The sequence below is a fragment of the Lederbergia citri genome (assembly GCF_018343625.1).
GTDB classification, from domain to species: Bacteria; Bacillota; Bacilli; order Bacillales; family Bacillaceae_C; genus Lederbergia; species Lederbergia citri.
This window is the reverse complement of sequence record NZ_JAGYPG010000004.1, coordinates 60,773-118,443: the sequence shown is the minus strand read 5'-3', so window position 1 is coordinate 118,443 and position 57,671 is coordinate 60,773. Positions and strand designations below refer to the sequence as shown.

General features: G+C 37.1%; 50 protein-coding genes, 3 pseudogenes and 1 riboswitch (2 of these 54 running past the window's edge). Of the genes and pseudogenes, 7 read left to right on the top strand and 46 right to left on the bottom strand.

The window, feature by feature from the left end:
• Positions 1 to 33 carry the 3' end of an ABC transporter ATP-binding protein gene (locus tag KHA97_RS20150; protein WP_213126592.1) on the top strand. The gene continues 1,701 nt to the left of window position 1, outside the view, so 33 of the gene's 1,734 nt are visible here — the last part of the coding sequence; its start codon lies off the left edge, out of view; the stop codon is at positions 31 to 33.
• A 92-nt stretch (positions 34 to 125) separates the two neighbouring features.
• Here the strand turns inward: KHA97_RS20150 and KHA97_RS20145 are convergent, their stop codons facing one another.
• The 8 genes from KHA97_RS20145 to KHA97_RS20110 form a co-directional block, all read right to left on the bottom strand.
• Positions 126 to 311 (bottom strand): hypothetical protein, encoded by a 186-nt coding sequence (locus tag KHA97_RS20145; protein ID WP_213126591.1) that lies wholly within the window; start codon positions 309 to 311, stop codon positions 126 to 128.
• A gap of 14 nt (positions 312 to 325) precedes the next feature.
• The gene (locus KHA97_RS20140; RefSeq protein ID WP_213126590.1) at positions 326 to 1,780 is read right to left on the bottom strand and encodes a DUF4153 domain-containing protein; all 1,455 of its coding nucleotides are present in this window, start codon (positions 1,778 to 1,780) and stop codon (positions 326 to 328) included.
• A gap of 58 nt (positions 1,781 to 1,838) precedes the next feature.
• Complete coding sequence (locus tag KHA97_RS20135) at positions 1,839 to 2,477, bottom strand: DUF1700 domain-containing protein (protein ID WP_213126589.1); 639 nt, start codon at positions 2,475 to 2,477, stop codon at positions 1,839 to 1,841.
• Complete coding sequence (locus KHA97_RS20130; RefSeq protein WP_213126588.1) at positions 2,458 to 2,805, bottom strand: PadR family transcriptional regulator; 348 nt, start codon at positions 2,803 to 2,805, stop codon at positions 2,458 to 2,460. The genes KHA97_RS20135 and KHA97_RS20130 overlap by 20 nt, the downstream gene beginning before the upstream one ends.
• 78 nt (positions 2,806 to 2,883) lie before the next feature.
• A complete protein-coding gene (locus KHA97_RS20125; RefSeq protein ID WP_213126587.1) occupies positions 2,884 to 3,747 on the bottom strand; it encodes a pirin family protein in 864 nt (287 codons plus the stop codon).
• A 61-nt stretch (positions 3,748 to 3,808) separates the two neighbouring features.
• The gene (locus KHA97_RS20120; protein ID WP_213126586.1) at positions 3,809 to 4,855 is read right to left on the bottom strand and encodes an ADP-ribosylglycohydrolase family protein; all 1,047 of its coding nucleotides are present in this window, start codon (positions 4,853 to 4,855) and stop codon (positions 3,809 to 3,811) included.
• 51 nt (positions 4,856 to 4,906) lie between these two features.
• Positions 4,907 to 5,227 (bottom strand): hypothetical protein, encoded by a 321-nt coding sequence (locus KHA97_RS20115; RefSeq protein ID WP_213126585.1) that lies wholly within the window; start codon positions 5,225 to 5,227, stop codon positions 4,907 to 4,909.
• On the bottom strand, positions 5,224 to 5,565 hold the full coding sequence (locus KHA97_RS20110) for a hypothetical protein (protein ID WP_213126584.1): 342 nt from the start codon (positions 5,563 to 5,565) through the stop codon (positions 5,224 to 5,226). Before KHA97_RS20110 ends, KHA97_RS20115 begins: the two co-directional genes overlap by 4 nt.
• A gap of 199 nt (positions 5,566 to 5,764) precedes the next feature.
• On the opposite strand from KHA97_RS20110, the gene KHA97_RS20105 reads away from it, so the two are divergent.
• Positions 5,765 to 6,022 carry a DUF3949 domain-containing protein gene (locus KHA97_RS20105; protein WP_325167518.1) on the top strand — a complete coding sequence of 86 codons (258 nt, stop codon included), beginning with the start codon at positions 5,765 to 5,767 and terminating at the stop codon, positions 6,020 to 6,022.
• A gap of 80 nt (positions 6,023 to 6,102) precedes the next feature.
• Here KHA97_RS20105 and KHA97_RS20100 read toward each other — a convergent pair whose 3' ends face one another.
• From KHA97_RS20100 to KHA97_RS20015, 18 genes are all read right to left on the bottom strand, one after another.
• Positions 6,103 to 6,867, bottom strand: coding sequence for a metallophosphoesterase family protein (locus KHA97_RS20100; protein WP_213126583.1), 765 nt, complete (start codon positions 6,865 to 6,867; stop codon positions 6,103 to 6,105).
• A gap of 2 nt (positions 6,868 to 6,869) precedes the next feature.
• Complete coding sequence (locus tag KHA97_RS20095; RefSeq protein WP_213126582.1) at positions 6,870 to 7,874, bottom strand: LacI family DNA-binding transcriptional regulator; 1,005 nt, start codon at positions 7,872 to 7,874, stop codon at positions 6,870 to 6,872.
• A gap of 71 nt (positions 7,875 to 7,945) precedes the next feature.
• Complete coding sequence (gene iolE / locus KHA97_RS20090; protein WP_213126581.1) at positions 7,946 to 8,842, bottom strand: myo-inosose-2 dehydratase; 897 nt, start codon at positions 8,840 to 8,842, stop codon at positions 7,946 to 7,948.
• 12 nt (positions 8,843 to 8,854) lie between these two features.
• Positions 8,855 to 10,789, bottom strand: a complete 1,935-nt coding sequence (iolD, locus tag KHA97_RS20085; RefSeq protein WP_213126580.1) for a 3D-(3,5/4)-trihydroxycyclohexane-1,2-dione acylhydrolase (decyclizing) — start codon at positions 10,787 to 10,789, stop codon at positions 8,855 to 8,857.
• A gap of 551 nt (positions 10,790 to 11,340) precedes the next feature.
• Positions 11,341 to 12,780: a CoA-acylating methylmalonate-semialdehyde dehydrogenase gene (locus KHA97_RS20080; RefSeq protein WP_213126579.1), complete on the bottom strand. Its 1,440-nt coding sequence runs from the start codon at positions 12,778 to 12,780 to the stop codon at positions 11,341 to 11,343.
• Between the two features lie 21 nt (positions 12,781 to 12,801).
• Complete coding sequence (iolC, locus tag KHA97_RS20075; RefSeq protein ID WP_213126578.1) at positions 12,802 to 13,800, bottom strand: 5-dehydro-2-deoxygluconokinase; 999 nt, start codon at positions 13,798 to 13,800, stop codon at positions 12,802 to 12,804.
• 15 nt (positions 13,801 to 13,815) lie between these two features.
• Entirely contained in the window at positions 13,816 to 14,622 is an 807-nt protein-coding gene (iolB, locus tag KHA97_RS20070; RefSeq protein ID WP_213126577.1) for a 5-deoxy-glucuronate isomerase, read from the bottom strand.
• Positions 14,615 to 15,643, bottom strand: a complete 1,029-nt coding sequence (iolG, locus tag KHA97_RS20065; RefSeq protein WP_213126576.1) for an inositol 2-dehydrogenase — start codon at positions 15,641 to 15,643, stop codon at positions 14,615 to 14,617. The genes iolB and iolG overlap by 8 nt, the downstream gene beginning before the upstream one ends.
• 196 nt (positions 15,644 to 15,839) lie before the next feature.
• Positions 15,840 to 16,274, bottom strand: a complete 435-nt coding sequence (locus KHA97_RS20060; protein WP_213126575.1) for a hypothetical protein — start codon at positions 16,272 to 16,274, stop codon at positions 15,840 to 15,842.
• A gap of 13 nt (positions 16,275 to 16,287) precedes the next feature.
• Positions 16,288 to 16,962: an alpha/beta family hydrolase gene (locus KHA97_RS20055; RefSeq protein ID WP_213126574.1), complete on the bottom strand. Its 675-nt coding sequence runs from the start codon at positions 16,960 to 16,962 to the stop codon at positions 16,288 to 16,290.
• A 1-nt stretch (position 16,963) separates the two neighbouring features.
• Complete coding sequence (locus tag KHA97_RS20050; protein WP_213126573.1) at positions 16,964 to 17,803, bottom strand: protein phosphatase 2C domain-containing protein; 840 nt, start codon at positions 17,801 to 17,803, stop codon at positions 16,964 to 16,966.
• Between the two features lie 342 nt (positions 17,804 to 18,145).
• Positions 18,146 to 19,183 carry an alpha/beta fold hydrolase gene (locus KHA97_RS20045; RefSeq protein ID WP_213126572.1) on the bottom strand — a complete coding sequence of 346 codons (1,038 nt, stop codon included), beginning with the start codon at positions 19,181 to 19,183 and terminating at the stop codon, positions 18,146 to 18,148.
• A 323-nt stretch (positions 19,184 to 19,506) separates the two neighbouring features.
• Positions 19,507 to 20,580, bottom strand: a complete 1,074-nt coding sequence (locus KHA97_RS20040) for an LLM class flavin-dependent oxidoreductase (RefSeq protein WP_213126571.1) — start codon at positions 20,578 to 20,580, stop codon at positions 19,507 to 19,509.
• 334 nt (positions 20,581 to 20,914) lie between these two features.
• Positions 20,915 to 21,790 carry an aminoglycoside phosphotransferase family protein gene (locus KHA97_RS20035; protein ID WP_233713685.1) on the bottom strand — a complete coding sequence of 292 codons (876 nt, stop codon included), beginning with the start codon at positions 21,788 to 21,790 and terminating at the stop codon, positions 20,915 to 20,917.
• Between the two features lie 313 nt (positions 21,791 to 22,103).
• On the bottom strand, positions 22,104 to 22,562 hold the full coding sequence (locus KHA97_RS20030; RefSeq protein WP_325167517.1) for a GNAT family N-acetyltransferase: 459 nt from the start codon (positions 22,560 to 22,562) through the stop codon (positions 22,104 to 22,106).
• A 342-nt stretch (positions 22,563 to 22,904) separates the two neighbouring features.
• Complete coding sequence (gene sstT / locus KHA97_RS20025; RefSeq protein WP_213126570.1) at positions 22,905 to 24,143, bottom strand: serine/threonine transporter SstT; 1,239 nt, start codon at positions 24,141 to 24,143, stop codon at positions 22,905 to 22,907.
• 613 nt (positions 24,144 to 24,756) lie between these two features.
• Entirely contained in the window at positions 24,757 to 24,987 is a 231-nt protein-coding gene (locus KHA97_RS20020; protein ID WP_325167516.1) for a hypothetical protein, read from the bottom strand.
• 477 nt (positions 24,988 to 25,464) lie between these two features.
• A complete protein-coding gene (locus KHA97_RS20015) occupies positions 25,465 to 26,310 on the bottom strand; it encodes a CAP domain-containing protein (RefSeq protein WP_233713684.1) in 846 nt (281 codons plus the stop codon).
• A gap of 501 nt (positions 26,311 to 26,811) precedes the next feature.
• Between KHA97_RS20015 and KHA97_RS20010 the strand changes: the two genes are divergently transcribed.
• The 3 genes from KHA97_RS20010 to KHA97_RS20000 all read left to right on the top strand — a co-directional run bounded on the left by KHA97_RS20010 (position 26,812) and on the right by KHA97_RS20000 (position 29,326).
• A complete protein-coding gene (locus KHA97_RS20010) occupies positions 26,812 to 27,324 on the top strand; it encodes an RNA polymerase sigma factor (RefSeq protein WP_213126569.1) in 513 nt (170 codons plus the stop codon).
• On the top strand, positions 27,311 to 28,525 hold the full coding sequence (locus tag KHA97_RS20005; protein ID WP_213126568.1) for a hypothetical protein: 1,215 nt from the start codon (positions 27,311 to 27,313) through the stop codon (positions 28,523 to 28,525). The genes KHA97_RS20010 and KHA97_RS20005 overlap by 14 nt, the downstream gene beginning before the upstream one ends.
• A gap of 348 nt (positions 28,526 to 28,873) precedes the next feature.
• Positions 28,874 to 29,326, top strand: coding sequence for a hypothetical protein (locus tag KHA97_RS20000; protein WP_213126567.1), 453 nt, complete (start codon positions 28,874 to 28,876; stop codon positions 29,324 to 29,326).
• A gap of 233 nt (positions 29,327 to 29,559) precedes the next feature.
• On the opposite strand, the gene KHA97_RS19995 is transcribed toward KHA97_RS20000, so the two are convergent.
• The 6 genes and pseudogenes from KHA97_RS19995 to KHA97_RS19975 form a co-directional block, all read right to left on the bottom strand.
• Entirely contained in the window at positions 29,560 to 30,750 is a 1,191-nt protein-coding gene (locus tag KHA97_RS19995; RefSeq protein ID WP_213126566.1) for a macrolide family glycosyltransferase, read from the bottom strand.
• Positions 30,751 to 31,182: 432 nt separating this feature from the next.
• Positions 31,183 to 33,243 (bottom strand): DUF4179 domain-containing protein, encoded by a 2,061-nt coding sequence (locus tag KHA97_RS19990; protein ID WP_213126565.1) that lies wholly within the window; start codon positions 33,241 to 33,243, stop codon positions 31,183 to 31,185.
• Positions 33,244 to 33,359: 116 nt separating this feature from the next.
• Positions 33,360 to 33,953, bottom strand: a complete 594-nt coding sequence (locus KHA97_RS19985) for a histidine phosphatase family protein (RefSeq protein WP_213126564.1) — start codon at positions 33,951 to 33,953, stop codon at positions 33,360 to 33,362.
• A gap of 88 nt (positions 33,954 to 34,041) precedes the next feature.
• Positions 34,042 to 34,332: pseudogene (locus KHA97_RS24175) on the bottom strand (NUDIX hydrolase); the annotation flags it as partial.
• 15 nt (positions 34,333 to 34,347) lie between these two features.
• A complete protein-coding gene (locus KHA97_RS24170; protein ID WP_233713683.1) occupies positions 34,348 to 34,566 on the bottom strand; it encodes an NUDIX hydrolase in 219 nt (72 codons plus the stop codon).
• Positions 34,567 to 34,795: 229 nt separating this feature from the next.
• A complete protein-coding gene (locus tag KHA97_RS19975; protein WP_213126563.1) occupies positions 34,796 to 36,856 on the bottom strand; it encodes a DUF4179 domain-containing protein in 2,061 nt (686 codons plus the stop codon).
• A 673-nt stretch (positions 36,857 to 37,529) separates the two neighbouring features.
• Here KHA97_RS19975 and KHA97_RS19970 point away from each other — a divergent pair.
• On the top strand, positions 37,530 to 37,748 hold the full coding sequence (locus tag KHA97_RS19970; protein ID WP_213126562.1) for a hypothetical protein: 219 nt from the start codon (positions 37,530 to 37,532) through the stop codon (positions 37,746 to 37,748).
• A 110-nt stretch (positions 37,749 to 37,858) separates the two neighbouring features.
• Here the strand turns inward: KHA97_RS19970 and KHA97_RS19965 are convergent, their stop codons facing one another.
• From KHA97_RS19965 to KHA97_RS19920, 10 genes and pseudogenes are all read right to left on the bottom strand, one after another.
• Complete coding sequence (locus KHA97_RS19965; RefSeq protein ID WP_213126561.1) at positions 37,859 to 39,163, bottom strand: nucleobase:cation symporter-2 family protein; 1,305 nt, start codon at positions 39,161 to 39,163, stop codon at positions 37,859 to 37,861.
• Positions 39,163 to 39,747 carry a xanthine phosphoribosyltransferase gene (locus KHA97_RS19960; RefSeq protein ID WP_213126560.1) on the bottom strand — a complete coding sequence of 195 codons (585 nt, stop codon included), beginning with the start codon at positions 39,745 to 39,747 and terminating at the stop codon, positions 39,163 to 39,165. Before KHA97_RS19960 ends, KHA97_RS19965 begins: the two co-directional genes overlap by 1 nt.
• Positions 39,748 to 39,890: 143 nt before the next feature.
• A riboswitch (purine riboswitch) is annotated at positions 39,891 to 39,992 on the bottom strand.
• Between the two features lie 284 nt (positions 39,993 to 40,276).
• Positions 40,277 to 42,316, bottom strand: coding sequence for a DUF4179 domain-containing protein (locus KHA97_RS19955; protein ID WP_213126559.1), 2,040 nt, complete (start codon positions 42,314 to 42,316; stop codon positions 40,277 to 40,279).
• A 644-nt stretch (positions 42,317 to 42,960) separates the two neighbouring features.
• A complete protein-coding gene (locus KHA97_RS19950) occupies positions 42,961 to 43,944 on the bottom strand; it encodes a tRNA dihydrouridine synthase (protein ID WP_213126867.1) in 984 nt (327 codons plus the stop codon).
• Between the two features lie 471 nt (positions 43,945 to 44,415).
• Complete coding sequence (locus tag KHA97_RS19945; RefSeq protein ID WP_213126558.1) at positions 44,416 to 45,123, bottom strand: M48 family metallopeptidase; 708 nt, start codon at positions 45,121 to 45,123, stop codon at positions 44,416 to 44,418.
• A 19-nt stretch (positions 45,124 to 45,142) separates the two neighbouring features.
• Positions 45,143 to 45,640: a YehS family protein gene (locus tag KHA97_RS19940; protein ID WP_213126557.1), complete on the bottom strand. Its 498-nt coding sequence runs from the start codon at positions 45,638 to 45,640 to the stop codon at positions 45,143 to 45,145.
• Positions 45,641 to 45,809: 169 nt separating this feature from the next.
• Positions 45,810 to 47,377, bottom strand: a pseudogene (locus tag KHA97_RS24670) (IS3 family transposase).
• Between the two features lie 327 nt (positions 47,378 to 47,704).
• Positions 47,705 to 48,775, bottom strand: coding sequence for a hypothetical protein (locus KHA97_RS19930; RefSeq protein WP_213126556.1), 1,071 nt, complete (start codon positions 48,773 to 48,775; stop codon positions 47,705 to 47,707).
• Between the two features lie 624 nt (positions 48,776 to 49,399).
• Positions 49,400 to 49,489, bottom strand: a pseudogene (locus KHA97_RS19925) (IS200/IS605 family transposase); the annotation flags it as partial.
• A gap of 217 nt (positions 49,490 to 49,706) precedes the next feature.
• A complete protein-coding gene (locus KHA97_RS19920) occupies positions 49,707 to 52,136 on the bottom strand; it encodes a hypothetical protein (RefSeq protein ID WP_213126555.1) in 2,430 nt (809 codons plus the stop codon).
• A 355-nt stretch (positions 52,137 to 52,491) separates the two neighbouring features.
• On the opposite strand from KHA97_RS19920, the gene KHA97_RS19915 reads away from it, so the two are divergent.
• Positions 52,492 to 52,644 carry a hypothetical protein gene (locus KHA97_RS19915; RefSeq protein ID WP_213126554.1) on the top strand — a complete coding sequence of 51 codons (153 nt, stop codon included), beginning with the start codon at positions 52,492 to 52,494 and terminating at the stop codon, positions 52,642 to 52,644.
• A gap of 650 nt (positions 52,645 to 53,294) precedes the next feature.
• Here KHA97_RS19915 and KHA97_RS19910 read toward each other — a convergent pair.
• The 4 genes from KHA97_RS19910 to KHA97_RS19895 all read right to left on the bottom strand — a co-directional run.
• Complete coding sequence (locus KHA97_RS19910; protein WP_213126553.1) at positions 53,295 to 53,459, bottom strand: substrate-binding domain-containing protein; 165 nt, start codon at positions 53,457 to 53,459, stop codon at positions 53,295 to 53,297.
• Positions 53,459 to 53,608 (bottom strand): hypothetical protein, encoded by a 150-nt coding sequence (locus KHA97_RS19905; protein ID WP_213126552.1) that lies wholly within the window; start codon positions 53,606 to 53,608, stop codon positions 53,459 to 53,461. The genes KHA97_RS19910 and KHA97_RS19905 overlap by 1 nt, the downstream gene beginning before the upstream one ends.
• A gap of 184 nt (positions 53,609 to 53,792) precedes the next feature.
• Positions 53,793 to 55,970: a DUF4832 domain-containing protein gene (locus KHA97_RS19900; RefSeq protein WP_213126551.1), complete on the bottom strand. Its 2,178-nt coding sequence runs from the start codon at positions 55,968 to 55,970 to the stop codon at positions 53,793 to 53,795.
• Positions 55,971 to 56,220: 250 nt separating this feature from the next.
• A protein-coding gene (locus KHA97_RS19895; protein WP_213126550.1) for a family 16 glycosylhydrolase crosses the window boundary here: on the bottom strand, positions 56,221 to 57,671 show its 3' portion. 358 nt of this gene lie beyond the right edge of the window; 1,451 of the gene's 1,809 nt are visible here — the last part of the coding sequence; its start codon lies beyond the right edge, outside the window — the gene reads right to left on this strand; the stop codon is at positions 56,221 to 56,223.

The following is a 57,671-nucleotide window of genomic DNA, read 5'->3' as shown; positions in this document are numbered from 1 at the left end:
TATAGGGAATTTGCAGAACAGCAATTGGCATAGGAAAATAGATTAGTAAAAAGGAAGAAATCCTAACATGGACTTCTTCCTTCCATTATTTTCAATATATAAAACCGCTGTTATTTGCTCTATGACTATCTTGTTTTTAACTTTTTCCCCATCAATCTTTGATAATCTGAAATGTCTTCGGGCTTTACTGGATCAATGTTAATAACCACCTTCCAACCCATTTCTTCGCAAACAGCATTAAGTTCATTTGCTTTTTCCTCTGAATTGACACATAAGACAGCTGGTCTTGCACTAGATCCTAATTTAGACATTTCCCTTCCTCCTTTTATTTTGAACTGAAATCCAACTCCATCAGCTTTTCATATGCTTTGTTTCGTGTATAATTTTGCGACTGCCAAGAGTCTGTTGGCCTTAATTCCGTCTTCAGCAGCTTTAACAAGTGCTCCAAATCAGGTTCATTAGGATTCTTTATATAAATTTCAATCAACCCTAAACGACCAGCCGAAGAAAAGCTACTTAAATAAAGAGTGTCAATTTTTCCTGTTTGGTCATAGCGTTCAATATTGCGTTCAACAACAAACTTGTCAATGTTAACAACATTGAGTCCAACATAATAAATGAGAGAAGCAATGAAGTAAAAGTGAAATAATGATAGTTTTTCAAGCCAGATTTTTATTAATGTGTAGGCTAGGATCACCATAAGGAAAATCATAAACGAATGCGCAAGCACTCGCGTAAACGTGAAGCCATACGCATCCTCATACATTGTCAAACGCATGAATGCTGAAACAAGAAGTACTCCACTCGATAAAACTAGAATTGTTAAAGCTATACGAATCGCACCTTTTAAAAATCCTCGAATTTTGTTCATAAATTGGATAACCCCGGTAGTTACAGTCAGGTTAATCAATGTGACAAACAGCAATTCAAAGAAACCACGTCTCGCATATTCCGCATAAGTATATCCTTCATCAAGTGTACCGCTGAAAAAATACTTAAATTGAATAGCAACAAATAATATATAGACTACATCAAGGAGAAGTAATATCGTAATCGTGATAATTCCGTCCATCGAAATCGGCTTAATTTCCTTACGCTCAATATTCGTATTTTTTTGCCAAAGATTTTCCATAAAGCCGAAGAATCCGAACGTACAAATGAGAATAATGATTATACGAAAGACATACTCCCCATTAAATGTAAACAAGCTTGGTATGTTGGAAATGAGCTTTTCAAATTGAGTGTCGGCTGAAATTAAAAGATTAAGAATGATAAACAATAACGGAACAGATATGATAAGTCCAATTAGAACTTTCACCCAAACATCATAATGCTTTTTGTTAACACTTTTTTTAAACTTTCCAGAAAGGTATTTTGTAAAAATGGCACTATACTTTAATCCATCAAACACGCGACGGACCGAATAAAATATAAAGCGAACATTGCTCCATTCTGTTTTTTCCCGAGAAGTAATTAAGGAAAGATGAATAATGACAAGAGCCGGGATGATAACGATATTTAACATATAAAAAAGGGTTGTGTCATACAGGTAATAACCTATTGCCAATAACCATATGGAGATCAATATCAAATATCCAATTCGTTGATGCGTAAATGAATACGTTCGAAACCTGTAGTAAAATATGATGTAAAATACTACGATGAACACGATATAGGAAATACCAATCTGATATCGGAAAAACGCTTCTTCCGCAATAACTCCTACTAAAAAGCACATAATGAAAAACAACCAGTCTATCTTTTCGATTTTTATCTCCATTATATTACCTCCTTTTTCTATGTATATAGATATTCTATGTATACAGCTAAAAAAAAGCTTAAATTGAAGCTTTTTTTCCCCATTTATAACTGATTAAGCAAACCGGATATAAAAGAAACGTGAACATAATACAAAGTCCAATAAATGATTCCGTCAGTAATGGGTAAAACCATTTATGAGGAATAATTTGAAAAACGGTCAAAATCATCAAAGTGATATTCGGAATCAACGCTAAAAAGAAAGTCCTTTTTAGCAGTTTCTTTCCATTATGACCAAATCCTCTGCCAATTTCATAGCCTAAAAGTGCCCAAAAAAATAAGTATATGAATGCAATGATAATTGGAAAAGTCGTCAAGCGATTCCATATGCTGGTTAACCAATTCCACTCAAATAAATTATGGGCAAGGGTAAGGACGGCCCCACCACCAAAAAACAATATATTCACTGCAATAAACAGCCATTTCATATTGCTCGGTGTAACAGAAAGCTCTTCTTTCCACATAGCTGCAATTTCTTTAGGTGTCCCTAGGGTTGTATAGAGTAGGTTCTGAACTTCATGCTCATCAACTGGATTGGAGAGACTATTAAGGAACTCATTTAGATGATCATCGTATTCTCTTAAGATTGAGTCTTTTTCCTGATGATTAGCAAGACTTTCCGAAAGTTCCGCTAAAAAGTCACTCTTCAACCGTTCCACGATCTTTTCTCCCTACTACCTTGTTCATGACTGAAACAAAGTCGTGCCATTCATTGGTTTTTTCAAGAAGCATTTCTTTTCCTTCTTCAGTTAAATGATAATACTTCCTTGCTGGTCCCTTGTCCTGCTCTTGCCAATAGCATTCGATGTATCCTTGCTTTTCGAGCTTATGAAGTGCTGGATACAGCGTACCTTCTTTAAAAGAAATTCCGTTGCTGCTCCGCTTTTCCAGCTCTTTTACAAGCTCATATCCATACATATCACGCTCGTCTAGTAGTTGAAGCAGTAAAAGAGCAGTACTCCCTTTTACCAATTCCCGATTAAACATATTTTCACCTACCTAGTTTTATTAGGTATATAGAAATTCTATATTAATTAATATGGATTGTAAAGAATTTTTGTAAAATTATTTTGCCGGAGGGCCAAATTTGCCATCATGGAAATCTCGAAAAGCCTGCTTAATTTCTTCCATCGTATTCATTACAAAAGGACCGTAAGCTACGACCTCTTCTTTTAATGGAACTCCAGAATAAACAAGTAATTTTGCACGATTATTAGCCTTGATGACTAATTCACTATCCTGATCTGATCCTTCTTCTTTATACGTAAGAGTTGCGACACCCGTTTTTCTTAGTTTAATTTTTGATGTACCAATTTCCACTTCACCTGAGCGGACAATTAGAAAAGCATTATGATTTTCGGGAAGGATATGTGTATAGACTCCTGCCTCATTGAAAGATATTTCCGTCATCGTAATAGGTACAAGACTATTCATCGGCCCAGTAACACCAGCAATTTTTCCCGAGTAAACCTTTAGGCTTCCATTATCAAAAGGGATAACGGGAACATCCTCCACATAAATATTCTGGTAGCTTGTTTTCGTATTTTTTAAATGCTTAGGGAGATTTAACCACAGCTGAAGTGTATGAATTAGGTCGTCATCGACTGCTTCTTCTGCATGTCTCGCTGCCCATCCAGCATTCATATATTGGACATCTCCCGCTTCTAAAATTGAATGGCCACCATGGTTGTCGATATGCTCGAGTCTACCATCAATCACATAAGTAATCGTTTGAAAGCCGCGATGCGGGTGGTCAGAAAAAGTACCACGCTTAAACCAATCATCCGCCATTAAAATAAATGGATCAAAATCTTCCTTACGTTCTGGCGGAAGCACCCAGCCTTGTTGAACGTGAGGATAACCATTTTCATTGTATTTCACGTACCAATGGTCTTTTACATCACGTTGAAAATTTATTTCGTTTTGCATAACTCATTCCAGTTCCTTTCACTATGCTGTTATGAAGAGGTACATATTGATATTTCCGATTTTAATGCCCCGGATACCACTCCAAATTAACATTATCACGATTGTACTCGACCAACAAATCATCCGCGACTTGAATAAGCAAATCTTTTAATTCTACAAGATTTATCCATTCCTCTGGTATTTTACCAAAACCTAAAAAGGCTCCAAGAATATTGCCAGTAATAGCTCCCGTACTATCGCTATCACCATTATGATTTACCGCGACAATTAATGCTTTTTTAAAATCATCCTGGTACTTCAGCGCACAATAAACAGAAATGGCAAGCGCCTCTTCACCGACCCATCCTTCTCCGAGTTCTGTAATAGCATCTATATCCGCCAAATTTCTTATTGAAAGCTCTAATGCTTTCTTTAAAATTTGACTGCACTCATTGTGATAATCGTAATTTTCAAGTTCAAACATAGTGTTTTTAACGGCTGTCTCTAAATCTTGTCCCTCTATAATAGACGCAATTAAATAAGCTAACGCTCCGGCCGAAAGATAGCCCGATGGATGTCCGTGAGTAAGCGCAGCGAATTTCGCCGCCATGTCAAAAGATTTTTCTTTCCTATAAAACAATCCAGCAGGTGCAACCCGCATTATACCACCGCAACCTTTACTATCGTTAATCGGCTCCTCTATAGATCCTTGTATTCTACTATTTAGTGCTGATAGACACGTATTTCCCGGAGCTCGCTGTTCAAAAAGTTCTTTAACCTTAAGAAGCCAGCCATCATAGATCCATTCGTATTCTATTACTCTCGGATAGCCTTGAGTGAGCAGCCATCTCTGATAAGCATGAAATACTACCGACGGTGGATGACAGATTCCTTTTAGTACACCTCTCGTTTCTGCTCTTAGCATACCTTCCACCGTAAAAAGTGTCATTTGCGTATCATCCGTTATCTCCGCTTTTCCGGATGAAGAAATTTGTAAATCTTGAATCCCTTCAAGACCATAGCGGTGATGGATTTCATCCAAACTCATAAATTCAACCGGCCAACCTAAAGCATCTCCAATTGCTCCACCTAAAAGACATCCTCTAAAAGAATCTTGATTTCGTTTCATGATATCATCCTTTTTAGTTTTCGTAACAAGCCTTTTGTGTTTCTATATTTCTTACAATTTTCTTATTTTTCCTTTTGCCTTAATATTAATACTCACACCATTAGAGCCACCGTTTTCAACATAGTTCTCTAAATTAGAAACGTCGATATCTGACTCGATTTTCACATTTTTTCTCTCATTCCCTCTTAACTTCACCTCATATGGAGCATGAACGTTTAATAGAGTTTCCATTAAGACATCATCTTCAATAAAGTATTTTCTATAGAATTCAACCGTGAATTGGACATCCTTGTTACTATAATTTTCAAATGGAAGCTCACATTCTCCATGTAATGTTCGTTCATCAAGCATTGCAAAACGACAATGACTCAAATCTCTTTCATAGGAAACTGCATAATACCCGTTGCAAATGTTTTTTGAAAAGTACTAATAATCATTGAAGGAGCAAACATAACGATCACGATTGCAATCAATATAGAACGCCCATGATATTTGTTTAACGAATTGGCAAGGAAAAACAAACTAGAAATAAATATCAACAAAGTAGTCAGTCCTATATAATCCCATCCATTTTCAAATGTAGTCAGTATGTTCCACCTTGATGCAATGACCTCACCGTATGGTTGATCATGAGGAAAAGGAAAATTTAATACAATTGATGCAATGAATAGAATGAGAGCTAGTAAGAGCATTTTTTTACTTCTTATCATGCAAAGCACCCCCATTTACTTCTCCTTCTATATATAAATACGAATCGTATTATGGAAATACCTTTTTTTACTGAAAACAGAAGCATTTAATGAAACTTTTATTAATATGCTTCGTATTAATATTTAATAAAGAGAATTGAAATGGAATTCGACACCCCGTTATTATTTCAAGGAAAGTGATGGAAAGGAGCAATTTATTGTGGAATGGCTACTTATCCTAGGCGTGCTTGCTTTGTACTATATCGTGATGACAATTGTTCGTTATCGAAGTTTAGTTGAAGAAAAGAAATTTTTACTTGAAACCGGAAAGCATCATAATGAATGGAACGAGTCAATGGGGTTTGAAGAGCAGCAATTAAGATTCAATATGCAGGGAAATTTATTAAATATACCCGCTAATGCGGCGGCGATGCTCATTTATAAAATTCTCCATCGCCGCAATAAGGTAACAAAGTAATAACGATACTCCAATTCATATTTAAACCACTCTTTGTTAGAGGGTTTTTTTCTAGTTCAATCATATATTATCGCACCTAACTAAGGACGATGAAAATCCGGCAATATCTCATAAAGTATTTTTCTACTATTCTCAAGTTCTTGATTACCTATTTCAAATTTTCTTACTTCCACATTAATTCCATCTAATTCTATTAATAGAACTCCTGGCTCACAAATTGCAGCTCCCGCTTGGATAAAATGGATATTATTCTGTTGAACGTAAGAATACGTATGGGTATGCCCGTTAAAATAAACAACCAATCCATTTCTTTTTTTCAAAAATGGACGGATGTCCTGGAAAGATTCTATTTCACCCTTCGGAGAAAAAACGGTTGTTTCCGGAACAGGATGATGTGCAAATATTAAAAGTGGCTTCTGTGGAGCAAGATCCATTTGTTTTTCAAGCCACTGCCATTGCTCCTGATCTAATCCCCAGCCGTGAAGTTCAAATTCTTTCGTTGTATCTAAAAATAAAAATAAATACTCTTCCGTTTCAATTGATTCATATGTAGGTTGTCGTGTGAGTGAGATGATTTTTTCTTTTGGAAGCGATAGTACATCATGATTCCCCAGCACAGTACGAAAGTTCCTGTTAAATTGTTTAATATACTTATAAACGTTCAGGAATTCACTTTCTAATCCAAGATGGGTCAAATCTCCAATCGAAACATGGAAATCAGCTTCAATAGATAAATATTCTCGTATATAATTTACAAAAAAATGGTCAACAGCAGTTGCTAATTCTCTATTATCAGAGCTAACAGAAGGATAATGCAAATCACCTAATAATGCTATACGCATCATTCTCACCTCATTTTATTAACTGCTGTCGTTCCCCGAATAATCAATTCTGGTTCAAATAATATTCGTTCTTTTGTTTGATTTTTATCTTTGATTTCGCTAATGATGACATCGACAACTCTATTTCCCATTTCAGTGATGGGTTGCGCGATTGTCGTTAAACCTGGGACCGTTGTCGTAGCTAAAATTGTATTATCATATCCTACGATTGATAAGTCATTGGGAATTTTTAATCCCATTTCTTTAGCTTCTTGAATAACACCTACTGCAATAAGATCGTTACACGCAAAAATGCCAGTTGGAACAATCCCTCTTTGAACAATTTTCCTGAAGACTTCCCTTCCATTTTCGATTGAAGCAACTGTCCTAAAAATATTTTCTTCACTAACTTCTAGACCGTGCTCCTCGTGTGCTTCTATATAGCCGTAAATCCTAAATTTACTGCTTTTGGCATATTCGGCAATCATTATGATATCACGATGCCCCTCGGAAATAAGATGGGACGTCGCTTCTAATCCTCCCTTAAAATCATCCACCGAAATGGATGTCACACCAATACCCGCATCATCTTGTGTTAACATGACAAGTGGTGTTTTTTGGTCAACTACTCTTTTTAATATCTCCATATCATGGAAGGTTGAAGCGACAATCATTCCATCAACTTGTTTTCTTTGCAATAATTCAATGTATTTCTTTTCTTTTTCCGTATTTTCATCCGTGCTGCAAATGATAACACTCATGCCACTTTCATGGGCGCGATCCTCAATCGTTTTTGCCATTTCAGAGAAAAATGGATTGGAGATATCAGGGACTACTAGACCAAGTGTTTCTGTCCCCTTTCCTGTCAATGCCGAAGCCATCAAACTTGGTTGATAATTAAGCTTCTCCATTATTTTTTTTACTTTTTCTCTTGTCGTATCGCGTATATTTCCAGTGTTATTCATTACTTTCGAAACTGTGGCAATCGATACACCAGCTGCCTTCGCCACATCATAAATAGTTGGCTTCATTCCTAGATGCCTCATTTCCTTACGTTCTTGCTAATTCGAAATAATCTACTATAAAAAAATCCTTATAGGCGTTAAATCCCTGCTGTCTCTTTTATGAAATTACGGGCCTTTAAGGCATATTCAAATGGATTTGCCAGCGCTGGATCTTGCTCTGCTTCGACTATCATCCAGCCTTTATACCCTAACTTAGCTAACAATTGAAAGATCGGTTCAAAGTCGATGGCTCCATCACCTGGTACAGTAAATACCCCTTTTTTTACTCCTGTTAAAAAACTGAGATGTTCTTGTTTGACTTGTCTAGCTATCTCGAGGCGTACATCTTTTAAATGAACATGCTTGATTCTAGAGAAATGTTTTTCCAAAATAGCTAGTGGGTCCTCCCCTGAAAAATAAAGATGGCCAGTGTCATATAAAAGAAAAACGAGATTCGAATCCGTAATATCCATTAATCGATCAATTTCTTCTGTTGTTTGTACACCTGTCCCCATATGGTGGTGGTAGACGAGTTTCATATCTTTCTCTTTGGCGAGTTCTCCTAATCTATTTAATCCTTCCGCAAGTTTCAAGCATTCTTCATCGGTAAAAATAGGCTTTTCCGCAAATAATGGTGTGCTCATATTTCCTTGAATGCTGCGCCCTTGTTCAGAAACAACGATGACTTTTGCACCCATCTCATGTAAAAAATCACGATGTGCAATATAGGCTTTTTCCGTTTCTTTATACGGCTTAGTCGTTAAATAGGCGCTGAACCAAGCGCTCGCAATTTCTAAATTCCGTAAATGGAGAGCCTTTTTCAATACTGGGATTTCCCTAGGGTATTTGTTTCCCACTTCTGAACCAGAAAATCCAGCGAGCGCCATCTCACTGATGCATTGTTCAAATGTAATTTCCCCGCCAAGTTCCGGCAAATCATCGTTCGTCCAACCGATAGGAGCAATCCCTAGTTTTACTGTACTTACATCAAACATAACGACTCCCCCTCAATATTGTCTCGCTTTTTTAAGTTGTTTTTCTTTCTCTAAAAATGCTGCTTGAACGGATTCTTTTTTCGATACTTCCGCTATGCCGACATGCCACCAAGCTCCATATCCGTCAGTCATTGTCTTCGGAAGTACTTTAATATCAATCAACGTGGAAACAGTTTGTTTTTTTGCATCTTCCAATGCTGCCCTTAACTGTTCCATTGTTCTAGCGGTATATGTTTTGACGCCATAACCCGCAGCACTTTGAGCATAGTCAATATGCATGATTGGTCCATTCAATTGGTTTGTTTCTTGATTACGCATACGGAATTCTGTACCAAAGCTGCCCATCCCATTTCCCATTTGCAGATTATTGATACAGCCGAATCCGCCATTATCAAAAAGTAGCACATTTATTTTCTTTTTTTCTTGAATACTCGTAATTAATTCTGAATGAAGCATTAAATAGCTGCCATCTCCAACAAATGCATACACTTCTTGGTCAGGATCCGCCATTTTTGCACCGAGTGCACCAGAAATTTCATAGCCCATACATGAATAACCATATTCCATATGGTATGTATTTGGCGTTTTATTCACCCACATTCTTTGTAGGTCTCCAGGTAAACTTCCTGAGGAACCGACAACAATCGCATCATCATCGATCGTTTCATTTATGGCTCCGATAATCGCCGTTTGTGTGAGGGAAGAACCAAAAACCTCTTCATATTCAGCAAGTGTGTCGTCCATATGGCCTGCCACTTCAGGTTTAAAATCCTCTGCTTTAAAATTTGTTTCACTTAGTCTTTTTAATTCAGCTTGCCAAGTTTCTTTCGCTGCTTTTATCTCATCGTCATATGAGCTTTTGTACCTTGCTTCTTTTAACTTCTCTGTCATTTCCTCCAAAGCTGTTTTCGCATCAGCAACAACTTGGGTGGCATCTAGTTTTCCTGCATGGAATTCAGATATATTAATAGTGATAAAATCAACATTTTCTGATTGAAATAGTTGTTTCGAGGCAGTGGTAAAATCAGTAAATCTTGTACCAATTCCAATGACTAAATCAGCGGATTTGGCTATTGTATTTGCAGCTGAATTTCCCGTTACACCAATTCCTCCTAAATTAAGCTTGTGCGTGCTTACAATCGCACTTTTTCCCGCCTGTGTTTCACCAAAAGGAATATTGAAAGTTTCAGCAAAGCTACGTAAAGTGCTTGCCGCCTCAGAATAACGAACACCTCCGCCGCAGACAATAAGAGGCTTTTTCTTAGCTTTGATTAATTCGATCGCTTCTTTTAAGGACCGATCTGTTGGCTTTAACCGATTAATGGAGTAAACCCGCTTTTTAAAAAAGGAATCTGGAAAATCGTAAGCTTCTCCTTGAACATCTTGTGGAAGAGCGATCGTAACAGCACCAGCATCTCCTTGATTCGTCAACACCCGCATCGCATTGATCATAGCGGACATCAATTGCTCCGGGCGATTGATACGATCCCAATATTTACTGACAGCCTTGAACGCATCATTCGTAGAGATCCCTAGATTATAAGTTTGTTCGATTTGTTGGAGGACTGGATCTGGTTGTCGAGTGGCAAACGTATCGCCTGTAAGTAAAAGTAAAGGAATATTATTTGCGGTTGCTGTAGCTGCAGCTGTCACCATATTCGCGGAGCCGGGACCAACGGATGATGTACAAGCGATTAATTGCCCATGATGCTTTTGTTTCGCAAAAGCCGTAGCCACATGAGCCATCCCTTGTTCGTTCCGACCTTGATAAACTTCAAGATCACCACTATCCTCTTCCAACGCCTGCCCCATGCCCAGTACATTTCCATGGCCAAAAATTGTAAAAATTCCTTTGAAAAGTTTTTGCTCTTTTCCATCTCGTTCCATATATTGCTGATTCAAAAATTTAATCAAAGCTTGAGCCGTTGTCAGTTTCAAAAAGTTCACCTCATTTTTTAGTTATTGGTTTTCAATGGAGTGTGCATTCTGAACGTAATAGACTCCATCGTGAATGTTCGTGGATTTTATATGAAAAACACTCTTTCCCGATTTTCGTCTCGAATTTGCTATGGATTCGGGACTTAATCTTCTTATTTGCCATTTCAATCGAGAATTAGCGGGTAATTCACGATCAATTCTTCATTCATACCAGTTTCATCATGAATATACCTGGAATTGTCGACCAAAACTCCTTTGTCGCGGTTTCGTCGGGAATTAGCATGTAATTCTCGAGCAAATCTTTTTCCAGCACGCTTTCATAGAGAATTAGCACTTAATTCTCGAACAAATCTTCTTTCAGTAAGGTTTCATCGAGAATTAGCATCGAATTCTCGAGCAAATCCTCTTTCAGCACATTTTCATCGAGAATTAACACCTAATTCTCGAGCAAATCTTCTTTCAGCTCGGTTTTATCGAGAATTCACACCTAATTCTCGAGCAAATCTTCTTCCACCACGGTTTCGTCGGGAATTAACACATTATTCTCGAACAAATCTTCCTTATACCCACCGTGTTGTAATAACTTTCTTTCTCGTATAAAATTCAACACCATCTGTTCCATTTGCATGCAAATCTCCGTAGAAAGAGTCCTTATACCCAGAGAATGGGAAAAATGCCATTGGAGCTGGTACTCCAATATTGACTCCGAGCATGCCTGCATCAATCGTTTCACGGAACTTACGGACATTCCCTCCATCTTTCGTAAAGATACATGCACCGTTAGCAAAGCGTGATTGATTGGCAAGGTCAACAGCTTCTTCAAGATCATTAACTCTTGCGATGGACAAAACAGGAGCGAAAATTTCATCTTGCCAAATTTTCATTTCACTTGTTACTTCGTCAAAAATAGTCGCACCCACGAAATAGCCATCTCTATTTTTTTCATCATTTCGTCCATCGCGAACAATGCGGGCACCTTCATCAATACCTTTTTCTATATATTGCAAGGTTCTTTCTTTATGCTGCTCGCGAATAACGGGACCGAGGAAAACACCTTCTTCCAGTCCATCGCCCATTTTAATGTTATTCGTTTTTCGCAGTAAAATATCGATAAACTCATCAGCTACTGTCTCTTCAACAGCTACAACGGAAGCCGCCATGCAACGCTCACCGGCAGAGCCGAATGCAGCATTCATAATTTGCGTTGCGGCATTTTCCAAGTTGGCATCTTTTAACACGATTGAATGGTTTTTAGCGCCTGCTAATGCTTGAACTCGTTTTAAATTTTGTGTTCCTCGTTTATATACATATTCTGCAACTGGTTGTGAGCCGACGAATGAAATTGCTTTTACGTCCTTATGATCCAATAAACCATTGACGACATCGTGCGCTCCATGAACAATATTCAAAACACCTTTTGGCAATCCGGCTTCTTCAAAAAGTTCTGCTAGCCGATTCGCAAGTAATGGCGTCCTTTCTGAAGGTTTAAGAACAAACGTATTTCCTGTAACAATGGCCATAGGAAACATCCAGCACGGAACCATCATTGGAAAATTAAAAGGGGTAATTCCTCCGACAACTCCCAGCGGATAGCGGTAAACTCCGGATTCAAGGTCCGTTGCAATAGATGGCAATTGTTTTCCCATCATAAGGGTTGGTGCACCAGCGGCAAATTCAACACACTCGATTCCACGCAATACTTCCCCATGAGCTTCGGTAAAATTCTTGCCGTTTTCTTTCGTTATGAGCTTTGCTAGTTCGTCCCAATGCTCCACTAAAAGTTGTTGATATTTAAATAGAATTCGGGCGCGTCTTGGAACCGCAACCTCTTTCCATGTCTCGAACGCATTCGCGGCTGCTTGTACAGCAACATCTACATCTTCCTTTGTTGAAATGGGAACATGAGCCAATTCTTCTCCTGTTGCTGGGTTATAAACAATTTCGGTCTTCGTTGTTTTCGCGTCCACCCATTCCCCGCCGATATAATTTTGTAAAATCATGTTCAAAACCTCCACGTATCATTAATCAATCGCAACGGCTTCAGCCATAAATTCATCAATTTCATTTTTCTTTGGCATTGCGTCTGAGCAGCTATGTTTTGAGATGACAATCGCCGCGGAAGCACTGCCAAATTCCATCGCTTTCGGAATATCCCAATTGTTCAGCAAGCCGTAAATAAAAGCTGATGCATAAGCATCCCCGGCCCCGAACGTTTTTAATACTTTGGTCTTGAATGTCCCACCTTTATGAGAATCTCCATTTTTTGTATATGCGATTGATCCTTCCGAACCATGCTTAATAACAACAATTTCAGCATGATAATCGAACCATTTCTGTGCTGTTTTTTGATCATCTTCGTTAAAATCTTTTTCAAATTGCTCCATCATATCAAATTCTTCACGAGTACCAATAATGACATCACATTTTTCTGCGGCCAAATTATAGTAGACTGCTGTTTCCTGCGGAGACTTCCATGTATATGGGCGGTAATCTAAATCCATAATGACGACGACCTTATTTTTGCGTGCATAATCTAACGCTAGAAAGACTGCTTCTCTTGAAGGACTTTCAGCGAGCGCAGTACCGGAGACGAGCAATGCCTTCGATTGTTTAATGTAGTCTTCAGAGACATTCGAAGTATCTAGTTTTAGATCGGCAACATTATCTCGATACATTAAAATGCTGCAATCTTCAGGACTTTTAATCTCTGTAAATGCTAGACCCGTTACGGCCCCAGTTTGATCTACTGAGATAACGGAAGTATCGATATCATTGTTTTTTAAATATTGAACGATGAATCGACCCATTTGATCGTCGGCCACTTTTCCGATAAACCCCGTTTTTAAGCCTAGCCTGGAGGCTCCAATCGTAATATTCGCCGGCGAACCCCCAACATATTTTGAAAAAGATGACGTTTCTTCCATTGGACGGTTGAATTGATCTGCATTTAAATCAATACAAAGTCTTCCAATCCCAATTAGATCTAGAGACCGATCTGGTTTAAAATCCAAATTGTACACTATTTTTCATCCTTTCTATTTTTTTGGAAATAGCCACTCATGATCCGGGTCATTATGGAACTTCCAAGTCCGATTTGGTCCGGCCATCACATTCAAGTAATAGGACTCATAGCCAGGAACAGCAGATACTGGGTGATATCCTCCTGGGATTAGTACAACATTGCGATGTTCTACACTCATCGTTTCATCTAGGCTGCGGTCATCATTGTAAACTCTTTGAAAAACAAAACCTTGAGACGGATTAATCTCGTGGTAATATGTTTCTTCCAAATATGATTCATGTGGCAAGAGATCTTCATCATGTTTATGTGGAGGGTAACTGGATGTATTCCCATCGGGAGTGAAAACCTCAACAACTAGCAAACTATCAGCTTCTTTTTGCTCAGGTAAAATATTGTGGATCTTCCTGCTCATTTTTCCAGAGCCGCGATTCTCCTGGCCTACATCTTCTGGTGCTATTAATCGTGCCGGGTGATTACCTTTCCCTGGCGCCATACAAACAGCCAGTTCTAAATCAGTCAATGCTTTCACCGTATAAGAATCATCGTTCGGAATATACACAGAATAGGGAGGAATCTTTTCAAAAACACTCATTCTCTCTCCAATATTGTGGAACGCTTCATTATCTGTATGTACATCCGCCCTCCCGCTTAATAACACTAGGCAAACTTCATTTTTTTCAGTTGTTTTCGTTAATTCCTCCCCTGCATCTAAGGAGTAGACTTCAAAGCCAACATATTCCCACTGCGCTGATTCTGGTGAGACATGCAGTATTTTTCCTTTTTTATCACGTTTCTGAGGTTTAATAAGTAATTTAGACAAGTAAATCCTCCTTTTCCAATTCTGATAAAAGTACGGAGCGATTTTCTTTCACTGATTGTTTAGCGGCAAGGGCTATTAATTCGGCATTATAGCCATCTTCACCGCTACATGAAATCGCTTTATTTTCAATGATTGCATGTGCAAATTCGTGAATTTCAGATATAAATGCTGCTTTATAACGGTCTAGGAAGAAAAATTTAGGATGATCTAAGAGGATGGAATCTTTCGTTGCAATTTGAACATTCGTATATCTTTCATTTTCTGCAAAGGCAACACCCAAGTCGCCAAACACTTCAATTCGCTGGTCATAGCCATACATCGCTTGTCGACTATTATCGATTACACCAAGTGATCCATCTTCAAATGTTAGAGTCGTGATGGCAGTGTCGACATCATTGTATTTTTCAAAAATGGGATCAACTAGATTTGCAGCTTTTACGGATACTTCTACTACTTCTTTTCCTGATAGGTAGCGAATCATATCAAAATCGTGAATCGTCATGTCCATGAACATGCCGCCAGATCGTTTAATGTATTCTTCATGTGGTGGTTGTGGGTCTCGTGAAGTTATTTTGATAATATGGGGATTTCCTACGGTACCTGCTCTAACAGTTTCATATACTTTTCTAAAGTGCTGGTCAAACCTGCGATTAAAACCAACTTGAAGCTTGACTCCAGCTTCCTTAACTGCTTTCAGCGCCTCTCTCGTCTCTTCAATATTAAAACTAATTGGCTTCTCGCAGAAAATGTGCTTTCTAACACTTGCTGCCACTTTAATAAATTCAACATGAGTATCAGTGGATGAACAAATAAAGACCGCATCAATCGTTGAATCTGCAAATATTTTTTCTGGGTCAGTCGTAATAAGCGGGATTTGCTGTTCGTAATGAGTACCTTTTAAATGGTCGATATGAATATCTGCTATTACTTTTAAATTGATTACATTGGATTGCAGCATATTGTCTGCGTGCAGCTGACCAATCCTCCCAGCACCAATAATTCCTACATTTACTTTTTTCATAGAATTCACCTCGCGATTTTAGTTAAGCGCTTACCTCTTTAAGCAAAAACTGATAGCGCTTTCTTTCAGGTTAAAATAATCGACATTCAGTACGAATGTCTTAAATGAAAGAAAAACGCTTATAGTTTCTATTCAAATATATAATAGCACCCCTCCTTTATCAATAGATTGCAAGAAAATAAAAATTAGTTCCTACTTATTTACTATCGGTATGTTCATAATGTAAACCCTCTTTTGGATACTTACCATCAGGAGGACTCCAAACAACTTGGTAAATTTTCTTTTTATCTTTGACAAGGTACATGTAAATCCATTCACTCTCATTCTCAAATTTCACTTGTAAATAGTTTCTGTTATATTGTCTGCCCTCTAGCTTGGTAATTTCCCATCTTTCATTCGGATACTTTTCAACTAAGTAGTGATGTAAGTATTCCTTCTTTTGGGAAAATTGATATTTGTGAACGAAAGGACGGACAGCAAAAAATATAAGAAGTAAGAGCATTAATAAGCTAGCAATATATAACCCCATTTTCCTCAGCCTTTTTGGCAAAAATATTGCTATAACAAATAAGGCAATGATGAAAATACTTGAAGCAAGTATTTCTATAACAGTTATTGGATGTAACTCCATCTCCCCATTACCTTTACCCTTTATATTTTCTTATGAATGTCTCAATAGAAGCCATCACATCATTAACAATATTAATTGAGGTTTTAATATCTCCTTTTACTTCTAATCCATGATTAGCATTTGGAATGACAAGCCCTGTAATGGTAGAATTTTCATTAATAGATGCAATAAGTTCTTCTTTATAATGAGGGTCATCCGTTCCTATTACGTATAGAGAAGGAATCACTGTTTTTGAAAGAGCATTACACACAATCTCATCTTTTATAAGCGGCGTTAACCATATTCCATATGTATGTGCTACATCAATAAAGTTTCCCTGATTCCATTCATATGCCATAGGAATCGTTCCAATCGACTTACTTAAAATAAAATACGTTCCATATTCAGTATCTTTAAGAACCGTTTCAACGACAGATTTCACATCTTCATATATCCATTGATCCTGTTCATGGTGCTTCAATTTTTTAAAAGCATCATTTTCTAAATAGTTATAATTAACTTGAAGGACATCGACATTCTCATTCAAACATACACTTGTTGCATAATGAAAAAGCGGTCGCTGCGTTGTGTAGCCTAGTCCCGGCAGCATAATGCAAATACTATTATTTTTTTCTTTTCCACAAATCCACGTATAATTAATTGTTGATTCATCATTTCTAGCTACTTTTCCTTCATTAAAGTCATGCATTCTATTCACCCCTATTTGGTAGATCACTTGGATACTGGGCAGATGATGAATTGTTATATTCCCAACAAATAACAGTTGCACTATCACTGCCTAGATTATCTTGAACATGTTGTAATATGCGCTTTAATCCAGTTTCTAATTTCGTTCCATCGGAAAACTCATTGTATATATTTTTTCCATTTTGATAATATTCCTTACCACATTCCAATACTCCATCTGTCAACATTAGAATTACGTTTCTTCCTCTTCTTAGTTCCCTAATTCCAGATGTATAACAAGGAACGGGAAGAGAAAAAGTATTGACAAAGCCAATCCACTCATAAAATTGCCGTTGATTCAGCGCGTACTGCCCTAACTTATGCAGCTCCTCATGTAACAGATACAATACACAATCCCCTACTGAAAACCACCAAAGGTAATTTTCCTTTCTAACACATATGAGGCATGCTGTTTCACCTTTGACATTTTCACATGCCTTCATAAATTCAGATGATTGAAAGACTGTTAACAAATGAGTTTCTAATAATGGAAATACATTTTTGATTGGTTTATTCAAGATCTCGGAAATACGATTCCATTCATTATGAATCGTGTGAATCACAAGGTCGACACTTTCTGAGCTATGATGACCATCTAAAATCATGGATAATTCCCAATCTGGACCTGTCCAAACGAGAGTACCGTCTTCGTTTTTATGGGCACCTGCACTTGAATTGCCACCGTACGTGCCTATTAGAACATGATTACATAAATCTATTTTTATCTCATCTATATATTCAGTTTCATTTCCGCTCCACTCAAATGTATGAAAGTGTGCATCCACCTTATTCCTGCCCGACATAGAATCTCCCCATTTATAATAGTTCTTTTGATATTTACAGTGGCATTTGCTTCTTTTCTCCAGATTAAATTGTATGAATTATACTTTTTGTCAAAGAGAATATCAACCTATTATTCATATTGATTGAATAAAAAAAGGAGGAGATGGAAGTTTAATTAAGTAAAACAAGTACAAATCATTATGATATTTCCAAAAAACATATCGTCGATGTTTAATAAATGCCTACTACGTCTCTTATGAATAATTGTAAAAATAGAGCTGACTCTGCAAATTGCTGAATCAGCTCTATTTTCTACATATTAAACACTTGGGAATAAATGAACCTCAAATTCAAAAACTTTACTAATTATTAAACTCTTTCCATGTATAATGTAACCAATCTGCAAATAATTCTTTTTGCTCAAATTGTGGGTAATGAGCGGATTTATCAAAAATGATAAAATCTTTAACTGGTGCCTCTATTTGATGAAAGTACGTTTTAGCAGCATTTACTGATGTCATGTAATCAAAATTTCCCATAACTATAAAACAAGGTATGTCCAGTTTATCAACTATACTTGTAATATCATGTTCTCGTTCCTCAGGTATTAAGATCTTCTGAGAGAGAGAAACACCTTTTATATAACGAATAACATCAAGTAAATTATACTCAGGGCTAAAAAGAAAACCTAAATAGTAATCCATATTATCGTTAATCAGTCTTGAGGCTCCACCATATTTTCGAACCAAATTTCTTGGAGTAAGCATTTCTCCATTTTCAATTGAGCTTCTAAGGTTCTCAAGTTTTTTTATATCTTTTAGATCCCCGGCTGTTGTTGCCTCATTGAGAACAAAGTTCAAACTGTCTAATTCACTTTGACCCGTGTCGGAAACCTGCCCAATTCCTATATACATTGAAAATTTGTCTGGTGCTTTGCTTGCTGCTTTCATTCCTATGTATGTACCATATGAATGACCAATTAAAATAACCTTTTCTTGTCCCATCAATTCTTTAATATGGTCCGTCAATTCCAAAAGGTCTTCTACATGTAAATCGGAGGATAAATTTGAATAATCCTCAAAGAAATGATATGATTTCCCGCTTCCACGTTGGTCATAATGAACAATTGTAAAATTCTTTTCGAGTTCATCTTGGTATTTCCGAACATAAGGTATTTCCGAACAACCTGGACCACCATGAACAAATATGATAATCGGATTAGATCGGTCATTATCTCTAATCATGACCTCCAGTTTAGTTCCATTTATATCCACCTGTTCCAGAGTGCTAATACTGTTTTTTCCTTTAATATCTGGTGTCCATGTAGGTAGGAATAATCCGATTACAGCTAATAAAAATAATAAAATGCAGATTGTAATGAATTTCTTTTTTCTATTCAAAGTAAACTCCTATTCTCATTATTTGCTTTCCTAGCTATTTTATTTTTAAATGAATCCTTTTCTTCAAACTTACAAAAAAGCCTTCCCAATTTAATAATCATTGTCCTTCTTTCCAACAAGAATTTTAAGTAAAGAAACATCATAATCAGAGATATTATATCAATACACTCTTGAAAAAGCTTTTCGTTCTTTTAATGATCAATTTGTTTTGAAAAAAGCATACCTTTATGTATATGGGGCGGTTGGCCAAAAGAAGAAAACGGTCAGTATTGGATAAAGAGGGGAATTCCCCTCTTTAATTTATTCGCCAAACTTTCCAGTAATTATTGCTTTTTACTAATCTCTTTTCGGACAACAGGAGCTACTTCCGTGGCTAAAAGCTCAATGGCCCTTGCTACATTCTTAAACGGGATTCCTCCTATGTCCATCTGAGCCATGAAACGTCTGTGTCCGAATAATTCATATTGATAAAGAATTTTTTCAACTATTTGCTGCGGACTTCCAACAAACACGACTGTCTCAGGACTCGTCATTTCTTCGAAGTCTTCTCGAGTCATCTTAAAACGATTTCCATGCTGGCGGTTTAAGTTGATCCAGTAATTGGAGTAAAAAGGGTAAAATTCATCTTTTGCCTGTTCCGTTGTCTTTGCAATATACCCATGTCCTGTTACACTTACGTTTAGCTGATTCTGATGTTCCGATACCATTCCAGCTAATCGGTAAAGGTCAACCAAATGTTTAAACGAACTTGGCTCTCCACCGAGCATAACCACAGCCAATCCAACCCCTAAAGAACCAGCATGAGCTGCACTTTCCGGAGTACGGCTAACACCAACCCAGATTGGCAACTTATTTTGAAATGGACGAGGAGCGATTTCAGCATTTTTTAATGATGATCGAAAGCGACCAGACCATGAAATCATCTCACTATCATTTATTTTTAAAAACAGTTCCATATTTTCTTCAAATAATGCATCATAGTCATTAATGTCAAATCCAAAAAGGGGAAAGGAATCCAAAAATGCTCCTCGACCTGCTATGATTTCAGCACGTCCATCCGAAATCAGATCCAAGGTAGCAAAGTCTTCAAATAAACGAACTGGATCAACTGTGCTTAATACGGTAGTGGCACTTGTCAATTTAATTCGTTTTGTCGCTTGAGCAATAGACGCTAAAACAACTTGAGGAGATGACACTGCATAGTCTAACCGATGATGCTCACCAACTCCGAATATATCTAGCCCAGCCTCATCAGCTAGCTTTGCTGCTTGAATAATCTCTTTTATTCGCTGACTGGAACTAATTATTTTACCAGTTAGAGGATTACGTGCAATATCTGCAAGCGTGTAGAGACCTATTTCAAATCCCGTATCTTTCAAACTCTCTCCAGATTCCATAAAACACCTCATTCTATTTAATTATTTTCATTGAGGTTAATCAATCTTCTTTCCTTTTGAATAGTTGGACTTAATTATTTCCAATTAGCTATTTATTTCGAGATACTGTATTTGAGAAAATCAGTGTAAATTAATTAATCCCAACACAACTGATTGATATTAATATATGAAAATGAAATAAAAATCGATTAAGTTCCATGTAAATTATTTAGATGGGCAGGAGAAAATTTCTCTAAGTCCTTTACGTTATTTGTACTAAAACTTTTTTTCTTTTTTTGTCTCATAATAAATAAATCCCTCAAACACTTAATTTGAGGGAACCTAATTGTTCTATTCATTTCTCTATTTTCATAACATCTACCCCTTGTATGAATGGATTTTCTCTAATTAGACTTTTTATTCGCTTAGTCGTATTTGGCCCAAAGGGGACACCGCCGCTTCTACTAAGCAAGATCCATCTAAGGAAAGCCAATGCTTCGAAAAGCTCTAGTTCTTTGTTTGGAATGCCATTTTTCACTAGATAAGCTGAGCGAAACACTTGTGCAAACCGTTCTGAAATGTATATTCTTTTCAAAGTAAATGCCCATGCAAAATCATATCTAGGATCTCCCAATTGTCCATTTGTCCAATCTATAACCGTGTATCGATCTTTATCTTCTAGAATATTTCCTAGATGAAAATCACCATGAATAATATGTTCTTGCTTTATTTGGATAAGATTAACTAAAAAAGTTACTGCCTTATGTATGTCAGTATGTTTGATTAGTTCTGGAAAAAAATAGCCCACGAAATCGTACTTTGGAAGTTGGATATCTCCAATTTCCTCAATGTTGGTTTGATGTAAAGTTGATAATATGTTAGCAAAATCAATCATTTTCTTGTTATTAACTTTATGAATTGGTACCCCATCGAATGTTGTTAACAATACCTTATCTGAGTTTTGATCTATCCCCCAACCAACTGGCTTAGAAACTGATAATCCTCGCTCGTAAAGCGTATTCAATAAATGAAATTGAAAACGAATATCAGGTTTGGAACTCTTATTCCATACTTTCAGTACTAAACTCCTATTATCTGAAACTATTTTAATAACTTCTGCTTCAAATCCTTGATTCATTGGATATATGGTTAAAGTGTCTTCTTGATTAATTAAATCATCTAGCATTTCACTTTTTTCTTTCCAATTTATTACGCTTAAAGTTATACTCAATGATCATCTTCCTTTCGAAAGCCTATTATGATTGGTATGTATAAGTCCATTACATTCTGCTATCTTGAGCGCATATATTCTTTAGGAATTCCACTCTGAAGACATAAACCAATCCTCAATATGACGTTAATTTAGAACACATTGCTCTTATCAACATTCTTGTTTATCTTTTTTGTTCTTCTCCTTTACCTGTTCAAATTCCTTCCCAAAAAAAATGTAGTGCTATCCAAAGATTATTTTTCCAATCATAAATGATTTCTTTACTACCTTGGATTGGACACCGAGGAATAACCCCCTCCTCTATTTCCAAGTTTTAATAAATTTTATTAGATATCCATTCATACTTAATATCAGGTAAATTTTCTTCATTTATATGTCCTCTACTAATGATTTTAAATCCATGCTTTTCATAAAATCGTTGTGCCTTTACATTTACTTCAAATGTAAATAAGGTTAATCTCCCACTTGATTGTTCTTTTGCTCTATCTAATAATGTTTGACCGATACCCATTCCTTGATAATCGATATGAATATAAAGTTGGCTGATCTCTTTTTCATTAAAGGCTATCATTCCTACTACTTTTCCATCCATTAACGCTAAATATATTTGAAAATCTCTGGTTAATATATGGTTCAAAAAATATAAGTGATTGTCAAAGCTATGAATTTCTTTCTGACCAATAGCCTGTTCCTTACTATCTCGCCACATTTTCACGGTTTGTTCAGCGTATTGGGTATCATATTTTGTAACGATAATTTTGTGTGGGTTCACTAAGATGGTGCCTCCCTTTACTTTTATTCTCTTTCATCTAAAACTTAGACGAAGAATGCAGTAATTTCTTAATATCAAGGCCAATTGATTCTCTTATTCTTTTTTATCAATGAACATATTAAGATTTATGATTACTTTTATGTAGGCTGATGTCCAGTAGATTTACCAAAATAAATGCTCTATATAGGTCCGTTCGACAACACGATTGTTATACGTTTATAAGGTCATATGAATGTCATTTACAACTAATCTATAATATATATATTTTTCAATAAAAAAACCGCACTTCCAATGTTTATTCGATTCTAACAATGGAAGTACAGTTCAAAAAGAATTTCTAATCTATCCTATTTTGTTGATTTCTATTTTTTTCCCTTCTTTACGCCACTCTTTATATTCCGCAGCTGCTGTGAAAAGTACATCTGTAGAAGAGTTAAGTGCCGTTTCAAAAGAGTCTTGTAAAACAGCTATAATAAAGCCTACTCCAACTACCTGCGCAGCAACATCAGCCGAGATTCCAAATAAGCTACAAGCTAGAGGGATTAGCAATAACGATCCTCCTGCAACCCCAGAAGCACCACAAGCACATACTGCTGACAATACGCTAAGAATGATTGCAGTAGGCAAGTCCACTGGTATTCCAAGAGTATGAACAGCTGCAAGAGTTAAAACAGAAATAGTAACAGCAGCTCCAGCCATATTAATCGTTGCACCTAATGGAATGGAAACTGAATAACTATCCTTATTTAAACCAAGATTCTCACATAATTTCATATTTACCGGAATGTTTGAAGCTGAGCTACGAGTAAAGAATGCTGTAATACCGCTTTCCTTTAAGCATTTAAAAACAAGCGGGAAAGGGTTTTGCTTAATCACTACAAACACAATGATTGGATTAACAACCAACGCCACAAAGAGCATACACCCAATTAATATAACAAGTAATTTACCATAGCTTAGTAAAGCGTCGAGTCCACTTGTCGTAATTGACTCAAAAACTAGACCCATGATTCCTAATGGTGCTAACTTAATTACCCATGTTACTAACTTGGAAATAGCATCAGAAAAATTAGAAATCATTGTTTTTGTTGAATCAGCTGCATTTTTTAAAGCCAAACCAAGAAGTACTGCCCAAGATAAAATACCGATATAGTTCGCATTAAAAATTGCCTTAACTGGGTTATCAACAACGTCCAGCAATAATTTTTTAAGTACCTCAACAACATCTTTGGGAGGATTCACACCCTCCGCACCTTTTGTAAGTGTTAAATCTACTGGAAAAATAAAACTTACAATTACAGCGATTAATCCAGCTAAAAAGGTTCCTATTAGATATAAAGTGATAACAGATTTCATATTCGTTTTTTGACCATTCTTATGTTGAGCGATGGCCGACATAACCAAAAAAAGTACTAACACAGGTGCAATCGCTTTCAAAGCACCTACAAATAAAGAACCAAAAATGACAATAGGTTTTGCTACTTCTGGAATCGTTAAAGCAAGGATAATACCAATAATCAGACCTACAAGGATTTGTTTTACTAGACTCAAGCGATTCCACTTTTTCAGTAGATTTTTCATAGATGTTCCCCCTACTTGTTGTTTTGCAGATATGGATAAATTGAACTGTTCATTTAAATGATTTTAGAATGGATATAACATAAAATTTAGTGCTAGAGCTCTCAAAGTTGATCTATATATTAAAGCGGTTTCACTAAATAATAATTTTTCTTATGAATGACACCCCATTCGCATTCCACGCCACAAAGACATTTAATTTTCTTGTAAGTAAAATTATACGTAATTTTTATTATATTACAATACTATTATTATTAATGGGAATTTTTAAATAAAATGGAATTTGATTAGATGATAGAAAGGAGATAGTTGTTTTCAAGCACATCTCTAGAGATTTATTATTCGAAAAACATTACAATCAGTAATAAAGGCAGCATTGTAATAATAATAGAAAAATACTGGATATTCGTGGCAATACATTTAACGTGATGACCCACAGATTGTGATTGATAGAATACTAGACGTCTTAGAAGAAATCGAGCAGTTTTTCCAAGAAATATAATATTTTAGCCATGTAAACATAATATACCATCCCCTTTTTAATGGGAATGGTATACAGATATTGGTTTCTGTTGAATTTACAAAAGCAATATCACTTCTCACTATGCTTTCCTGACTATACTTTATAAATGTCATCTTTGGAACTCTCTATTTGCATTCTTTCCAATTCTAGCTTCAGTTTTTGCGTCTCCAGCAAATAATTCTCATGTTTCATTTTTTCTAGTTCCAACTGGTCTTGAACGATTTTAGCTTTGATATTTGCACTAGATCGCAAATGGTCAGTTATAATTCCAAGTATTGGAATTGAACAAGCCATGATACCAATAATCCACCACAAAGAAATCACCTCATTTTTTCCTGTTTTCACTAGTTTAATGCATTATGGATAAGTTATATATAGTTTATTTACGTTAGAAAAGAAATAAGGATTCACGATTGATTAATGAAGATTGAATTTGTGGCTTTATGTTTTATTAACCTGTCATCGTACACTTTTTTAAAGTGAATAAATTTGAAGCTGAAGGTGGATGGGAATAATCGAGGGCCCCCATTCGAAGATGCTACATCTATTCGAAGACTTTATCTCGAGGATTTTCAATTATGCGGGATTAAAGTAGTACCTCTAACAATATTAAACCGTTTTTTAATAAACATTAAAGAGATTGCTGGGAAATTGATGGTGTTTGAAACGGGCACTAACCATCATTTATCTTCAGCAATCTCATTATCCATTACATTGAATTGTATATTCTTCATAACCGTCTTTTTTCCTAATGCTAGATGTATATTTATTTGTTATTTCTCAGGAGAATGAATTTTGCTTTTACTTACCAATAAACATTTGAGTCCAATGTTTACCGGTCTGCTCATAACCAACTCCGATATGGGTGAAGTTATTATTTAATATATTTTTTCTATGACCTTCACTATTCATCCATGCTTGAACAACTTCTTGAGGGGATTGTTGTCCCTGAGCTATGTTTTCCCCCGCACTTTTATAAGTAACACCGAAGTCCCTCATCATATCGAATGGAGAACCGTAAGTAGGACTCGTATGTGAGAAGTAATTTTTTTGTTGCATATCATCAGATTTTTTTTGGGCAACACCACTTAATTGAGTATCGGCTTTTAAATCAGACAAACCTTGTTTCCTACGCTCTGCATTTGTCAAATCAATCACCTGTTGTGCTGCCTGACTAATACCATTTGTTTGTGTTGTTTCTGGCTTTTTTGTTTCTGATTTTGGCGCTGGTTCTGGTGTTGGTTGCTGAATCGGTGCTTTAGCACCTTGCTTTTCCTGTTGTGTAGGTGCTTCCTGATAATTTGGTGTTGGAGCCGCTTGTCTTTCTTGCCATTGTGGTTCTTGCTGAGACATCGGTGGTGAACCCTGTTGATTTTCCCATTGATTTGGCATTTGACCGTAATAATTATCAGGGGCTTCCACTTGAAATTGATATTCTTCTCCAGGCTGCATCGGAATAAATTCGTATTTCGCCCGTTGGGTTAAAATCGCTTTTGTATGAGGATAATCCTTACTTGACAATGATGTATCCATACTAGAAGTGTTAAAATCCTTATTATTTTTATTATTATCTGCATTGTTATTACATCCAACAAGGGTGAGTATGATGATAGGTGTTATTAACTTACTGAATTTCTTGTTTACCAATTAAAATGCCTCCTTTGAAAAAAAATTACATTTTTATTTTTGTTTATTTTTTTAAAAAAATAACTGGTAAAATTCAGTTATTGAAATGACTTTCACGTGCCTTAAAGGTAAAAATAAAAAAGATACTAAAAAACCATGAATATCCCCATGAATTCTAAGTATCTTATCAACAAACTTCACAAGACATTTTATAAAGTGTATGTATAAACCATAGTTGATTAGCCACTGTGTAACTTCAACGAATACAACTTGTTTTCTAATATTGTTTCACAAGACCTTCCATCTGAAAAAGAAAGACAACCAATTGTGAAGCGACCCCTGTCAAGTAGACAGGAATTTAAAAACACAATTATGCAGCCTGGGGCCTATACTGATTTGGACTCAGGTTGTTTAATTTCCGAACTACGTATAAGCCTAATTTAATTTAAATTTAATATATAGTGTTATAAGTAAAAGATTAATACGTCTAAATAAGTGAAATCGATGACGGGGGACGGTGGCATGTCAAAAAGTAGCTTAATTATATCTGAATGGTTTCATCTATATAGCAATGATGTTTACAACTATTTAGTTTATTATACAGGGTCTATGGATGTAGAAGATTTAGTGCAAGAGGTTTTTATTAAAGTAATAAAGGGGTTGAAATCATACAAAGGTGAATCCAGTCCAAAAACTTGGATATTCAGTATTGCGCGTAACGTTGCTATCGATGACGCAAGAAAAAGAAATAAAAAAAAGAAATTATCATTCGACGAACAAATGATCACGTCTGATGGGGAAACTCCTGAAAAAATTTTCTTGCAAAATGAAGCAAAACAATCATTATATACTGCCATTCAAATGCTGAAAAGTAATTACCGCGAAGTGATTATATTAAGAGGTATAAAGGAAATGTCGGTTTCAGAGACTGCAGAAATTCTTAATTGGAAAGAAGAGAAAGTGAGAAGTACTTATTCCAGGGCGCTGAAGTCACTAAGAAAGCTACAAGGTGGGGATTTAGATGACGAACTCTAATCAAAAAGGTATGGAACAAAAGCTTCGTGACTTACCATCCTTTCAGTTAAACAAATCAAGCCAAGAGCAAATTCACAATCATTTAATGAAAACCGTTATTCAGTACGAACAGAAAGAAAGGAAAGCAAGCATGATAAAAAAATTATTTGCAGGTTTTGCTGGTGTCGTTGCCTTTTCCTTAGTTGTGTTTTTCACTTTTACAATAATTGATGGCGACTTTTTAAATGGTAATATAGGTAAGAATCATGGAACCAATCAAGGTCCAAATACAACACAAGATCCTCCAATAAAAAAGCCAACTGAATTTAATGCCGAAAAAGCGAAAGAGTTAATGGGCCAATACAAGCTATCCTTTAGTTCTTTAGTAAAAGAAGCTGAAGAAAATAATGGAAAAATGATTTCCTTTACTACTAAAGCTGAAATTCAAAGATCCTTTACCAGGATATTGACAGATGAATTTTCAGTATCCATCGTTGACTCTTATTTTACGGAAAAAGACGGAAACGTGTTTATTATTGCAAAAGATGGTCCAGCTTGGTTAACTGATGAAGATTTTACAGTTACAAAAATCGATGATGATCATTATGTCGTTACCCAGGAACAGGATTCCCTTACCCTTGGTCATGTTTTATTAACATATCACTTTCGAAATATTGATGATAATTGGCTAATTAGCAATGTAGAAAAAACAAACCTTGACGAAAAAGTTATCATTAGGGAAAACGCGGAATCCATTATGGAAAGTTTTGAAAAATTAGATATGGTGAAGCTATCAGATTATGTCCATTCGGAAAAAGGTCTATTGTTTTCACCTTATGTATTCATTAACCAAGAATCTTTGGTTTTTCAAAAGAGTGAAATTAGAGAATTATTAAATGACAAAAAGAAACGCTTGTGGGGATATTACGACGGCAGTGGCTTTCCAATCGAGCTCACAGCAAGTGAATATTTCAACAATTTCCTCCCTGTCGAAAAATTTATAAAAGATGGCTTAGTATTAGTTGATGATTTAAAGGAACGTGGCAATATAAAGAACAATATTAAGGATTTCTTCCCTCAATCCAAAACGGTTGAATACTTTCTTGAAGGTTCTCAAGAAAATGACGGAATGGATTGGCAAAGCATTATATTTGTATTTGAAAAGGACCAAAATGGCTTATGGAAATTAGTAGCAATCGTGAATGATGGGTGGTCGATTTAACCGTTTATTACTACCCAAGGGAAGTTGATTTTGCCGATTAAAACTGATTTTCAGGTATTTAGTGGGATAAGGGTTAATATCTAATTATAAGAGGATGGGTACGTCATTCCTTTAGTTACTCCCTATATGAAGGAATGAACTTTTTTACCATTTTAATAACAGCCACGTCCTTAAATAAAAGGAGCTTCGTCTAAAAACAAAAAAGAATAAATTCTGAACTAATTCATTGTACGACATTCAAAAAAATAACCATGACCTAAGTCATATTCCTCATATTGTACGTGTATAATGAAACAGGTTTGCTTTTAACAAATAACCTATCATTCCGACTCAGGGGAGAGTGGCTGTATGAAGAAAAAAATATTAGCGGGCATTGGGGCTTTTGCCTTAAGTTTTAGCCTATTGGGATCTGCTTCGGCAGCTGGAAATGTTCAAGCAGACTTGGCCAAAGTAAGGAATGCGACAGCAAAATATCATGATGTCAGGAAAGCTATAGCAGATGGCTATATTTCAACCGAGTTTGTAGTGCCCAATATGGGGATTCATTTTGTAAAAGAAGAATTAATTGATGGAGTCACCGACCCGTTAACTCCTGAGGTTCTGGTATATGAACCAACAAAAAACGGACTAAAATTGGTTGCTGTGGAATATATGTCTACTGTACCTAACAGACTTTTCGGACTGGAAATGGACCCTCCACATGATGGACTTCCATTTTCCCTCCATGCCTGGATATGGGCTCCAAATCCAGACGGAATGTTTAAGCCGTTTAACCCTAGGGTGGCAAATGTAGAAGATTAATAAGAAACTAGGAGTCGCTTATAAATTAGCGACTCTTTTAAATTTGTAAAAAAGTTACAAATCATGGTTTCAAGATTATTTTGCTGCTTATAAAGCAATAGTCTCGATGCCTTTAAAACAAACTACAAGGGTCATATTAATCGAAAGACAATGAAAAAAGCGCTGTCGTTCCATTTTTTATTATTAATATATTTTGCCAGGTATTTTGTAGAGAACATATTCATATTTTACGTTTAGATGTCATATTGTCTCATAAATCTAAAAATCATATCAGCCGCCTGTTGATACCCAACTGATTTTTGCAGTGATTCTTTCATTTTTGCGGCAGCTTTATAGAATAATGGCTCGTTTAACACATAGTCTGCTGATTCACTCAGCTGATTTGCTGTCAAGCTCTCCATTTTTAATTGAATACCTGCTCCAATATTGGCAACTTTATTGGCAATGACCGGCTGATCGGCGCTTTGCGGAATGACAATGAGCGGAACCCCATAATAAAGTCCTTCGTGGACACTGTTCATTCCGCCATGTGTAATAAATAATTGTGTGAGTTTCAGTACTTCCGTTTGTGGCACATAATTTTTCACAATGAAGTTTTCAGGTATCTTTCCCAAATCAGATTGTTGAACTTTTTCTCCAATTGACATCACCACAATATGTTCCGTGTTGCCGAATGCCTCGAAACACCGCTTATAAAAATCAATAGCTTGATTAAAGACAGTACCTAGGGATATGTAAATTGGACTTTTTCGTTCGAGTGCAGTAAAGTCAAAGTTTTCATGCGTTTGCCTTGAAATGATGGATGGACCTACAAATTTGTACGTTTTGTCAAAGTCTTCCCCAAAAGGTTGAAACTCCTTAGTTGTGTACACGATTGTAAGTGGTGCAGGATTGCAAAAAACTTCGTAAGGTGAATGGATTTCCACACTATATTTTCCCTTCACCATTGCAATCAGCCTTTGATATTCATCAAATGTTTTTTGAGGAATTTTATTAGAAAGCTGTTCGAGCATTTTATCAAAAGATGCCTCCCTCTCCGCAAAAGAGGTACAAGAGGTGATTGCGGGAAGATTTAGTATTTGTGCAAGTAGACGTCCACAACCAAACATAGAATCGTGAATTATATAATCAAAATGTTCCCCTTCAATTTGCTCCAGCACATCAGGTATCATGACATCTGCCGTATATAAAAGACCATTTATTCTTTCAAGTAAATTATTTCTTCCACCCGAGATAAAGGCTTTTAAAAACTTCTCACTGTTAATTGTGCGAACCTTAGCTCCCGTCTTCTCAATGCGCTCACGGAAATGCTCGATTGTAAAATACACAACTTCTTCGCCCCGAGAGATTAGCTCTTGAACCACTCCAATCGTTGGATTGACATGTCCTTCAGATCCTCCATTAATGAATAATACACGTGCCATAGTAATGACTCCTTTCGGAAAATGTCAATATGCCTTACTTTTTATAAACTCTAACATATATAAAACAATACTTAAAAATCCCAACACTTTAATATTTATAAAGAAGGCAGTCCCTAAATGGGACTGTCTCCTTATAGCTTTTACTTTCACTTTCCTAATAATATTTCCAACTCTACGGTTATACCTACTTTTACTTTATTAGATTCTCTAAGATGATTTTTTGAAATTATTACGGACCTACAATATCAAAGTTATATCATGTAATTCTTAAAATCCAAGAAAATCCGGTTTTCATCAATGCTACTTTGCGTAGCATTAGTAAAAAGTGCCTTTCCCCCCTTATTTTTGTTAAAAACAAATTTTCAGTGGTCCAGACACTTTTTTAACTGAAAAATTTATCATGCTTGCTAAAATTGTTCTTTCCTACATATGTTATTTCAACGACAGCTTCACAATATTATCCAAATATTTTATTGTAGTATATCCATAAATCTCCAATCTTTTGGGAATTGCTGCCTTATCTGAATCGTTACTATGTAACGTTATGCTTTGAACTGTAAGGTAATAACGGGGCTGTTCGATTTCTTCATATACGTAAGGGTTTTTATTTATGTCGTAATCGATTCCGTTTTTATCGATAAGTACTCCTTCAGAATCATAACTCCTTGAACTAATTATATTTTCGTCCTCACTCACAACATTGAAGTCAAGCGACTGATATTCTCTATTCTTAGTTTCATGATTACTAATGACAACATGGGTTGGATGTCCAACTTCCACCTTGTCGATGGAGATTACGCTGCCTGCATATTCAAAGTTTTGAGGATATGACTTAGAAAGATCCAGCTCAATATTTTTTTGTTCATAAACCGTAAATTCAGCATATTTAAATTGAATGTTTACGACTTTTGGCTTTTCAACAAAAAGCGGGTCAAAAATGGTTTGAAAAGAAATCCAATCACTGTTTTCATAATAGCCATAGCCACTGTACATATCGGCTTTCACTTTTTTATTGTTCACTTTTAGAGTATCAAAAGCAATTCCATGTATCTGCTTCTCTGGCAGGTTATAAATATAAGAACTATGCAGAATCGTCGTTGTTGGAGCAATCGTTATCTTATCAAATCGAACTGGGATTCCCTCGACTTCTGTTACTTCATCCAATACATATTCGAGAGAGGAGCGTTTTTTTATAGGGATTTCGAAGTTCCACTCTCCTACTTCATATTCATTCTCCTCGTAATTCATAAAACTATTCTGAACAGTGGAATCGCGAATCAGTTTATGAAGCTTAAATATCTTAAGTTTAATGATTGCGTCATCCTCTTTAAGTGGCAGCAGACTAAGCTTTCCATGATATACGTTCTTTTCTCTATTATTCAGATCGGATTTAAGATCAGGAGGATAGTCCATTGTAGATAATTCACGACTCATAATTTCATGTCTTTTTGCCACAAAAACCCCATCATTATAATTTATCACATATTGGTTGTCTTTAGCTGTATCTTCTATTTCATAAAAAATAAGCGTCTGAATATCATCAGCAATCACACTCTTTATCTTAATTTTTACCCCATTGCTTTCCGCTTCCAAGTTCAGCCTTTCACCTAACCCGTGTTGTAGAAAGGCACGCAATTGCGGATCTTCTTCTGTCCATGAATAGTAGAGTTTTGTAAAACTCCCTGTAAAAATTCCTATACCTATTAATAACGTGAAAGCACTTGCAAAAATAAGCCCCATTCTTTTACGTTTTTTGTTTTTCAGTTGCCTGTGCTTTTCCTTTTCTACCAGCCTATCTTTGACGTTTTCCATAAAACCGGTTGGTAAATGGAAAGCCTCAATCCTTTCAGCAAGATTCAATATGACATCCTGAAAGGTGCCTAAATCCTCCTGACAGTCTTGGCAATGATAAATATGTACCTCGAAATCAATCTTTTTCGACCGTTCCAGAGTTCTTTCTAAGTAATCGATATAATTCTTATGATAGTCCTTACATCCATTAAAGGATGACCCGTACCCCATTTCTTTTCTAACTGATTGAATTCCAGAAAACAAAAGTTCTTTCAACTTTTCCATTGAAACTTGAAGAAGATCTGCCGCTTCCTCCCGAGTGATTCCTATTACATATGTAAGGACAACTGCTTCTTTCTCATACTCATTTAACTGATCAAGTGCTTTAATTAAGTTCTCAGGTGGTTCTTCTACCTCAGAAACTTGTAAACTTTTATCACCATAAAGTTCCCGGCAGATATGTAGAAAAATAGATGTTACCCACGTTTCGAAAGATGTTTCTTTTTTGAATCGAGGCCATTCCTTTTGAACTTTTATAATGGACCGGTAAAAAAGCTCTTCCATTTGCTGCTGGTTCCTAAAATAAGACCAACCAAGTATATAGAAAGATCGTTTATGCTGATCGAACCATTCAACGATAGATTCCACGTCTCTTTCTCTTATCGTAGTGATTGACATGGGATCTATTTTTTCCGGGATCATGGATGTGTCTCCCCCCCTTTTTTTACATTCTCTTTGTACTATAAGATACTTCCAGCATGAATTCTTTATCATTTAATTGCTGTAAATCATGTTTGTTATACCTGCTTCATTATCGACTAATTTTCACATTTATTTTGCGATGTATTCCACAATTTTTTAACCTCTACCAACTCATGGCCATTAAATTCCATTCTATATATATCAGGTTTAGATGTATGTAGTAAAAAATTCAAATCATATTGATTGTCGTAATATCCAATCATTAGGGTCATTACAGCACCATGAGTGCCAATCGCCACCTTACATCCTTGATAGGTTGTTAATATTTCTCTTAATACTTTTATAGCTCTATTTTGACAATCAGTATTAGACTCAGCTCCCATTAAAGCAAAGTTCGGATTGGAAAACGACTTCGTTAGCAAAGGATATAATTCCTTATCAGGTATACGAAAATCATCATTAGAAAAGATTCTTTCTTTAAGATCTTCAAATACTAAAACATCCTTGCCTGAACGTTTTGCCAATTCCTGAATTGTTAAGATAGCTCGGTTGTAAGGACTTGATACAAAGACTTCTATCCCCTCATCTTGTAATATTTCAGTTACTTGGTAAGCATCCGACTTTCCTTTTTTAGTCAATCCTCTTGTTCTTTCAGTACCTTCTGTCTTAGGTGATTCTCCATGTCTCACCATATAAATAAAAGTTTTCATAACGTTACCACATTTCTTTAATTTAATTTTAATTACTATTTCATCAAAAGGGAATTACCTGTTTATTAAGAAATCTCCGCATAAGAATTTATTTTCCAATATGCAACAATTTTGTGGGAGTATTCCTTACAAAATGCTTTTCAACAAAGGTAAGAACTTCATTATTCCCCGGCAAAGTTAAATATTCAATTGCTTCATTAAAACTCAACCATTTATATTCAATATGTTCATAGTTTAATATTACAGCCTGTTTGTCGTCCACATATCCCACAAATCCTGGCGCAATATAAATATAGTTCTCAATTGGTGAGTAAAATTGATCAAATTTATTAGAAGTGTATAAAGAAACCTTTGTAATTCCAGTCTCCTCTTTAATTTCCCTTAAAGCAGATTGCTAAGCAGTTTCACCTTCTTCAATACTCCCACCAATATAACACCATACAACTCTCAAAACTGGAGTTGCCCTCTTTAATAAAAGTACCTTATACACATCATCGAACTTTTTCAATAAAACTACTGCAATACCCTTACATCTTAAAGGGATATCAAAATTCACTTTACTCAATCTTGTCAGGATTTCCACTATATCTCTTTTTTGCAATGAACTCATCACTAATCGAACACTTGCAACTGAATTTTTTACATAAGTTCATCGAACGCATTGAATTTAATAAAGACGGAAGTTCGAGAATCTACTAATGATTCTCGAACTCCTACGTATCTTTTATTTTTTTTTGAATGATACTGCAATCTACATGCCCAGAATGTAGGGGCTGCTTTTTATTCTGAATTTACTTTTGCTTTTAAAATGAAGAATTTTGAAAAGCAATTAGGTGAAAATTTTATTTCAACGAAATCTTCACAACATCATCCAAATATTTTGTTGTACTATATTCATAAATCTTTAGTCTTTTTGGAATTACACTCTTTTCAGCATTGTTACTGTGTATCTCTATGCTTTCAACTGTTGAGAAGTAACGGGGCTGTTCAATTTCTTCATATATGAAAGGGTTTTCATTCTCATCGTATTCGATTCCGTTTTTATCAATAAATACTCCTTCAGAATTTCTGTCTGTGAAACCAGTTATAATTTCATCGTCGCTCTCAATATTGAAGGAGATCCACTCATATCCTCGATTTTTAATCTCATGGTTACTAATGACAACATGGGCAGTCTGTCCAACTTCTACCTTGTCGATGGAGATTGTACTACCTACGTATTCAAAGGTTTGAGGATATGACTTAGAAGCATCCAACTCGATGGTTTTTGGGTCATCAATCGTTAAATGAACAGATTCGAATTGAATGTTAACCTCTTTAGGATTTTCGACAAAAAGTGGGTCAAATTGTGTTTGAAAAGAAGACCAATCATTGTTTGAATATGTATAAGAGTAGCCATACTGATCAGCTTTCACTATTTTATTGTTCACTTTCAGATTGTCAAAATTAATACCATTTACCCGCTTTTCTGGCAATTCATAAATAAAAGAACTAAGCAGAATCGTTACTGTTGGAGCAATCGTTAGTTTATCAAATCGAACCGGAATTCCCTCTACTTTTATTTCTTCATCCAATACATATTCGAGAGAAGGATGTTTCGTTACAGGGATCTCGAAGTTCCACTCTCCTGCTTCATACGCCATGCTCTTGTAAGCCATAGATCTATTCTGGTCAGAAGAATCACGAATCAATTTCTCAAGCTTTGTAATCTTAAGTTTAATGGTTCCGTCATCCGTTTTAAGCGGTAGCAGACTAAGTTTTCCATGAAATACGTTCTTTTCTTTATTATTTAGATCGGATTTAAGGTCAGGAGGATAGTACCTTGGCGATGCTTCTCGACTCATAATTTCATGTTTGTTCTCAGCAAAAACCCCATCATCATAATTCATCACATATTGGTTGTCTTTATTTCTATCTTCTATTTCATAAAAAACAAGTGTTTGTATATCATCTGCAATTACACTTTTGATCTTAATTTTTATTCCATTGCTTTCCGCTTCCATGTTCAGCCTTTCACCTAAACCGTGTTGTAGAAAGGCACGCAATTGCGGATCTTCTTCTGTCCATGTAGAGTAGAGATTCGTAAAAGACCCTGTAAAAACTTCTATACCTATTAATATCGCGAAAACATTTGCAAAAACAAGCCCGACTCTTTTACGTCTCATATTCTTCTGTTGTTTGTGTTTTTCCTTTTTAGCCAGCTTGTCTTTAACGTTCTCCATGAAACCAGATGGCACATAGAAATCCTCAATCCTTTCAGCAAGATTTAACATGACATCCTGAAAGGTGCCAAAATCCTCCTGACAATCTTGGCAGTGATATATATGCATCTCGAAATCAATTTTTTTCGATCGTTCCAAAGTTCTTTCTAAGTAATCGATGTAATTCTTATGGTACTCCTTACAGCTATTAAAGGATGACCCGTATCCGATTTCTTTTCTAAGCGACTGAATTCCGGAAAACAAAAGTTCATTCATCTTATCCATTGAAACTTGGAGAAGATGTGCCGCTTCCTCCCGAGTGATTCCTATCACATATGTAAGGACTACAGCTTCTTTTTCATACTCATTTAACTGATCGAGTACTTTAAATAATTCCTGACGTATTTTACCTTCCTCAGAAACTTGTAAACTGCTATCTTTAGAAAGTTCCCGGCAGAAATGTAGAAAAATAGACGTTACCCACGTTTTGAAAGATATTTCTTTTTTAAATCGAGGCCATTCCTTATGCACTTTTATAATGGAACGGTAAAAAAGGTCTTCCATTTGCCGCTGATTCCTAAAATAAGATCTACCAAGTATATAGAAAGATTGTTTATGTTGATCGAACCATTCAACGATAGATTCCACGTCTCTTTCTCTTATAGTAGTAATTGACATGGGATCTATTTTTGCCGGGATCATGAATGTGTTTCCCCCTTTTTATATTCTCTTTCTAGCTAATGATCACAGATTGGTTAATCCTATTATAGCTATGTTCATCTGTTAAATAAATTAGATTCTGAATCAAAATAAATTTCAGTAAACTTAAATTAGAACTTCATAACTATTTATTCTTCGATGCAATAATTACTAAATTTTCGCGTCACACACTCCAGATGTTCATAGCGAGAACAAGTGAACAAAAAATAAGAATTAGTGCTTGCTATTATTTTTATTTCTGTTTTATCATGATTGTCAAAATGATTCCAACTCTCCTCTCTTTTGAATGCTCTAATTGCATACGTTCCAGCTAACTTCAACTTTTCTGTCTCCAGCAATAATTATCATGTTCTATTTTTCCAATTACAACCAATCCTAGATGATTTTACCTTACGAGTACCTTTTTGGTTACTATCATTTTATTCACAATCTGTTATTTACCGCATTTTTATAAAAATAATAGATTATGATAAAGTCGAAATTCCTTCCTGATGATTAACCTACACAATCAAATTCCAAGTATAAAACATTCTTCATTTTTCATAAGTTTATACTAATCTTTTGGTCTAAATCTAACTGTAATCATATATTTTATTAGAAGGATACAATATGTGCTTTTATGTAACACCTACCATATGAAAGAGGTGAGGCAAAAATGTTTGTTGTTTATTTTTTAGAAGACAAAAATATTGTATTAAATCAGCTGCTTAAACGTGTTCCATCCGTCGGTGAGGATATAATTATTAAAGGTCGTAAAGGTAAAGTTTCAAGTGTTGATAGTATTGCTGAAAAAAAATTTCATGTTCAAGTTATTTTTGAAAAGGTGAAAAAAAATACACTTATTGTAGATAATTCAAAAAAGAAAAAAAGGTAAGTAACATTTGTTTATCTCTTCCCTATAATTTTCTACCACTCATGGAACAAAAAAATCCTATTCAGCTTGCGTAATACCCGCAAGCTAAATAGGACTCATGTTTTTATCTTTTAAGCACTTTGCTTCGATACAACAACGGTTTCCTGTCTTTTTCTGTTTGGCAACATATTAAAGATAATATTAAGCGCAATGGCTGTTATACTACCTGCAACAATACCATTACTTGTCAATATTTGCAGTCCTGATGGAAGTGCTGAAAATAAGTTAGGCGCAACCGTAACACCTAGACCTAGGCCGACCGAACAAGCAATAATCATCGAGTTTTCTTGGGAATCGGAAATAGTTTTACTTAGCATTTTAATCCCTTGAGATACCACCATACCAAACATCGCCATCATGGCTCCCCCTAAGACAGATGTTGGAATAATGGTTGTGATTGCGGCTATTTTAGGCAGGAATCCAAGTGCGATTAGCATGGAACCCGTAATCAAAATCACTTTTCGAGACCTAACACCTGACATTTGAATCAGACCCACATTTTGCGAAAATGTTGTATATGGGAAGGCATTGAAGAGACCGCCAATGACGGAGGCTAGCCCTTCTGCACGATAGCCTTTTGCCAAGTCTTCTTTCTTCAACTTCTTATCGCAAATATCACTTAGGGCAAAATAAACACCCGTAGACTCTACCAAAGATACCATCCCAACTATTGTCATCGTAAGGATGGCAGACCATTCAAATGTCGGATATCCAAAATAAAAGGGTCTTACCATTTGTGCAACGGCCGCATCCTGAACTGGCATTAAATCAACCTTACCCATAATACTGGCAGCAATTGTTCCAACACCAAGACCGAGTAATATGGAGATGGCCCGAATAAAGCCTGTGGAAAAACGGAAGATTAAGATAATCGTTATTAAGGTTCCAAAAGCTAATATGATATTCGACAATGACCCAAAGTCTGCCGCATCTTGGCCACCGCCCATATTATTGATCGCTACTGGAATGAGCGTAATACCAATAATGGTCACAACGGAACCCGTTACAACGGGTGGAAAAAATTTGATCAATTTGCCAAAAAAACCAGCAATCAACATGATGATCAACCCAGAGGCAATGATAGAACCATAAATAGCAGATATACCAAATTCCTCACCAATTTTCATAATCGGACCTACCGCAGTAAATGTACAGCCAAGCACAACTGGGAGGCCTATTCCGACAATTCGGTTACTCATGATTTGTAATAGTGTTGCAACTCCACACATCAAAATATCAATCGACACCAGATATGTTAATTGTTTATGATCAAATCCCAACGATTTTCCGATAATTAATGGCACGAGAATAGCACCCGCGTACATAGCCAAAAGATGCTGGATTCCCAATGTGGTGGACTTCAGTGCATTTTTCATTAGATATAACTCTCCTCCATAAATTCGACTTTTCCATTTTGCAAGGAGGCAATATTGGCAAGTGATTCAACCCGAATTCCGCGATCACGGATCAATTGACCACCTGATTGGAAACCTTTTTCAATGACAATTCCAACTCCCGCAAGTCTTGCTCCTGCCTGCTCAATCATATCCAATAAGCCCAAAACGGCTTGTCCATTTGCCAAAAAGTCATCAATAATCAACACAACGTCATCTTGTTGAATAAAATCACCGGAAATTGAAATTTCGTTTGTTTCCTTTTTTGTAAAAGAGTGGACTTTAGCAGTATAAAGATTTTCTGATAACGTTAATGACTTCCTTTTTCGCGCAAATACAACAGGGACGTTCATCAAAAGGCCTGCCATCGTTGCTGGAGCGATACCGGACGACTCGATTGTAATAATTTTTGTGATACCAGCTTCCTGAAAGCGGTCGGCGAATTCCTCACCAATTTCCTTCATTAAATTCGGATCTATTTGATGATTTAAGAATGAATCGACTTTTAACACGGTATCTGACAGGACTTTCCCTTCTGAAACAATTTTCTCGTGTAATACCTTCACAATGTTGTCCCCTTTCACCTAACTAATTTAAAATACAAAAAAACTCGCAGACAATGCCCTTTATAAATGCAGGGTAGCAAAGTCTTCGAGTTTGAGTCTTAAAGAATAGGAAAAAAACAAGGTCTTCAACATAACCTTATTTTTTCCAATCATTTGCCACCCATAGTCGATTCGTTTACGGCAAATCGGTAGAAACTTGCAGGCCCTATCCCTGCGATTATATGAGTGAATAGTATAGAATTGTAGAATATTGTTATTATAGCACTTCTTTTCGGATTTTCAATCATTACTTTTATGTAATAAGAAAAGGATGATATTTAACCTCTCTACGTTAGAGATATTGCCTTTATAAATAACTTTTTGTCGTAAAATTGGTTGAAATTTAAAATTTTTATATATCTTGGTTATTGTTTTAACGTTATAAAATCCCGCATGACTAGAGTGTATGTAACTGCTTGGTAGTTTTTATTCTTATGCTACTCTTAGCTATTAAAACGAAGAATTTTTGAGAAAGCATATAGACGAAATTTTATTTCAACGAAATCTTCACAATATCATCCATATATTTTGTTGTACTATATTCATAAATCTCCAGTCTTTTAGGAATCACTTTCTCTTCAGTGTTGTTATTTTCCAACTCCATACTTTGAACTGTAAAGAAATAACGGGGCTGCTCGATTTCTTCAAATACGAAAGGTTTTTTATTCATATCGTATACAATCCAATTTTTATCAACAAGCACTCCTTCTGAATCCATTCCCATTAAATTAACTTCATTCTCGTCCTCATTTATAACATAGAATTGAATCCACTCATATGCTCGATTTTCAATTTCATGATTGCTTATGACAACTTTGGTAGGCTGTCCAACTTCCACTTTGTCGATAGAGATTGTACTGCCTGCATACTCAAAGGTTTGAGGATATGTTTGAGAAGCATTCAGCTCGATGGATTTTTGGTCTTCATAAATTAAATCAATAGATTTGAACTGAACGTTGACCTCTTTTGGCTTGTCTCCAAAAAGTGGGTCAAAGTGTGTTTGACCAGAAATCCAAGTATCTTTGTGATCTATAAAAGGGGTTCCAAATACATCAGCTTTCACTATTTTATCGTCTACTTTTAGATTGTCAAAACTAAGAGTCTGTATCCTCTTTCCTGGCAGTTCATAAATAAAAGCATAATGCAGAACTGTCGTTGTTGGAGCAATTGTTAGCTTATCAAATCGAACTGGAAATCCCTCGACTTCTGTTTTTTTATCCAACGTATATTCTATAGAGGGCTGTTTTGTTACTGGGATCTCAAAATTCCATTCCCCTGTTTCATATTCCATGTTTTCTTCAGAGTAATCACGAATCAATTTCTGTAGCTTTGTAATTGTAAGTTTGATTGAATCTTTATCATTTAAAAGTGGTCGCAGACTTATCTTTCCAAGGTACACATTCTTTTCTTTATTATTTTGATCCGAATTAAGATCAGGAGGATAGTACCTTGGATATGTTGTATGACTCATGATTTCATATTCGTTCTCCACAGAGACACCCTCATAGTAATCAATCAAATATTGACTCTCTTTAACTGTATCTTCTATTTCATAAAAAACAAGCGTCTGTATATCATCAGCAATCACACTCTTAATCCTAACTTTTATGCCATTGCTTTCCGCTTCTAGATTCAGCCTTTCACCTAAGCCATGTTGTAGAAAGGCACGCAATTGCTGATCTTCTTCTGTCCATTTATAGTAGTGGTTCGTAAAAGACTGTGTAAAAACTTCTATACCTATTAATAATGCTAAAACACTCGTACAAATAAGCCCTATTCTTTGACGTTTCTTGTTCTTCTGTTTTTCATGCTTTTCCTTTACAGCTAGCCTATCTTTAACATTCTCCATGAAACCAGATGGCACATGGAAATCCTCCACCCTTTCAGTAAGATTTAATATGACATCCTGAAAGGAGCCTAAATCCTCCTGACAGTCTTGGCAATGATAAATATGCACCTCGAAATCAATCTTTTTCGATCGTTCAAGAGTTCTTTCTAGGTAATCGATGTAATTCTTATGATACTCCTTACAGCCATTAAAGGATGACCCGTAACCCATTTCTTTTCTAATTGATTGGATTCCGGAAAACAAAAGGTCGTTCATCTCTTCCACTGAAACTTGGAGAAGATGTGCCGCTTCCTCCCGAGAGATTCCTATTACATATGTAAGGACCACTGCATCTTTTTCATCCTCTTCCAACTGATCAAGTGCCTTAAATAAATCCTGACGTGGTTCTTCTACCTCAGAAACTTGTAAACTTTTATCATCATAAAGTTCCCGGCAAATATGTAGAAAAATAGACGTTACCCACATTTCGAAAGATGTTTCTTTTTTAAATCGAGGCAATTCCTTATGCACTTTTAAAATGGACCGGTAAAAAAGTTCTTCCATTAGCTGCTGGTTCCTAAAAAAAGAACAACCAAGTAGATAGAACGATCGTTTATGCTGTTCAAACCATTCAACGATAGATTCCACGTCTGTTTCTGTTATTGTAGTGATTGACATGGGATCTATTTTTGCTGGGATCATTTATATATGCCCCCCTTTTGATATTCTCTTTGTAGCTATTTTTAATACTCTATCATTCTAATCATCATTTCGAAAAATGACGTGGGAGCATGGTTAAATCAAAACTTTATTAGTACGGAGCACCTGTCTCTAATTGTCGAACTTACCACCCTATAATGGTTGTAAATGGTTATTCTTTAGTACAATTAACTCCGTAGATGTTACAGCAATCTACTTAATTGTATTGTTTTTTTCCTACTCTATTTTCAAATTGTTTAATCCTATTATAGCTTTGCTCATCTGTTAAATATATTAGATTCCAAATTAAAATAAATAACAGTTAACTTAAACAAGAACATCTTAACCTTTTAAACTTCGATGAAATTACTACAGAAATTTTGCAATACTCAAGCATAGAATGAGTAAGTTAAGGACTGATTTAAGTACGAAGATCGAATAGTAAAAAAACCATTTCGTTGTTGGTACATCGAAATGGTTTTCAATAGCAGGTTCCAATTTAGATTGGCTCAACAAAATGTGCTAAAACCGCAAAGCGGTTAATCGACTGGTGTGAAGTCGGTATTGAACCGGACTCAGTCCAGCCAATTGTTGCACTGTTTGGGGGTTTACCATCTTACTTCGCTTTTACCTTGAATGAGGACCTTCTACTGTTCCCCCATTTCATCAAGATTCTTTGACTCAAAATTATCGAGCATCGCACGCACTTCATCTGTTGACTCTGTGCTCATTAATTGATTTCTTAATTGACTCGCCCCACGAAATCCTTTGACATATATCTTAAAAAAACGATGAAGAGCCTTGAACGGACGCAGCTCTAAGTTTGAGTATTTATCATGGAGATTCAGATGCAATCTTAAGAGATCAAGCAATTCCTCACTGCTATGATCTCTTGGGTGCTTTTCAAAGGCAAATGGATTATTGAAAATACCACGCCCAATCATAACCCCATCAACACCATATTGGCGGGCGAGCTTCAAGCCAGTTTGACGGTCAGGAATATCTCCATTGATCGTCAAAAGTGTGTCTGGTGCCACCTGGTCACGAAGTTTCTTAATATCCGGGATCAGCTCCCAATGAGCATCTACTTTGCTCATTTCCTTCCTTGTACGCAGATGAATGGATAGATTGACAATGTCTTGTTTCAATATGTGTGTCAACCAATCCTGCCATTCGTCTACATCTGTGTAACCAAGCCTTGTCTTTACACTTACGGGTAATCCTCCTGCTTTTGCTGCTTGTATTAAATCTGCCGCAACTTCTGGACGACGGATAAGGCCGCTTCCCTTCCCGTGCTGTGCCACATTAGGTACAGGACAGCCCATATTGATATCTATCCCCCGAAAGCCTAGTTTCGCCATACCAATACTCATTTGCCGAAAGTATTCAGGCTTATCCCCCCATATATGGGCTACAATTGGTTGTTCATCCTCTGTAAAAGTCAAACGCCCACGCACACTCTGAATCCCTTGTGGGTGACAATAACTCTCAGTGTTTGTAAACTCTGTAAAAAACACATCAGGTCTGGCTGCTTCACTCACTACATGGCGGAAAACAACATCCGTCACTTCTTCCATTGGTGCCAGTATAAAAAAAGGTCGTGGTAAATCACGCCAAAAATTATCTATCATATCCAAATTCATATCCTCTCATTATGGGATACTAGGCCAACCCTTATCCCAAAATTAAAAAGCAAGATGTCCCTGCTTCTTTTACACTTATACCACGCTTAATCACTTTTTATCAAACTAATCGGAAATGTTTACCCCATTAACCAGCATTCCACTACTCGAGTTAAAATAAAGTATAGCTAAAAAAGACTGAAAGAACACTGGATTGACATAAGGTTAACAGGAAAAAGACCCTGAAATCGCAAAAGTATTTTTTCACGAAATCAAGGTCGAACTGGCAAATGTTTATTTTAACTAGCAAGAGCATTATTTTTTAATTAGACATCTTCAATTCCAAATAGTTCACGACTTCCACATGTCTGAAAAAGATATAACACACCAGCACAACATGTGTTAACACATACACTTTTGTTATAATAAAAAAGGTATCTTTTTTGTAAAATTAAACTTCGTAACTGGTTTTCAGCACTACTAAATAGTCATCTTCCAGCTTGATAAAGTTAGCCAGTTTTCCTTTTCCTTATAATCAGGCATTATTTTTCCAACAAGGCGCCAGAAGGATCGGTCGTGATTTAGATGAACCATATGACACATTTCATGAACGACTACATAGTCAATGACCTCAAGTGGTGCCATTGCTAGTCGCCAATTAAATGTTAACTGTAGCTTTGAATCGCAGGTTCCCCAAGTCGTTTTATTATCTGTGATACGAATAGAACGTGGTTTTGTTTTGAAGTTGTTTTGATAGGAGGAAATGCTCTTTTCCACTAGTGCCTTACACTGCTTGTAGTAAAATCGTTTCAAAGCTTGTTTTATTTTTTCAGAATCAGCCTGCTTTACATAAATATAGAGCTTACCAGCTTCAAACACTACATGTTCTTGCGTTATATTTATATCTTGGAAGATCTGAATGGGATAATTGTTTCCTAAATAAAGAAAACTCTCACCATACTCATAGACCTTTTTCTGCGGTCCCAGTAGCCTATCCTGCATTTCTTTTAATTTTTGCTGTATAAGATCCCATTTTTCTTCTAGTAATTGAAGCACTCTATCATCAGACGTCCCTTTCGGAGCTTGAACCTCAACATTTCCATAACTATCTATTGTTATTCCTATAGAGGTACGATTTTTGTACTTGATTTCAAAACGTATTGTCTTACCTAAATAGGTATGTATCATGTCATCACCTGTATTAAGGCTATCCCCTGTATTTGATCGCCAATCCTTTTAAGAAATTCCTGGCATATTTATCTCCGCATTCTTTATAATTCTTATGGCCTTCTTTTCTCAATAAAGCGCCCAGCTCCCCTTTTGTAACCGTGATTCCTGCATTTTTGAATATTTCCAGCATATCCTCAGTCGTTAATGCTAATGCAATTTTTACCTTCTTTAATAGGAGATTATTAACATTTGCACTTTTCTTTATAGACGGATCTGGCGTATCAGACTCTCCAGGTTTAGGCTTTTGTTTTCCTCTTTTATAAATAATAAAACCATTTAAGAATGAATCTAACATACTGTTATTACATTTTTTTTGCTCGTCACTTTCCGCATCATAATCGTCTGATTTTGTGAGAATCTTTATTACGTCTGCAACTGTTACATCCACTCCCCCAAGTTTAAAGATCTCTGCCATTTCTTTATTTTTAATTTCTAGCGCATATCTCAATCGAATTAATATATCGTTATTATCCATAATAGACCTCCATCAAAAAATAGTGTCAATCCCCTGTCCCAACAAAGGTACTGCCCAATTGATTAATCTAATACTATCTCAAAGTAAATCAGATATCAAAAAAGTAAATAGGCAACTCCCAATGTGAACTGCCCCCTGTCAAGTAGACAGTGGAAATAAAAAAACGACACTAGGCGGCTTTAGACCTGTATTCTAAGGGGCTAAGGCCGTCTAGTCTTTTTTGTAATCGTTGTTGATTATAAAATTGTATGTATTCATCAATGTCTTTTTTCAACTCTTCAAATGTATCGTACTTGTTTAGATAATACTTTTCACATTTCAATGTTCCCCAAAATCCCTCCATTGGCCCATTATCGATGCACCTTCCCACTCGCGACATACTTTGCGTCATTTCTGCTCTCCCAATTTTCCTTTTGAATGCAGGGGACGTGTATTGAAATCCTCGATCACTGTGGAAGAGGGGGCTAGCTCCTGGATTGGCTTCCAATGCTATATCCAGGGTTTTAAACACCAACGGATTATTGTTGGATGTGCCTAATACATAGCTTACAATCGATCCATCGTACAAATCTAAAATCGCACTCAAATAAGCTTTCTTGGAGGCTCCATACTTCATTTCGGTTATATCAGTCAGCCATTTTTCATTTGGTTTCTCCGTGTGGAAATCCCTGTTCAATATATTCTCTGCCACATGTTGCGGTGTGCTTGGTTTATAATTCTTGCGTTTGCGTCGAATAACCGACTGGATTCCAGCCGTCCTCATCAGCCGATACACACGCTTATGGTTAATTGTCTTGGATAAGATACGATTTAGGTTAAGCGTTATGCGGCGATATCCGTATATGCCGTCCACCTTCTCATTTAGGCGTTTTATCTCCGCTAAAATTTCTTCATTCCACTTCTCATTCTCGGAAGGGGTGCGTTGAAGCCACTTATAGTATGCAGAACGTGCAATTCTAGCAATCTTGCATAATAGCGAAATTGAGAAATTCTCATTCTCATGTAATTCCTGAATAGCCACATATTTATCAGTTAAGCGAACCTGGCTTAATGCCGCCTCTTTAGCCGCCTCCTTTCGATGTCCTCCAACTTTTTTAAGAATGCATTTTCTGCCCGAAGACGCTCATTTTCCCGTTCCAAGCGTTTCATTTCACGCTGAATCTTCTCTTCGGGAGTTAACTCTGGTTCCGCCTTATGCTGGCCACGCTTATCTTTAAGACCGTCTTCTCCGTCTTTCTCGTACTTTTTTACCCATTGATACACCTGTTGATAAGAGACTTTGAAAAGCTCTGATGCTTGGTGATAATTTTTTCCGTTTTGAAGACAATACATTACAATTTCCAAACGTTCTTCAAGTGTAGTGGACCGACCTTTGATCATAGAGCTGCTCATCCTTTGCGTGTCTTTAAATTCTCTATGACCATTATAATTCTTTATCCACTTTTCCAACACTGAGTGACTTGATATTTCATATTTCCGAATAACATCAATCAATGAATAGGATCCGGAAAGATAATCAAGAACGGCAGCTGTCTTTAGCTCCTTGGTGTACCGTTTCCATCCAGTTGAACCTTGGAGCCCATCCATTCCATATGTTTGATATAGGTAGACCCATTTATTTAAGGTTAGTTTAGATATATTGTGTTCCCGACAAAAATCTTTTACAGAGGTTTGTCTGTCCTCAAACGCCATAATTAACTCATACTTTTCTTGTGCACTATAAATACTTTTTGCCAAAGAAAAAGCCCCCAATTTAGTAAACAGATTTTTTATTATTTCATCTGTCTACCTTATTGGGAGCATATCAATGGGTTAGTTGCCTATTTTTGTACATTCATAAAAGCTCCTCCGATTTCCCCCGCTCCATCCCCGCATTACACTGTTGCCGTTAAAATAAAGTTTTCCTAAAATGACAGAAAGAAAAAGTCGAGAAAAGACAGACATGGCAAGGGGTAATAGAGTCCTAAATTAAATGTTATTGCAGCATTTTATCCGGATGATCTGATAATAGAAAAGCCGGCTTTAGCTTATTCCTGCCTGCCGGCCGCCTCTAAATTTATATTTTTAATGATGCGAAGTATCTGGTACTGTTACAGTCATTTCCTGTACGGCTCCAGGATAAGGTTTACCTGCAATATCTACAAGCTCAAGTATGATGGTATGATTCCCAGGTTTAAGCTCTTTACTCCACGAACCGATTTGATCCGTAAGTAGATCATCTTGTTTTACGCCATCCACTGTTATAACACCATGGCCTTCCCCTTCATTAGTACCTGCTATAACACCTCCGATAAAGTATGCAATATTAACCATTCCACCATGAATCATTGGTTCTCCCATAATTGCTGGAGGTCCAGCCAAGTTGTGATCATCATGAGAAATAAAATACATATGGATATCAAAATGAGGCATTTCCATGCCTGCATGTCCGTGTCGTTCAAATTGTATATCCGTATGATCAATAGGAGGGGCTGGCAGACCTTGCATTCCTTGTATTAGCCATGACTTGCCATCTACAAATGCAGATTGTTCTATCATTGCCTCTATAAAAACAAGCTTTCCATTGATCGTTCCAAAGATAGGGCCATTGGGAGGCATACCTCCGTCTGGAGCTGCATTAAGGTTGAACCAGTGTTCTCCCATACCGGGTACCATCGGAGTTAATTGTTCGACCCCATTAGGCAGGATGGTGATATTGAGTGTCTCATTTTTATTCTTTTTGTTAGTAGAAGGTGTATCAACCCCCATCGCTGAGTGAACAACTTCATCAATTCCAAGTGTCTCTTGGAGGGCTTTTGCTGGTGCTGTTAACACGCCTTTATATATATGGATTGAACCATACTTATCGGTTACCTTTTTTCCATTTAGAGTAAGTATTTTTTTGGCTTGATCCCAGTTAATTGAAGCATTATAAAAATCCGCAAAAAATGGAACTGACAAGTAGTAAGTATCATTTTCCTTGTGTGCATTCGAATCGTTAACGGCAATACCGTTAAAAGTGACTGAAAAAGTTGCGTCTGCGTTCTTATTTGATTCTGCAAATACCGTTACACCCGCGACTAATGAAAAGCCTAAAACTGTGGAGGCTAAAACTGTAAAAACCTTCTTTTTGGACTTACGTAACTTTTCTAACATTTAGCCACTCTCCCCTGATGATTGCATTTATGTGACTTTAATAACAGGCCACATATAATATCACAAGGACTATTTTACTGTGCATTTTCTGAAATATTTGTAAATTAATGGTGTCGACTAAAATTTTCTCAAAGAAACTTATTTATCCGGTATAAAAACAAAAAAATGAAACCATAATTTAAATTCGAAATAAGCGGGTTTTTTAATAATTTCTGAACAACTTCCTTATAAAAACTACAAAACCTGTTCGAAAACCCAACCGGTTTCTCGAACAGGCCTATTGTCTACTTGATTGTCGTCGAACCAATTAAGTTTGCACCAAGGGAAGAATTCCAAATATCGTGATTCGCAAACTGTATACTACGCCTGTTAGTGCTAGTTTCTTTAGGATCATTGATCTTCAAGTAAATATCATAGTCACCAGCAGGCACAGAACCAAATTCGCTCATCTTAATTGTGAAGTCACGGTATGCTCCCCAAGTTAATATAGTTAATATAGTTAATATAGTTAATAAACTTAGATTGCAACCTATGTTATCTTAACAATTAAAAAATAGATTTAAGAACAAAAAAATTTATGGCTGTTTTTAACATTTCCACAAGTGATTATAAACTGTTTGGGCATATGAGGCTTCGTCTATACTTTGGAGTGAATATCATATGATATTTACACATCCATTTTGTATGTGCTAAACAGTTTTCTTTATTTTCCATTAAAATCACCTTTCCTTTTGTTAATTAGTAGCTTGAATAACTCTATTTTAACGGAAAGGTGATTTTTTTGTATAACTTCTGACGCGCTCCCGCATAGCGGGTGGTTCATTGTTTCGCACAAAAAGCGTGCTCAACAGGCTAAAGCTAATAATTGTAAAAAAATCTGATTCGAAGTCAATTTCGGACCAGATTTTTTCGTTAGCTTTTCACAAATTTGCTATTTTTTCTTTACTTTCAATGTAACTTCCTTAGAAGTTAAGTAATTTCCTGAGGTGTCTTTTATGACGCATCGATAAGTTGTGTTATCCAGTGAAAGGGCTGCCTTTACGGTGTAATCGCCACTGTTAGTGTTTGCAATATCCGTCCAAGCGCCCTTAACGAGCTGCTGCCACTGATACGTGTAGTTTTCGTCGCCATATGCAGCTTTTGCGGAGAAAATAACCATGTCTCCGATATTTACATTTTGGTTCTTAGGAATCAAAGCAAAACTCATAGGTTTCAGGTTTACTTTGAATGTTTGAGACATATCCTTTAATTCGTTATTACCCAGTGTAACTTTAACTGTATAAGTTCCTACCGGCAGATGAAATGGAAGTTCAAGACCCAATATTGCTGAATCGCTCACGATCTCACCACTTGCGGAAATAGCTGGGTTCAGTGAATTTCCGTTTGAATCCACTAATTCAGCTGATACAGCTGTTAAGTCAACCGCATTATTTGTTTTTACAGTCACATTCAATGTTCCGCCATCATGTCGAACGATTGCTTTAGTTGACAATGAAACTCCTTCAATGTTTACTAACCTCAGTTTGAAGGTGATGTCCTTCCAAGCTATAATTGAGGATGGGTTCACTATTACGTCGCCCACCTTGTAGGCGGGATCCTTCGAGGCAGTAACGACCCAATTTGCCATCATGCCAGTAGGTAGGTTCAACTTTGGAACTGGTATCGTGTTGGTGTGGTTTGGCAAGACCCTTGTGTCTGCACTCCAAACGGTGTTTTCCGTGTTTGGAACGGAGCCATCAATGACATCGGCAACATTATAAGTGAATGTGAATTTGGATAAAACGGATCCACCGGGAATACCTCCATTATTAGTCCAGTAGGTTTCCCATGATGGCCATCTGCTGTTGTTATAGACACCTACATTGTCCAAATACACTCCGTCAAATCCCTGGTTTATGATCCTGTCAATGGAAGACGTGTTGTCTCCGGTAGTCTTATGTTTGTATTGGCCGCCGCCGTTGATAATAATGTCTCTCCACGCCGGATCCCACCATTGCACTATGGCCTCTTCAGTGTAGTTTCCGCCATAACCGAAAGCCAGCCACGTCGGAACGCCTTCTTCGGCAGGAGTATATACTCTTGAGGTTCCGCTTCCGGTTGTTGTGCCGGCTTTCATACTCCTAGGTGTATTCGGATTATTAGGATCTTCCATTGTCCACTCATCCTGGCAGTACCAACGATTCTGCTCCGCCGAGCCGATGCTCAAATACGCGATGACCTGCCGCTTGCCACCGTCGGGCTTAACCTTAAGGCTATCGATCTCTTCTTTTGTAAGAGGGGTTTGGTTTTCCGGAAAAGCCCTATGATTGTAAAACGAATCAATATAAATAACATCATAGTCTGAGTTCCTGAGCTCTTCAAGCCAAGTCTTTCTACCGTCATTGACGTTAAGACCTGCTTCTCTCCACCACCAGTCCCATTCGTCCCCATATAGCGCCTTCACGCCATCAATATCAGCGGGTTTCCCGTCTTCTCCAGCAACCGGTTTATACTGGCCTCCTACGGAAGGAACCAGTAAGCCACTGCCGTATGAATCATATATTCTAGCCCTATCACCGTCTCCGCCTTCTGCAACAACTGCTGCTTCTTCATCGTCCCATGTGTCCCAAGCATCATAAGGTCGGCTGTTGATATTGTACAGGTAGTTTTTCGCGTCAGTCAGATTATTGACATTTCTGGTTCCGTCTATTCTGCTGCTCAGGCCTATAGTGGTCGGATTTTCGACCCAAAAGTAATCCCCATTGACAGCCCAGCGCCATCCGGGGAATAAACTCTGAGCTAATACCCCGCCAATACGCGGATACGGAATAATGTCCCACGCTTTGGCTCTGGCATAATAATTGTCAAGCTGCTCTTGGGTATTAACCACAGTAGTATCGGACACATATATGCCGGCTTGCTTTACCGCAATATATTTTTGTTGGGTTGTAGTTGGAGTAGTTAAGGGACCGTTTCCTACCATCCCTTCAATTCCCCAACCATCAACTAAAGCAAGGATACCCTCGTCAACTCCGTTGGTAGAAACGCCATCTTTAAAAGCCAGATCGATTCCGTCCTGCGGAATAATTTTAAAGTCCGGGTTTTTAAGCTTCGCATGTAGAGCAAGTTCCTGAATAAAGGCCTGCATCCTATGTAGACGCCCGGTTGTGCCGGTTGTTTCATCTGAATAAAGATTATTAATATGCGTCTGTAGTTCCTCAACTGTTTTGCCACCAATCGTTGTTTGTGCACCTGAATCCGCAAATGCAGAAAAAGGCAACAGGGTTAGGGTCATCAGCACCGGAATGATAACGGACAGGGCTTTTTTTGAAAACCTTTTCATAACAGCCATCGAACTGGTACTTATCTTGTAATGTTGCATTTTATTTGGCCTCCTTCAAAATACAAATAACACATTATTCTGGAGATGTGATCCTCCGTTTTCAGCCTCATTTATTCTAGAGTTGTGGTTCTCTGTTTTCAGCCTCTTTTTTTCAGAGTTGTTATTTTCTGTTTTCTACATTACTTTAGTAGCTTGAGTGTTCTAACTTCTCTTTTACACTAAAAGGGCAAAACAGTTTTCACCACCTCCTTTCTTGGTAACTTCAAATCTCTTAATATCTCGTTACTTCTATTTAATAGATATAAATTGGATTCGTTAACTTAACTTCACCTCCGATTAAAGCCTAATATTCATAATGTATAAAAAAACCTCAAGATAATTGTAAGGTGACAAAATGAGAAAGGTTAACTTAACTATGGATGAAAATCAAAAGTACACAATTTTAAAAAAACTAGTTGAAACAGACGGTAAACAGGACAGTGCTGCTTTCATCCTTGGATGTACGAAAAAGCATGTAAACCGTATGATCCAAGGCTACAAGAAATAAAGTAAAGCTTTCTTTGTGTACGGTAATCGTGGTCGTAAACCTGCACATGTCATCACCGAAGAAACCAAACAGAATATTTTGGATATTTTATCGTACAAAATATTAGGATGCTACGGACATCGTTGAATCAAGTCCGGAAATTGAGTGGGCTAGCGGTAGTAATACCATGGAGGTTTAGTTCTATTGACTGCGTGAAAAAAACATATAGCGTAAGTATTCTATGATGGAAGGGCAACTATTACCGTAGGCTTCTAAGAGGACTTTTTCGTATTCTTCTTCTGTAAATTCGATGTTGATAAAATCAGGTTGAAATTTTCATCCGGAAAAAAATCTGCCATTTTTGTTGAAAGCTTTAGTGTGCCGGGGGAATGACCCTAAATGTGTTATCATGATTGTAAGCTCTTTCAAATCTTCCAAAAGAAAAAAATAGATATCTCTCCCCCGTTTCAACAAATGTGATTTTGGCCATGTTTGTCTTTCCTTTTTCTAAGTTTATTTACGAATACACAATTCATACGGAAGAACATTTCTCATTGGCACTACTTATCTTTCTTCCATATTATCCAATAACAAATTAGCTGCCATCTCTCCAATTTCAATTTTAGGGATATGGATGGTGGATGGTGGATGGTGGATAGTGGCGGCACGGTTTATTTTGAGATTTCAATATTATCAAAGCCGAAAAATGCAAGACCCTCTGGAATTTTCAGCCCCTTTTCGACGGCAGCCCGCATCGCCGAAATCGCCATGACGTCACTGGCAATAAACCTTGCTGTCGGCAAGTCATCCTTTTGTTCATCAATAAACCGGCTCATTAACTTATAGCAATTTCAAGCTGCCATTCCGCATTGATAATGTAGTTAGGATTGATTTCTATTCCTGCATTAAGGTGTGCATCGCTATATCCTCTGAAACGTTTTTCTCTAGTGATGTCTCCGATATTCCGACACCACCAATAAACCAATCTTTTTGTGCCCTTTTGATAGTGGCCGATATTCTAATGCTCGGGCCACTTCTAATATTTTTTTCCTAGTTGCTTCATATATGATTTTTACATCTTATAAAAATAGCAGTTTTGAGGGCTTTAGGCCAAAAAAATTGCAAGACTTGTTCGCGAACCCAACCGGGTTCGCGAATAAGTGTATTGTCTACTTGACTGTCGTAGAACCAATTAAGTTTGCACCAAGGGAAGTATTCCAAATATCGTGATTCGCAAACTGTATACTACGCCTGTTAGTGCTAGTTTCTTTAGGATCATTGATCTTCAAGTAAATATCATAGTCACCAGCAGGCACAGAACCAAATTCGCTCATCTTAATTGAGAAGTTCAAATCACGGTATGCAGCGGTATTGCTTGCCCTGCTGTCCAAATCAGGCCACCAATCCCTTGCGTCAAGGTTCGTAAGTGCCGTGTAAGTTCCAGAACCATCTTTGGCTTTCAGAATGACTGAAACATTTTTCTTGTTTACTATATTACCAAAGCCGACGTTTTGGATCTTCCCTTCGAACCTCAGGGTACCATTCCGCACTACCCATTTACTTGCATTAGCCTCACGCAATACCAACCGGTAGCCCAATCTGTCACGCATATATTCCATTCCTTTTCTGCCGTCATACACTGGGTCAAAGATTGCCGTTCGAGTCACTCCATCGTGTGGAGACGTAAATGGTGAGGTAACATTTGCTTCATTATAAACAAAATTATCCCAAAGTTTATAAGTATCTTTGGACCAACTCGTATTCAAATGAGTTGTTTGGGTGTAAGCAGCTTCATAAAGAGCGCTCGGAAGTCTTGGATAGATATTATCTTCATAACCTTCATCATCTTCATCGAGCTCATTTGTTTCACCGCCATAGAAGTTATTTTGATTTCTTATCCAGGTTAAAACAGCGTTACGATCATAATCGTCATAATCTCCAGTTCCAATTAATGAATATCCTTCGGAAAGCGAGCCCCAGTCATCATACTCGCCATCTTCCCCACCATGCGCATAACTATCGTTGAACATACCGAAACGTTGCGCCGGTGTTCCGCGTGCCGGGGCCGGCATTAAATTAGTAAAGCTATAATCGGTACCATACTCAACGTTATGCCAAGCCATCACACCGCCAGCATGTACTAAAATTGAACGCGAATCGGGAACATAGTTCAGCAACGCATTCAGAAGCCAGTGGTAACCCTCACGAGTGCTAGCATATGATGAAGAGTGCATTTCGCCCCATGGACCAAAGATACCCCCTTTAACAGCCATTATGCAATCTTCGAATTCGCTGAATACATTTCCAAGCTGCCAAAGATGATATTGGACCCAGTTTTTGTCCTCATGACCAGGGATATCAACCAAATCAGATTCCTCACGAATTCCTGTTTCATACCAAACCCGACCTTGTGGCGCCCCTGGTTCGCAATCATGAATAACCTGGTCATAAATTCCACTATCAATATAAGTATAGCCCTGTCCGTCATAATTAAATTTCACAATGGCAACAGCTTCGCTATCTCTTACTTTTTGAAGCGCTGCCCTTACATAATCAAGCGCAGCAGGTGTCAAAGGTTGAGTTGTTCCATAATCTGGCGGGAGAGCACCAGCTTTACTCCAGGGTCCTATGGGTCTTCTATTAAGGGGTGCATTCGACGAAAAGTTTCTCAGGTCAAATTCCATATAAACGATGCGAGCATCGACATTGACCGTAGTACCTGTAATAGTGGCCTTTAAGCTAGGAAAACTTGGAGTTCCACCGTTGACCGGAATTACATATTCTTGGGGTCTGTAAAAGCCCCTGTCCGGATTCGGAATATCAACAGGATTCTCCGTATAGTTAAGCTCCTGTAACACAAGCGATTTTTGTTTGAACTCACTAATAAATACCATGTTGATGTTTTTGCCTTCCTTCACCTTTGGGATAAAGAACACAAAGCAATCATCTTCGGTCATTTCCTGGCCAGGCTGGATTGCGATTTCGAAATCCCAGTATGAATTGGATGTCTTCGTGGTCAGTATGAAACTATCAAACTTATCGAATACCGAAGCATGAACCTTTAAGTGGCCATTGTCCGATTGTTTGGAATCCCAGATAAAGTAGATACCGGGAAATTCCGCATTGTGGGCATTGGATGTTATTTTAGGGCCAGAGGTATTTTTGCGTGTATCGTTTTGAACGGCATCAACAACTGATGCTACTTCTCTATCATCCGCACCATTCCATACTATGTCGTTTCCCTGAGCCTTAACCGAGCTGAACTCCGCCCCTGTGACATCCAACGTGCTTGCCAACACCAGGCAAACGATTAACAGGATCGCAAGCCTTCCGAATACTTTTTTCATAACATACCTCCCCAAATAAAAATATAGTTAATAGAAACTCTGTTAAAAAAACTGGTTCATCTCTATTTCAAGCGGCTTTCTTGTAGAATTTAACATTTCAGTTCGAGAACATTTTAGCTTGTCTCCTTTGTGATTCAAGCTAAAATGTCAGAGTTCATGTACTTGTGTGAAATTTATTCTTCAAAGTTCCGTTTGTTTCGCTAAGCTGAAATCTTTATAACCAAGCGCGCCAATATGTTTGAGTTGGGCTCTACTTGCTTGGTTTTAGCATTATGTTATTACTTTTTTCAACAATGCCGTTGCCCGAGTAAACAATATATGCGTAATATGTTTCCCCGTTGGTTAGGCCCTTGACATGCGCGCCCTTACTGTTGAAATTAACCTCTGCCAACTTAAATGAACCATCCGTACCCGTTTTAGAAATATACACCGAATAGCCCTTTCCGTTTGCCGACCTTATCCCAAAGTTAATATCGGTTTGACCGTTGCCAGGGGAAACGCCCGTCACGACTATCCTCTTTACTAGGTGTCTTACAGCGTCTCTAAGATCAAGTTCCGCCGTATCGACTTCATCCTGTGTGGCACCAGGATCTTCTAAAACGACCTTCGCCTTATCTAGAGCGCTCTTAAACGAATTCCAGCTCTCGTCCGTATAGTCTTCTTGTTTCAGATCCTCGTACTCGTCGAACGCCGACTGCAATACGCTTTTGTCTATCTTGAAAGTTGGCTTCGGTCCGTTCAACACGTACACATAATCGACGTACATCTCGCCGTAGTCAGCAGTCAAACCTAAAGGTCCTTCAGGGCCGTCATAATATATGCCCATGCCGGACCAGTCACTGGCCTCGACTGACAACTTGATATAATTCGGGTTCTGGTTTATGCCTTCGTTCTGCTTAGTCAGGCCATCCCAATTATTATCCGGATTTTCCTCATCAAAATAGTGAGAGTCCAGATTTCGGTGGCTGGCGACCTCAATGTCGTCCACATAGAGTATGTAATCTGTGGGCGACCACTCCAGCCCGAAGGTATGGAATTCGCCGTCGTAAATGTTGATGCCTGTTGAGGTTTCGTCATTGCCCATAAAGACTTCCTTGTGCTGACTACCGTATCCGCCAGAGTGTAAGGCAGAGTTGAAACCATTATCAAAAACGCTGGAGGAGGTCTCCACGATGTCTATTTCGGTTCCGTATATGCTGCCGTCAGGGTTTGCGTTATTCGTCGGGCCCATCAACCAGAACGCGCCCCACATGGCGTTGACTTTCGGGAATTTGATGCTGGCCTCGTAATAACCGTAAGCATTTTCAAAGGGAATCTCAGAGTAGTCTTTGGAGCGGGTGCGCACGGCGCCCGACCTAATAAAGTTCTCTTTTACATATTCCGAGTCGCGATCTGACGCGAGGGATGTATCCCTCTTGAAGGCGAGCACAAGTTGTCCGTTTTCCTCGTCAATCCACGACATGTCGTCTTTCCACCAGGACATTGCTTGACGTTTCTGATCCGGGCCCTTCACCCAGTTGGTGGTGAGACCATTGGCATTGCGCTCGCCCGTAAAATCGTCGTAGAACAGGTAGTCTGGGGCCACTTCCTCAGAACCTGTCGCTTCAAACGTGATGTGGATTAGCATGTCGGCGTTGTCGTATTCATAGCTACTTGACTTTACTCCCTCGGTGGGAAGCCCAGCAATTTGTTTGATTTCAA

Coding starts and splice junctions, on each gene's coding strand:
- KHA97_RS19915 (WP_213126554.1), top strand. CDS start 52,492: ATGAGAAAGGTTAACTTAACTATGGATGAAAATCAAAAGTACACAATT.
- KHA97_RS19965 (WP_213126561.1), bottom strand. CDS start 39,163: ATGAAAAATGCACTGAAGTCCACCACATTGGGAATCCAGCATCTTTTG.
- iolG (WP_213126576.1), bottom strand. CDS start 15,643: ATGAAAAAAGTAAATGTAGGAATTATTGGTGCTGGGAGGATTGGTCAG.
- KHA97_RS19900 (WP_213126551.1), bottom strand. CDS start 55,970: ATGAAAAAAGTATTCGGAAGGCTTGCGATCCTGTTAATCGTTTGCCTG.
- KHA97_RS20125 (WP_213126587.1), bottom strand. CDS start 3,747: ATGCAAAACGAAATAAATTTTCAACGTGATGTAAAAGACCATTGGTAC.
- KHA97_RS19985 (WP_213126564.1), bottom strand. CDS start 33,953: ATGAAAACTTTTATTTATATGGTGAGACATGGAGAATCACCTAAGACA.
- KHA97_RS20040 (WP_213126571.1), bottom strand. CDS start 20,580: ATGGAATCTGGAGAGAGTTTGAAAGATACGGGATTTGAAATAGGTCTC.
- KHA97_RS19930 (WP_213126556.1), bottom strand. CDS start 48,775: ATGTTAGAAAAGTTACGTAAGTCCAAAAAGAAGGTTTTTACAGTTTTA.
- KHA97_RS19975 (WP_213126563.1), bottom strand. CDS start 36,856: ATGATCCCGGCAAAAATAGATCCCATGTCAATTACTACTATAAGAGAA.
- iolE (WP_213126581.1), bottom strand. CDS start 8,842: ATGTTTGATGTAAGTACAGTAAAACTAGGGATTGCTCCTATCGGTTGG.
- KHA97_RS19955 (WP_213126559.1), bottom strand. CDS start 42,316: ATGATCCCAGCAAAAATAGATCCCATGTCAATCACTACAATAACAGAA.
- KHA97_RS20055 (WP_213126574.1), bottom strand. CDS start 16,962: ATGCATGACTTTAATGAAGGAAAAGTAGCTAGAAATGATGAATCAACA.
- KHA97_RS20010 (WP_213126569.1), top strand. CDS start 26,812: ATGTCAAAAAGTAGCTTAATTATATCTGAATGGTTTCATCTATATAGC.
- KHA97_RS20060 (WP_213126575.1), bottom strand. CDS start 16,274: ATGGAGTTACATCCAATAACTGTTATAGAAATACTTGCTTCAAGTATT.
- KHA97_RS20130 (WP_213126588.1), bottom strand. CDS start 2,805: ATGTTTAATCGGGAATTGGTAAAAGGGAGTACTGCTCTTTTACTGCTT.
- KHA97_RS20095 (WP_213126582.1), bottom strand. CDS start 7,874: ATGAAGCCAACTATTTATGATGTGGCGAAGGCAGCTGGTGTATCGATT.
- KHA97_RS20145 (WP_213126591.1), bottom strand. CDS start 311: ATGTCTAAATTAGGATCTAGTGCAAGACCAGCTGTCTTATGTGTCAAT.
- KHA97_RS19990 (WP_213126565.1), bottom strand. CDS start 33,243: ATGATCCCGGAAAAAATAGATCCCATGTCAATCACTACGATAAGAGAA.
- KHA97_RS20005 (WP_213126568.1), top strand. CDS start 27,311: ATGACGAACTCTAATCAAAAAGGTATGGAACAAAAGCTTCGTGACTTA.
- sstT (WP_213126570.1), bottom strand. CDS start 24,143: ATGAAAAATCTACTGAAAAAGTGGAATCGCTTGAGTCTAGTAAAACAA.
- KHA97_RS19950 (WP_213126867.1), bottom strand. CDS start 43,944: ATGATAGATAATTTTTGGCGTGATTTACCACGACCTTTTTTTATACTG.
- KHA97_RS19940 (WP_213126557.1), bottom strand. CDS start 45,640: ATGGATAATAACGATATATTAATTCGATTGAGATATGCGCTAGAAATT.
- KHA97_RS19945 (WP_213126558.1), bottom strand. CDS start 45,123: ATGATACATACCTATTTAGGTAAGACAATACGTTTTGAAATCAAGTAC.
- KHA97_RS20080 (WP_213126579.1), bottom strand. CDS start 12,780: ATGATTTTACAAAATTATATCGGCGGGGAATGGGTGGACGCGAAAACA.
- KHA97_RS19920 (WP_213126555.1), bottom strand. CDS start 52,136: ATGCAACATTACAAGATAAGTACCAGTTCGATGGCTGTTATGAAAAGG.
- KHA97_RS19970 (WP_213126562.1), top strand. CDS start 37,530: ATGTTTGTTGTTTATTTTTTAGAAGACAAAAATATTGTATTAAATCAG.
- KHA97_RS20110 (WP_213126584.1), bottom strand. CDS start 5,565: ATGATAAGAAGTAAAAAAATGCTCTTACTAGCTCTCATTCTATTCATT.
- KHA97_RS20100 (WP_213126583.1), bottom strand. CDS start 6,867: ATGATGCGTATAGCATTATTAGGTGATTTGCATTATCCTTCTGTTAGC.
- KHA97_RS20120 (WP_213126586.1), bottom strand. CDS start 4,855: ATGAAACGAAATCAAGATTCTTTTAGAGGATGTCTTTTAGGTGGAGCA.
- KHA97_RS19910 (WP_213126553.1), bottom strand. CDS start 53,459: ATGAGCCGGTTTATTGATGAACAAAAGGATGACTTGCCGACAGCAAGG.
- KHA97_RS20050 (WP_213126573.1), bottom strand. CDS start 17,803: ATGTCGGGCAGGAATAAGGTGGATGCACACTTTCATACATTTGAGTGG.
- KHA97_RS20140 (WP_213126590.1), bottom strand. CDS start 1,780: ATGGAGATAAAAATCGAAAAGATAGACTGGTTGTTTTTCATTATGTGC.
- KHA97_RS19995 (WP_213126566.1), bottom strand. CDS start 30,750: ATGGCACGTGTATTATTCATTAATGGAGGATCTGAAGGACATGTCAAT.
- KHA97_RS20000 (WP_213126567.1), top strand. CDS start 28,874: ATGAAGAAAAAAATATTAGCGGGCATTGGGGCTTTTGCCTTAAGTTTT.